The following is a 56,102-nucleotide window of genomic DNA, read 5'->3' as shown; positions in this document are numbered from 1 at the left end:
GAGATTGAGACAGGCGTCGGTCGATCGCGCGATCGCTTCCGCCTGTCCGCGCTCCTCAGCGCCGATGCCGGGATAGGCGCCTGCGGTGTCCACCAGCGACAGGACGGGAATACCGAAGCGATCCGCAAGTTCCATCAACCGGACGGCCTTGCGATAGCCTTCGGGCTTGGCCATGCCGAAATTATGCTTGAGCCGGGTTTCGGTGGTCGAGCCCTTCTCCTGGCCGATCACGCAAATGCTCTCGCCTCTGAAACGGCCGAAGCCGCCGATTAGCGCTTCGTCATCGCCGAACTTGCGGTCGCCCGCGAGCGGCGTGAACTCGGTGATGAGCTGCTTGATGTAATCCACGCAATGCGGACGCAGCGGATGGCGCGCGACTTGAGTCTTCTGCCAGGGCGTCAGATCCGAATAAAGCTCGGTGAGCGCCTGCGCTGCCTTCTCTTCGATGCGCGACACTTCTTCGCCGATGTCGCTGCCGCTGGCGGCAAGCGCACGCAACTCGTCGACCTTGGCGTCGAGTTCGGCGACGGGTTTTTCAAAATCCAGATAGCTGCGCATCAGGTCCGGCATGTGACAAATATAAGGGGCAGGCGCGCTTGGGCGAAAGGCGCACGAATCGATCTTTTGGCCGTTCTCAATCGAGGGTCGAAGTCATTCGTGGGGCCTTTCAAGTCAAGAAGCGTCCCCAAGTCAAGCGCCGCGATAGAAAGTGCCGATATTGCTGGGTTTTTGGTGGGTCATTTGTCGGCCAGTGGATGCAGATCACGCACCAGGCTCTTCAGCCTCTCCTCGACGATGTGGGTGTAAATCTGGGTCGTGGAAATATCGGTGTGACCAAGCAGCGTCTGGACGATTCGCAGATCGGCCCCGTTGTGCAGAAGATGAGAGGCGAAGGCGTGACGCAAGACATGGGGGCTGATCAGGCGGGGTGCAATACCGGCGGCGACCGCCAGTTCTTTGAGGTCGCGGGCAAAATGCTGCCGTGTCAGATGGCCGCTCTCACCCGATGACGGGAACAGCCATTTCGACGCGGCGGAAGATTTCTTCTGCGCGCGCCGCGCTTCTTCGAGTGCGGCGAGATAGTCGGCCATCGCCTGCTTCGATGTCTCGTTGAGCGGGACCAGACGTTCCTTGTTGCCCTTGCCGCGCACCACGATCATGCGCGCGTCGCGCCGCGCGGCGGAGAGCGGCAGCGCCACCAGTTCCGAGACGCGAAGCCCCGTCGCGTAAAGAATCTCGAGCAGACAGGAGAGCCGGAGCGCGCGCAGGCGTTGCAGCGGCGATTGTTCGGGCGCAACCGACAGCGCCTTGGCCTGCGTCAGCAGACGATCGACATCGGCGATGGACAGCACCTTCGGCAATGCGCGCCCGCGTTTCGGGCCTGACAGGATTGCAGCCGGGTCATCGCCGCGCACACGTTCGCTGAGAAGAAAGCGAAACAGGTGACGCGTCGACGAGAGCTTGCGCGCCACGCTCGACGATTTGAATCCGCGAGTGTCGAGGTCGGCCAGATAGTCGCGCAGTGTCTGGGTGTCTGCATCCTTGAAGGTGGACTTGCGCCGCGCGAGAAATTCGGAGAGGTCTTCGAGATCGCCGCGATAGGCGTCGAGCGTGTTGGCGCCGGCGCCCTGCTCAGCCGCGAGCATATCGAGGAACAGGCCGGTGAGCCGTGCGTCGGAGGATTTGTCGGACGGCATGACGTTCCTCCAGCCGCCTACTTCTTGAGGAATCTGTCGGGCGGAACGCTGACCGTCATTTCGCGCGGCTTGGGATTGACGAAATTGGCGAGCGCAAAGATGCCGCCGTAGATCAGCCCGCCGAGCACCGCCACGACAGTCAGGAAGCGAAACAGGCTGGGCATCGCGAATAGCCTCGAAATTAACCTTTGAGATGCGGCGCCAAAGGCGTGTTAACCGCCGGAACACTGCGGTTCGGACCGACTAAACTACCAACATGTTCGCGCCGTTTCGGCAAGAGTCTCTGGCAACGGGATCGGCAGGAGTAGTATAGGTGACACATTAGCTTAGCCGCATTTGCGGCCAACCGGGCCAGAGATGACCGAAACCGCAGCCAGCCATCAGGACGGCATGACCCATGAGGCCGACATCGTCGCGGCTCTGGGCGGCCGCTCGATTGTGCTTGTCGGCATGATGGGGTCGGGCAAATCAACCATCGGGCGCCGGCTGGGTGCGCGGCTGCATGTGCCGTTTCTCGATGCTGATCATGAAATCGAAATCGCGCATGCGGGCATGACGGTCAGCGAAATCTTCGCGCAGCATGGCGAACCATATTTCCGCGATGGTGAAGCCCGTGTGATCGCGCGCCTCCTGGAGGCCGGCCCGAGCGTGATCGCCACCGGGGGCGGTGCGTTCATGCGCGAGGAGACGCGCAAGCGGATTCACGACAAGGCCGTCTCGATCTGGCTTCAGGCGGACGGCGACATCATTCTCAGGCGGGTCAAGCGCCGCGCCGATCGGCCGTTGCTGCAAACCGCCGATCCCGCTGCGACCATTGCGCGTCTGATCAGCGAGCGCAGTCCCTTCTATCAGCTCGCCGATCTTGCGATTGCCTCGCGCGATGTGCCGCACGAAAAGATCGTCGATGAATGCATCGATGCGTTGTCCGCCCATCTGCTGTCCGGCGGTGCGGCGTCCTCTTCCTCAAGCGAAACACAATGACGGTTGCTATCAAGAACAACAATCCGGTGACTGTCGGTGTCGCCCTCGGCGATCGCGCCTATGACATTGTCATCGGCCGCGACGTGCTGCCCTCGCTCGGTCATCGCATCGCCGCGCTGCGCCCCGGTGCACGCGTTGCTATCGTGACCGATCGCACCGTCGCCAGACACTGGCTCGGCAAGACCGAAGCCGCGCTGGCGGACGCCGGCATCGCATCGTCGCGCATCGTGGTGGGCGAGGGCGAGGCATCGAAAAGCTATGCGGTGCTGCAGGAGGTCTCCGAAGGGCTGATCGCGGCGAAGATCGAGCGCAACGATCTGGTGATTGCGCTGGGCGGCGGTGTGATCGGCGATCTTGCGGGCTTCGCGGCCTCGATTGTCCGGCGCGGTGTCGATTTCGTGCAGGTGCCGACATCGCTGCTCGCGCAGGTCGATTCGTCGGTGGGCGGCAAGACCGGGATCAACTCGCCGCATGGCAAGAATCTCGTCGGCGCGTTTCACCAGCCGGTGCTCGTGATCGCGGATACGGCGGTGCTCGACACGTTGTCGCCACGTCAGTTCCGTGCAGGCTATGCGGAAGTCGCCAAGTACGGCGTGCTCGGCGATGCGGAATTGTTCGACTGGCTGGAGGCCCATCACGGCGAGATATTCTCCGGCGGCGCCGCGCGCGAACAGGCCATCGCGGCCAGTTGCCGCGCCAAGGCCGAGATCGTGGCGCGTGATGAGCGCGAAACCGGCGACCGCGCGTTGCTCAATCTCGGGCACACGTTCGGCCATGCGCTGGAGGCCGCGACCGGTTTCTCCGATCGCCTGTTCCATGGCGAAGGGGTTGCTGTCGGCATGGTGCTGGCCGCTGAATTCTCGGCGCGTCTGAACATGATCTCTCCGTCCGATGCCGCGCGCGTGCAGCGTCACCTCGCGTCGGTCGGTCTGCCGACGCGCTTGCAGGATATCGCCGGCTTCCAGCAGGAAGGTCTTGCGGATGCGGACACGCTGATGACGCTGATGGCGCAGGACAAGAAAGTGAAGCGCGGGCGATTGACGTTCATCCTGCTGGAACAGGTCGGCAAGGCAGTGATCGTCAACGACGTCGATCCGTCGGCGGTTCGTGCGTTTCTTCAGGAAAAATTGTCAGGGTGAGGGTGAAGCTGTCTCAACGCGGAATGCCAAGACTTATCGTCGGCGCACCGCATAAGGACGAGGCAGTCGCGGGACAAACATGAATTCAGCGGCCGTCAATCTGCTCATCGCCATCCTTCTGCTCGCCGCCAACGCATTCTATGTGGCGGCGGAATTCGCGCTGGTGAAAAGCCGCGGGTTTCGCGTCAAGGCGATGGCCGAGCAGAACCGCTTCGGCGCACGGCTGCTGATGAAAATGATGGGCAATATCGAAGCCTATCTCGCGTGCTGCCAACTCGGCATCACCATGGCCTCGCTCGGTCTCGGCTGGGTCGGCGAGCCGACCGTTGCGGCGCTGCTCAAGCCGGTGCTCGAGCCGCTGGGAATGCCGGAGTCCGCGCTGCATTTCACGGCCTTCATCACAGGCTTTCTGGTGTTCTCCTCGCTGCATATCGTGATCGGCGAGCAGGTGCCGAAAACGCTGGCGATCCGCCAGCCCGTGCCGGTCTCGCAATGGATCGCGTATCCGCTCTATGTCTCCTATCTCGTTCTTTACCCGCTGAACTGGCTGCTCAACGGCGCGTCGCGCGCGATCCTGCGGATGCTTGGCGTCAAGGAATCCTCAACGAACGAAATCCTCACCGATTCCGAAATCGAAGGGCTTGTGGAAGAGTCGGCCGAGCACGGAAAGATCGAGAGCGGCGAAGCCGAATACATTCAGAACGTGTTCCGGTTCGGCGATCTTGCTGTGTCCGACGTGATGGTCCACCGCACCAAGATGGTCAGCGTCAACGCGGACGGCCCGCCTGACGCGGTCATCAAGGGAATTCTTGAGTCCGAATATACCCGTATCCCGCTCTGGCGCGAGAAACCCGAGAACATCATCGGCGTTTTGCACGCCAAGGATCTGCTGCGCGCCATCCGCGCCAACGACGGCGATCTGTCCAAGATCGACGTCGGTGCGCTCGCCTTGCCGCCGTGGTTCGTGCCCGAGATGCGGCCGCTGTCCGAGCAGCTCAAAGCCTTCCGCCGCCGCAAGACTCACTTCGCGCTTGTGGTCGACGAGTATGGCGAGGTCGAAGGCCTCGTGACGCTGGAAGATATCCTGGAAGAAATCGTCGGCGATATTTCCGACGAGCACGATGTTGCGGTCGCCGGTGTCCGGGCTCAACCGGACGGTTCGGTCGTGGTCGACGGTTCGGTGCCGATCCGCGATCTCAATCGCGCGATGGACTGGCATCTGCCGGACGAAGAAGCGACGACCATTGCCGGTCTCGTCATCCACGAGGCGCGCTCGATCCCCGACCGGGGCCAGAGCTTCACCTTCCACGGATTCCGTTTCAGGGTGCTGCGGCGTGAGCGCAACCGCATCACGGCGCTGCGGATCGTGCCGCTGCCGCGCGAGAGCGACACGCCCGAGAAGAAGCCGAAAGCGGGAACTTCGTTCTAGCGCCACTGACGTCGATAGGCGATGAGATAGAGAGGAGCGCTCCCTGCTCCCTCGTCCTTGCGGGGTCGGAGAGAGGGTTTGCAGATCTTTGGCGCGCGGCAGTTAAATTTGCGGCGGCTGATCGACAACAATCAGTGCATCAGTGTTTGCACGCCTTTGCAGAGGCGGGACGCCGGGCATCTTCGCCAGGGGCATAGGTGTGCATCGCCAGCGCGTGGACGGAGCCTGCGAGTTCCGGCGCCAGAAGCGAATTTATCATGCGATGGCGCTCGATCCGGCTCTTCCCTTCGAACGCCTTCGACACGATATATATCCTGAAATGCGTCTCGCCGCCCGGCCTGTGGCCCGCGTGGCCCTCATGCAGATGGGATTCGTCGGCGACATCGAGGCTTTCGGGCGCGAAAGCTTCGCTCAACTTCTTTGTGATGTGATCTTTTGCGGTCATGATCTGCGCAATATCGTGCGTTATTCGCCAAGGTCAATGACCGTTTCAATTGCGGTTCACCGTCGCGGTGATGTATACTCCGCGACCGTAAAAAATCGCGTCAAAACCTGAAGCTTCCAGCAAGGCGTTACCACAGCAGCCATGGCCATCGACTCATCCAAATTCTTCGACAGCATTCGCATCAAGCCCACTAAAACCGCGGCGAAGCAAAAGGTTGCGCGCGAGGAAGTGGCGATGTGCGAGGCGCCCGGCTGCAAGAACAGGGGTGCGCATCGCGCACCCAAGGGCCGCGGTCAGGAGAAGGATTACTGGCATTTCTGCCTGAACCACGTCCGCGAATATAATCAGGGCTACAATTTCTTCCAGGGCATGAGTGACGAGGCGGTCGCGACCTACCAGAAGGATGCGCAGACCGGTCACCGCCCGACCTGGAAGATGGGTCAGAACGGAGCGAAGGGCAAAGGCAAGTCCGGCGCGGTCAACCTGGAAGACGCCGTCGATCCGTTCAGCGTCTTCAGCGAGATGAATGGCCGCGGCCGCTGGCGCTCGAACGCGAAGGCAGAGGAGCCGAAGGCGGAGACGCGGAAGATCTTCAACGCAGAGAAAAAGGCGCTGCTGGTGATGGGCCTCGGCCCCGATGCGACGCTTGAGACCGTGAAGGCGAAATACAAGCTGCTGGTGAAGCAGCATCATCCCGACGCCAACGGCGGCGATCGGTCGACCGAAGATCGCCTGATCGAGATCATCAAGGCCTACAACTATCTCAAGACGGTCGTGCGCGCGTCCTGAGCGCGGCTTTCTTTGGTTTGCCGGGTGCGCGCTTTTTCTTTGAAGCTGCCTTCCTTGCTGACGCCACCTTCCTGGGAGGTGTTTTGCGTACGTGATAGGTCAGCGCCAGCCCGATGCAGTGGCGCAGCGCCTTTTCGGGAAACCGCGTTGCAACCTTGAACAGGATGCTCCGGTTACCGCCGTACTCCATCTCCGTCGGATAAAGCTCCCGGAAGGTTGCGACGAGATCGGTCTGGCAGTGGAAGTACATCGCGATGCGGCCATCCGACTTCTCGCGGTCGATCCGGATCGTGCTGCCGCTGCCGGATTCAGTCGTGAGATAGCTGGGCTGACCCCATTTCAGCGTTTCTTCCAGCGGTCCGACACCGTCGATGGCTTTTGCAGTCTCGAAAATGATCGCGCGCAGCGTCAGTAATTTCGCGCGGGCATCTTCGGGATAGGCCGCGAAAACCTTCGCGACATCGCTGTCCCTGAAAGTCCCGCCCTGTCCGGTCGTGCGCGTCATTGTATGCCTCTGCTAACGGCCGCATTGCGGCTGCTGCGCCAGTAATGAATGGCCACCGCGATCGTCCCGAGGGCGATGATGCTGCCCACCAGCGGCACGCCGTAATGCTCGATCTTCATGCCCCAGCGCTCGGCAGCTGTGCCGGCCAAAATACCCGGCAACACATGCGCCGGCGCCCATAACAGGCAGGCTGCTATGCTGGCGGGATAGAAGCGCCATGGCGGCATGCCGAGTGCCCCCGCGACGACCGGAACGAGCGCGCGGACAGGCGGCACAAAACGCGCGAAGAACACCGCAAATGTCCCGTAACGGTGAAAGAATTCCTCGCTTTGTGCCATGACCGCCGGGTATTTCGACATCGGCCAGGATGTCAGGATCTCGCGCTGGCTGACATAGCCGATCGAGTAGGCGAGAGCCTCTCCGATGACCGCCCCGGCGATGGCGCAGGCCAGCACCGGCGTCAGTTGGAGATTGCCGGCCGGGATCAGCGCGCTGAGCGCCAGAATGACGGTCGATCCCGGTATTAGCGAACCGAGAATGGGAATGGCTTCGAGGAACGCGGCCAGGAAAATTGCGGCATAGGCAAATGCGGCGTGAAGCGAGACGAAGCTGATCAGTTGATTGAGATCACTCACCGGATGCCCGCTGCTGGCGCGATTCCTGCACCGTAACATACACGGGAAACCGGAGGTGGCGCCGCAGGGGACCCGGCAAAACGGTCAAATCGGCGCGGTGAAAATCCGCCGTGTATCGCCGCAATCGCAGGGCAGACCTACCAAACGCGCAAAAATGGCTTATCTCAATGAAAATACACTGGAACTTTCATCGCGTGGTGGGCTTCTTCCGGTTGCATCTGTCTGCTAGGTTGAATCACGCACCCCACCCGCAGCAAGCACGTCTGGTTTCGGGAGCATCCGGGACCACGGAGGACTGATGAGCGCCGCCACGACTCTATCGCAGGAACCCACGAACCTTCCCGACATGAAAGTGTCGGTCCGTCAGGTCTTTGGCATCGACAGCGACCTCGAGGTTCCTGCCTATTCCAACAGCGATCCCCATGTGCCCGATGTTGATCCGGACTATCGGTTCGATCGCGCGACCACGCTCGCCATCCTCGCCGGCTTCGCCAAGAACCGCCGTGTCATGGTCACCGGCTTTCACGGCACCGGCAAGTCGACCCATATCGAGCAGGTTGCTTCGCGGCTGAACTGGCCTTGCGTGCGCGTCAACCTCGACAGCCACATCAGCCGTATCGATCTGGTCGGCAAGGACTCCATCGTGGTCCGCGACGGCAAGCAGGTCACCGAATTCCGCGACGGCATCCTGCCGTGGGCGCTCCAGCACAATGTCGCGCTGGTGTTCGACGAATATGACGCTGGCCGCCCGGATGTGATGTTCGTGATCCAGCGCGTGCTCGAAGTGTCCGGCCGCCTCACGCTGCTCGACCAGAACAAGGTCATCAAGCCGCATCCGGCGTTCCGTCTGTTCTCGACCGCCAACACCATCGGTCTCGGCGACACCTCGGGCCTCTATCACGGCACCCAGCAGATCAACCAGGGCCAGATGGACCGCTGGTCGATCGTGACCACGCTGAACTATCTGCCGCATGACGAGGAAGTTGAAATCGTGCTCGCCAAGGCGAAGCACTATCGCACCGACGCTGGCCGCGACACCGTCAACAAGATGGTCCGCCTCGCGGACCTGACGCGCAACGCGTTCGCCAACGGCGATCTGTCGACGGTGATGTCGCCGCGCACGGTCATCACCTGGGCCGAGAATGCCGAGATCTTCGGCGATATTGGTTTCGCCTTCCGCGTCACCTTCCTGAACAAGTGCGACGAGCTTGAGCGTCCGCTGGTGGCGGAGTTCTATCAGCGCTGCTTCAATGCGGAACTGCCGGAATCCGCGGTCAATGTGGCGTTGAGCTAGGATTGCCTCTCCCCTTGACGGGGAGGAAAGGTTGCATGAGCACGTCTAATATCAAGTTCAGGACCGGGTCGAAGGAATCGCCGACGGAGCCTTTCAAGCGCGCGGTGACGTCCGCTTTGCGGGCCATCGCCAAGCAGCCTGAACTTGAAGTGACGTTTGCCGCCGAACGTCCGGGCCTCTCGCCCGGCAAGGCGCGGCTCCCTGAACCGGCGCGAAAACTGACACGCAAGGACGCCGCCATCGTGCGCGGCCATGCGGATTCAATTGCACTGCGGATCGCCTGTCACGATCCGAAGGTTCACCGCAAGCTGGTGCCGGGCAATCCGCAGGCGCGCGGCGTGTTCGATGCCGTCGAGCAGGCCCGCGTCGAGGCCATCGGCGCCAAGCGGATGAGCGGCGTCGCCAAGAACCTCACCGCGATGCTCGACGATCATTTCCATCGCGGCAAATACGACGAGATCACCGACCGCGCCGATGCGCCGCTGGCCGATGCGCTGGCGATGATGGTGCGTGAACGGCTGACCGGCCAGGCGCCGCCGGTGGCCGCGCGCAAGATGGTCGATCTCTGGCGGCCGATCCTCGAAGACAAGATCGGTGCGCGTCTCGACCGATTGAAGGAGTTCACCGAAGATCAAACACGCTTCGGCGATGTGGTTCACGATCTGCTGGACGCACTTGAGCTCGGCGACGAAAGTAACGCCGATCAGGACGAGGACGACAGTCAGGACGAGAATCGCGACGGCGAGAAGGACCAGTCCGGTGCGGACGGCTCGCCCGACAGCGAAGCCGCCGAGGAGATGAGCGCCGACCAGTCGCAATCCTCCACCGAGGAGATGTCCGAGAACGCGATGGAGAGCGCGCAGGCGTCCGCCAGCGATGCGTTCGACGACAACGAAATGGGCGAGGACGAGACGCCGGGTGAAGCGCATCGGCCGCCGGGCCGCGGCGCCAACGAGCCGCGCGGGCCGGAATATCATGCCTTCGCGCCGAAATTCGACGAGGTGGTCTCGGCGGAAGATCTCTGCGAGCATGACGAACTGGAGCGGCTGCGCAGCTATCTCGACAAGCAGCTCGCGCATCTGCAGCACATCGTCGCGCGGCTCGCCAATCGCCTGCAGAGAAAGCTCATGGCGCAGCAGAACCGCGCCTGGGACTTCGATCTCGAGGAAGGCATTCTCGATCCGGCGCGGCTGTCGCGTGTGGTCACCGATCCGTTCCATCCGCTGTCGTTCATGCACGAGAAGGAAGCGACCTTCCGCGACACGGTGGTGACGCTGCTGCTCGACAATTCCGGCTCGATGCGCGGCCGGCCCATCACGGTAGCTGCGACCTGCGCCGATATTCTGGCGCGGACGCTGGAGCGCTGCGGCGTCAAGGTCGAGATTCTCGGCTTCACCACGCGGGCGTGGAAGGGCGGTCAGTCGCGCGAGGCGTGGCTGGCGGCGGGCAAACCCGCCAATCCGGGCCGCCTCAACGATCTGCGGCACATCATCTACAAGTCGGCGGACGCGCCCTGGCGGCGTGCGCGCAAGAACCTTGGCCTGATGATGCGCGAGGGCCTGCTCAAGGAAAACATCGACGGCGAAGCGCTCGACTGGGCGCACAAGCGCCTGCTCGGGCGCTCGGAGCAGCGCAAGATCCTGATGATGATTTCGGACGGCGCGCCGGTCGACGACTCGACGCTATCGGTCAATCCGGGCAACTATCTCGAGCGGCATCTGCGCCACATCATCGAAGAGATCGAGACCCGCTCGCCGGTCGAACTGATCGCGATCGGTATCGGCCACGACGTGACGCGCTACTATCGCCGCGCCGTCACCATCGTGGATGCGGAAGAACTCGGCGGCGCCATCACCGAGAAGCTGGCTGAGCTTTTCACCGAGACTCATACTGAGGCTCCGACGCCGCGCCGCCGCAGACTGCATTCCTGAGCCGATGACCAACGACCTCAGCCGCCGGCGGTTTCTGAGGAACGCCATGGCGGCGCTTCCGGCCGGGATGATTGGCGGCGGCGCGGAGTTCGCCCACGCGCAGACGTCTTCGCTTGTGGTCAATGCCCGCAGGATCGAATCGTTCGATCCGCGCGATGCGTCCCACATCCGCTATGGTGCGCTGGAATTCCGCAGCGGGCTGGTGCTGACCTCGCCGTTCCGCGGCTTCGGCGGCCTGTCCGGACTGCGGCTCGACAAGAAGGGCGAACAGTTCATTGCCCTGAGCGACAAGGGGAGCTGGTTCACCGGCCGGATCACTTATCGCGGCAAGGTCATGACGGGCCTTTCCGACGTGAAGTCCGCGCCGATGCTGGACAGCGACGGCAGGAAAATCACGGCGCGAGGCTGGTTCGACACCGAGTCGCTCGCGCTTGATGGATCGACGCTCTATGTGGGTCTTGAGCGCGTCAATCAGATTCTGCGGTTCGATTTCAGCAGAGGTGGCGTGCGCTCGCGCGGCGAGGTCGTGCCGGTGCCGCCCGAAATTGGCAAGCTGCCGTTCAACAAGGGGCTCGAGGCGCTTGTGTTCGTGCCCAAGGGTCAGCCGCTTGCGGGAACGCTAATCGCGATTTCCGAACGCGGGCTCGATCCATCGGGAAACATTTTATGCTTTCTGATCGGCGGGCCTTCACCCGGACAGTTCACGGCAAAGCGCACCGGCAATTTCGACATCAGCGATGCGGTTCTGCTGCCGTCCGGCGATCTGTTGCTGCTGGAGCGGAAGTTCTCGCTGCTGGAAGGCGTTGGCATCCGCATCCGGCGCATTCCCGCCAAATCCATCGTTCCGGATGCGGTGATCGATGGGCCGACGATTTTCGAGGTCGATCTCGGATACGAGATCGACAACATGGAAGGTATCGATGTGCATGTCGCCGACGATGGCGCGACGGTGCTGACGATGGTGTCCGACGATAATTTCTCGATGATCCAGCGCACGCTGCTGTTGCAGTTCACGCTGGTCGAGGAGTGATTGTTATCGTCCACCGCGCTCGCGTCTTCTTCGTCATTGCGGGCGAAGCTAAGCAATCCACTCTTTGAAAAAGAAAGAAATGGATTGCTTCGTCGCTACGCTCTTCGCAATGACGGTGTCTGGCCTCGCACGAAAACAAAAAAGGCCGGGTCGAAACCCGGCCTTTTTGAAATCTAAAATTGCGGATCGAAGGATCAGCTCGCAGCGGCGAGCTTCTTCTTTTCGATCTGGCGCTTCAGCTCGACTGCCTTCGGCGACAGGTCGCCGCTGTTGGCCTTGAGCAGGAACGCGTCGAGACCGCCGTTGTGGTCGACCGACTTCAGCGCGTTGGTCGAGACGCGCAGGCGCACGTTGCGGCCCAGCGTTTCCGAAATCAGGGTGACGTTGCACAGGTTCGGCAGGAACCGGCGCTTGGTCTTGTGGTTCGAGTGGCTGACCTTGTGGCCAACCTGAGGGCCCTTGGCCGTCAATTCGCAGCGCCGAGACATCGTGTAATCCTTTGGCGAAACCTAGTGTCGCCCCGGACCGCCCAAAGGGGTCACGTGGGGGTTTAAACCGTCCATTTCAGGAACGGCGGAGCTATAAGGGGCTGGCGGCCCAGCGTCAAGGTTGAGAGGCGATTTCAGCGGCTTTTCTGCGCGCCAGGGGGCAGGTCGCGGCGGCAGGAAATGACGATTTTCCCCGTCAAACCAGTGATTTCCTAACATATAATCGACGTAATCCGTGACCAGACAGATATCTGAGGCTATCGATACGACTTTCGCGGCCTATTCGGGAACAAGTCCCGCAGACGCTGCGCCCGGTGGCTCCGGTCAATCGCTGGTCAGCAGGATTTCGTCGGCAATGCCCCGGTTCCCAAAGCTTTCTTGGATGCTCTCCCGGACCGCCCAAAACCAGCTTTGTCTGGGTGTTGTGGCCGTCGTGGCTCCATTGGCGATGTCTGCCAGCCCGGCCAGCGCTCAGGGCCGTCTGGACGCCAAGTATGAAGCAACGCTCGCGGGCCTTCCGATCGGCAAGGGCGCCTGGGTCGTCGACGTCGCCGAGGATCAGTATTCGGCAGCCGTCAGCGGCGCCACCACGGGGCTGATGAAATCCATCGGCGGCGGCAATGGCACCGGCACCTCGCAGGGGCGGATCACGGCCGGCCAGTTTGCTCCACTGAGCTACATTTCGACGGTCAACTACGGAAAGAAGGCTGAGGTCATCCGCATTACGCTCGGCGGCGGCAATGTCAAAGATTCGTCCATCGAGCCGGTGCCGGATGAAAATCCGGACCGGATTCCGGTCACTGACGTGCATCGCCGCAATGTCCTCGATCCGATGACAGGCGCGCTGCTGAAAGTTGCGGGCACCGGCGATCCGGTCGGCCCGGAGGCCTGCCGCAAGACGCTGTCGGTGTTCGACGGCAGGATGCGCTACGATCTGCGTCTCGATTACAAGCGGATGGAAACGGTCAAGGCCGAGAAGGGCTATCACGGCCCCGTCGTGGTCTGCGCGGTCTACTTCACCCCGATCGCCGGCTACGTTCCCGATCGCGCCTCGATCAAGTACGTCGCCGCCCAGCGCAACATGGAAATCTGGTTCGCGCCCATCGCCGGAACGCGGGTGCTGGCGCCCTTCAGAATTACGATTCCGACACCGCTCGGCACCGGCATGATCGAGGCGACGGAATTCATTTCGGCGCAAAAGACCGCCAAGACGAACTGATCAAGACGAGCGCCCGATCCGGCAGCGCCGCGATTCAGGAACGAATCTCACCGTGAATCGTGTTGACTCTCCGGCCAATCCGATTCGACTCCGGATTTAACGATTTTATCCCGATCGCGGCATGCGAGGAGTAACTTCAAACCCCATATAGTATCGCCGGTCACCAGATTGTGCGACATGTTGAGGCCATATCGCCTGCTACGCCGAGAGTCAGCGATTCGGGCTTCTTTCGTTCCTTACCCGTTCCAAAGCTTAAGTTGCGGCACGAAAAGCGTCGCATTGTGAGACACTTCTTTCAAACTTGCTGCGGCGTCCGCGTCGTGTGCGTCATGCGGACCTCTCGAAATGCCTCTGTCGTCTTCCGTTCCGCTGTTTTCCAATGAGCGCGCCCCCGGAGCCGGTGTTACGGCGGTGCTCGGCCCGACCAACACCGGCAAGACCCATCTCGCCATCGAGCGGATGCTGGCCCATTCGTCGGGCATCATCGGCCTGCCGCTGCGCCTGTTGGCGCGCGAGGTCTACAACAAGATCGCAGTACGAGCCGGCGCAGGCGCGGTCGCGCTCATCACCGGCGAAGAAAAGATCAAGCCGCCTCACGCGCGCTACTGGGTCTCCACCGTCGAGGCGATGCCGCGCGATCTCGATGTGTCGTTTCTGGCGGTGGATGAAATCCAGATCGCGTCTGACCTTGAGCGCGGCCACGTCTTCACCGACAAGATTCTGAACCGGCGCGGGCGAGACGAAACCCTCTTGCTCGGCGCGGCGACGATGCGGCCGATCATCGAGCGGCTGCTGCCCGGTGTGAACATCGTCACCCGGCCGAGGCTGTCGCAGCTTGAGTTTGCAGGCGACCGCAAGATCACCCGGCAGCCGCGGCGAACTGCGATCGTCGCGTTCTCGGCGGATGAAGTCTACGCCATCGCCGAACTGATCCGGCGTCAGCATGGCGGCGCTGCCGTTGTGCTGGGCTCGTTGTCGCCGCGCACCCGCAATGCGCAGGTGGACATGTTCCAGTCCGGCGACGTCGATTATCTCGTCGCCACCGATGCTGTCGGCATGGGCCTCAATCTCGACGTCGATCACGTGGCTTTCGCCTCCGACCGCAAGTACGACGGCTATCAGTTTCGCCGCCTGACGCCGTCCGAGTTTGCACAGATCGCGGGCCGCGCCGGCCGTGCGACACGCGACGGCACGTTCGGCACCACGGGCCGCTGCGCGCCGTTCGAGCCGGAACTGGTCAATGCACTGCAGAATCACACCTTCGACAGCGTGAAAATGTTGCAGTGGCGGAACACGCGGCTGGATTTCTCCTCGCTGGGCGCGCTCCAGGTCTCGCTGGCGCTGACGCCGAACCACGAGGCTCTGACCCGCGCGCCGATCGCGGAGGACATCCGCGTGCTCGATCACGCCGCGCGCGATGAGGACGTTCGCGACATGGCCAGGGGCGCCGACGCCGTGGAACGGCTCTGGGAGGCCTGCCAGATTCCCGATTATCGCAAGCTCTCGCCAGCCGCCCACGCCGAACTTGTCACCACGCTGTATGGGTTCCTGATGCGGAAGGGCCGGATCCCGGACAACTGGTTCGAGGCCCAGATCGCGCAAACCGACCGCACAGACGGCGATATCGACACATTATCGGCCCGGATTGCGCAGATACGGACCTGGACTTTCGCGGCAAATCGTCCCGATTGGCTGGTGGGCCCCGAGCGCTGGCAGGGAATTGCCCGCGCCGTCGAGGATAAATTGTCGGATGCCCTGCATGAAAGGCTAACTGAGCGTTTCGTTGATCGCCGGACCAGTGTATTGATGCGGCGCTTGCGGGAAAACACGATGCTGAATACTGAGATTGGGAAGACGGGCGAAGTGATCGTAGAGGGCCATATGATTGGCCGTCTCGACGGATTCATGTTCGCGCCAGAGTCCGCCGAGGCGGGCTCCGATGCGAAGGCCTTGCAGGCCGCGGCGCTCAAGGCGCTGGCCGGCGAAATCGATGCGCGCGCTGAAAAGCTTTCAAAGGCACCGGACGAACAGTTCGTGCTGGCGTCCGACGGAACGCTGCGCTGGACCGGCGACGCCGTCGCCAAGCTTGTTGCGGCCGACGATGCGTTGCATCCGCGTATCCGCATCATTGCGGACGAACGGCTGACCGGTCCGTCACGCGAGGCCGTGCAGACGCGGCTCGATCTGTGGCTGAAGACGCATATCGAAAAGATTCTCGGGCCGATGTTCGAGCTGTCGAAGGCCGAGGATGTCACCGGGATCGCGCGCGGCATTGCCTTCCAGCTGATCGAGGCGCTCGGCGTGCTGGAGCGGCCGAAGATCGCCGCCGAGATGAAGGATCTCGATCAGCCGTCGCGCGCAAGCCTGCGCAAGTACGGCGTGCGTTTCGGCGCCTATCATATTTTCCTTCCCGCACTGCTGAAGCCCGCCGCGCGCGGTCTTGCATCGCTGTTGTGGGGTCTGAAGCGCGACAATGTCGACTGGTCGGCATTGACCGGTGCGCAGCATCTGGCGGCGAGCGGGCGCACCTCGTTCCCGGCGGACAAGGCGCTCGATCAGGAGGCCTACCGCACGCTCGGCTACAAGCTGTGCGGCGATCGCGCGGTGCGCGTCGATATTCTCGAACGCCTCGCGGATCTCATTCGTCCCGCGCTGTCGTGGCGTCCCGGCTCGCCCGGTGACAAGCCGGCAGGCGCATTCGATGGCCGCTCGTTCACGGCGACACAGGCCATGACATCGCTCACGGGCTCCGCGGGCGAAGATTTTGCTTCGATCCTGAAGGCTCTCGGCTATCGCATGGAGAAGCGTCCGCCGCTGCCGGAGGTTGTCGCGCCGCCAGTCGCTGCGGACACCGTGGTGGATGCGGCCGCTGAAGCAACCGACACTGTGTCGGCATCCGAAGTTGTCGTGACGGAGCCCGACGTTGTCGCGGCAACGGAGTCGATTGCTGACGTGACGAACGACGCAGCAACGACCGATGCGCCGCCAGCGGCGGATGCATATGCCTCGCGTCTGCCCGAAGTGAATTTCGCCCCGCCGTCGGAAACCTCCGAATCTGTTGCGGAAGCGGCTGTGACCGAGACATCCGAACCGGCTGCTGTGGCCGAAGCCACCGAGACGGCGGCTGTTGAAGCGCCAGCCGGCGAGGCTGCGCCTGATCAGGCCGCCGAAGCGACGGCTCCTGCTGAGCCTGTGCTGGTGGAAGTCTGGCGGCCCGGTGGCCGCTCCGACGAGCGCCGTCCGCGCCATGACCGCAGCCGTTACAAGGGGCCGGATAAATCCGCCGCTCCCGCAGCCGAAGGTGAAGGCGCTGCCGGTGGTGACGAGAAGCGCGAACGTCATGGCCGCCATCGCCGCGACCGCAACAACGAACATCGCCGGCCACGCGGTGACGCTCCGGCGGTTGCTGCGGAAGGCGCGGATGCTGCGCAGGCACGTCCGCCGCGCGAGCACTTCAAGGGCAAGGACCGCAATCAGGAGCGCGGCAAGGGCAAGTTCGACAAGCGTGGCCGTGACGGGCGCAAGGATGATCGCGACCGCGGTGGCGGCTCGCATCGCACTTTCGCGACCAGCGCCGTGCCCCGTGAACGTGACCGTCCCGCCGATCCGAACTCGCCGTTCGCAAAGCTCGCGGCGCTGAAGGAGCAGCTTGCGGGCAACCGCAAGGAATAATTTGGATCGTCAGCGCCTCGACAAGTGGTTGTGGCACGCGCGGATCGTGAAAACCCGCGTCGATGCGGCAGCGCTGGTCGCAAAGGGTCGCGTTCGCATCAATGGTATGCGCCAGACGTCGCCGGGACATGCGGTGAAGGCAGAGGACGTTCTCACCATCGCGCTCGACAGCCGGGTTCGTGTGCTGAAGGTGACCGGATTCGCGGACCGGCGCGGGGATGCGGCCGCCGGGCGCACGATTTACGCCGATTTGCAAACGCCCCCCGAGTAACCAATTGCCTCGAATGACGGGCAGAACTTCCCTTGCGGCGATGCACATCCTGCGCTACGCCAAACCTGAATTTTAGACCTTCCGGAGCCTTGGATGACGTACGTCGTCACTGAAAACTGCATCAAGTGCAAGTACATGGACTGCGTGGAAGTTTGCCCCGTGGATTGCTTCTACGAGGGCGAAAACATGCTGGTGATCCATCCGGACGAGTGCATCGACTGCGGTGTGTGCGAACCTGAGTGCCCGGCTGATGCGATCAAGCCGGATACCGAACCCAGCCTCGAGAAATGGCTGGAGGTGAACGCGGAATACGCCAAGTCCTGGCCGAACATCACCCAGAAGAAGGACGCGCCAGACGACGCCAAGGAATTCGACGGCGTCGAGGGCAAGTTCGACAAATATTTTTCTGCCAATCCGGGCTCCGGCGACTGATCTGGTCTGTCTGCGCGGCCCGAGGCACGGGTAACTTTTAACCCTACCCTGCGATGAGGGCCTCCCGGACGCCGTCCGAGGGGGGCTGCAGGGCATAAATCATTGATTTTTGCGGGAAATGTGCTATTTTGGGCACATTATAGAGCCGAACCCCCTTTTGTCCCCGGCTTAGGACTCGGACGGGTTCCCCGAGAAACCATTTGAACAGGGGCGTGGCGGTTCCACGCATAGGCGCTGTGTCAGACAAATTGCGTCATAAAAAGAACTCCAAAATAAAAGACAAGGGTTCCAAGGATAAGGGCACCAAGAAGGCGTCTGCGATTCGCAGCGCGCCGAAAAAGGATGCTCGCGCATCCGCCCCAACCTCAAAAAACAAAAGAAGCACAATGCCCAACAAAAAAACTGCAAAGCCGTCTGCGAAGGCCCCAGCAAAGTCCGCTGCGAAGCCTGCGAAGACGGTGTCGAAGGCTCCTGTCGCCAAGGCCCCTGTGAAGACCGTTGCGGGCAAGCCTGCCGCGAAGCCGGCTGCCGCCGCGCCGCGCGTGGAGGAGCCGAAGAAGCCGCTGACCCAGCGTCAGGGATTCAAGACCAACGAGTTCGTCGTGTACCCGGCGCATGGCGTCGGCCAGATTCTGGCGATCGAAGAGCAGGAGATCGCGGGCGCGCGGCTCGAGCTTTTCGTCATCAACTTCATCAAGGACAAGATGACGCTGCGGGTGCCGACGGCGAAGGTCGCCAATGTGGGCATGCGCAAGCTGTCGGATCCGTCGCTGGTGAAGCGCGCGCTGGAAACCCTCAAGGGCCGTGCACGTATCAAGCGCACCATGTGGTCGCGCCGCGCGCAGGAATACGAAGCGAAGATCAATTCGGGCGACATCGTCGCGATTGCCGAAGTGGTGCGCGACCTGTTCCGCTCGGAATCCCAGCCTGAGCAGTCCTACAGCGAACGCCAGCTTTACGAAGCGGCGCTCGATCGCCTGTCGCGCGAGATCGCCGTGGTTCAGCATGTGACGGAAACCGAAGCGGTCAAGGAAATCGAATCGAATCTCGCCAAGAGCCCGCGCCGTGGCGCTGCCAAGGCTGATGCCGATGCGGGAGCCGATGCAACTGCTGACGACGCCGACGATAGTGATGGCGACGACTCCGTGTCGGAAGACGAGGCCGCCTGATCGCATCGCGAGCGATTGAATCAAAAGCCCGGCTGCAGAGCCGGGCTTTTTTTTATCGAGAGTCATTTTTGTCAGGACATGATCTTGTCCGAAAACCGGTTCCCACTTTTCCGGATCATGCCTAATCCACGACGATCTTCACACGTTCGCGCGGCTTCACCGTTGAGCGGCTGTCGAATCCGTTGAGAACGCGAAACCGGTCGACCGGGCGGTCGACACCCTGCATCCGGGACGCCAGCGATTCAATCGTGTCACCGGGCTGTACGGTCACGATCTTGATCCGCAGCGGCCGTGCCGCCTGAATCTCGGCCAGCGTCAGACGCCGGAAGGAATTCACCGTTTCGCGGAAGCTGCGGTCGCTTTCCGGTGTTTTCTTCTTCGCTGCGAAAATGAAGCGATAGACATCGCTGCCGAAACGCAGGGCGTAAATCCTGAACTGCCACTGATCGCCGCTGGCCGTCGCGGTCGCGGACGGAAAGCCGTTGATAGTCACATCCTCGGTCGAGGCCTTGTCGACATTCTCCATCCAGCCGGAATTGAGATAGTCGCCAAGCGACTGCTCCGCGGGGACGCGCACCACGTCGAAGCGCATCGCCTGGGTGCCGCCTTCGCGAACCCCGACGACGGCCTGCGCGGTGTTCTCCAGCACGAAGCCGTCCGGCACCTGGAACGTGAAGCCGAGCTTGGGATGCAGGAAGCGGCGTCCGCGCACAAACCCTTCGCTGGGATCTTCGCCATAGACAAGATTGTCGATGGCGGAGAGATAGGCATCGCGGTCGCGTTCGCCGGCTTCCGGCGACGAGTACTGCCGCGCATTGGCCTGCGCATTCTGCACCCGCTCGGGGGTCGCCGGATGCGACGACAGGAAGTCCAGCGAGCGCGGATCGGCGGGCGCACGATTGGCTTTCAGCGCAGCGTTACGCTCCATCGCGGTGAGGAAGCGGGAAGCGCCGAACGGATCGAACTTGGCGCGCGCCGAGATGCCGACGCCGATCCCGTCGGCTTCGAATTCCTGTGCGCGCGAAAAGCTCGCCATCGTCAGCTTGGTCTTGGCCAGCGCCAGCGCGTTCATATCGGGGTCATTGCCCATGTCGGCGACGACGCGGGTGACGACGGCGGCCTGCTTGGCCTGGTCTTCGCGGATCGCCGCATGCTTGGCGAGTACATGCGCCATTTCGTGGGCGAGCACCGATGACAATTCCGATGTATCGCTGGCGAGCGCGATCAGGCCGCGCGTGACATAGAGCTGCCCGGTCGGAAGCGCGAAGGCGTTGACCGCGCCGGAATTCAGGATGGTCACCTTGTAGGTGAGATCAGGCCGCTCGGAGGCCGCGACAAGGCGATCGACGGTCTTGGTGATCAGGGCTTCCAGCCGCGGATCGTCATACGATCCGCCGTAGGACGAGAGAATGCGGCTGTGTTCGCGCTCGGTGGCCGGCGTCTGGGCCGCGGGCTTGTTCGGCTTGACCGGAGCGAACCCCGGACTGGATGCGGTCTGGAACCGGCCGAGGTCGCCGCAAGCGCCCAACGCCAATGACGCGCACAGCGTAGCCGCCGCGAAAACACGGTTGAGGTTCCTCGCCTCGCGTTGGTTCGCAGGTGTTGCCACGCCGCTATTTGCCCTCGTCCCTCGGTATCGCGTCCTTCGCGGCCACATTAGCCTCAGAAATCAACTCGATCTGCCCCACGTGAGTGACCTCAATCCTTGGGCCGCCACGCTTCTCGATCCAGCCTCGAACCTGAATTCTCTTGTTTTTCAGAGACTTAAGGTCGATCCCGGCGCCTTCCAGCGACGGCATCATGCGCCTTGAAATAGTCACGGCAAAGTCCCGTGTCCATCGCCGGCCGAAATTGACATAAAATACCGTCCCGGCGAGACGGGCCGACGAAACCGTCCCCTCCACCACGGCAAACCGTCCAATTCCAGCCAAAATATCGTCGGTGCTTTCCGCGTTTTTTAAGGCAGCCAGATTGGCCCAAATGCCGCGCCTTGCAGCGCGGGCGGAGGCCTCGGCGGCAAGCAGCACAGCGGAACACGCCTTGTCCGCCGCAGAGGGAGACGCCAGCGCTTCGCCGCGTGCCAGAAGTTCGGATTGAAGGGGAGTCTCCGAACCTTGCAGAAAGACGAAGGCGGCCTGACGGCCGTAGCGATCCGGCCTGTCATCGGAGCCGTGCAATGTGACATCGCGGCCGTTGATCAGCGAAGCCAGCACTTCCTTGCCGCGAGCGGCTGTTTCTCCTGCCGGCTCGATTCCGGCGAGACGCACCTCACGCCCGTCATCGAGACGGAATGTGCGGATGTCGAACACGTCGCTGACGCGGCCGTCACCTTGGCGAGCGAACTCGCATGCGGCGTGAAGCGAGCCGCTGCTCGCGATCAGCAGCAGCGCGCAGCAAAAGGTGATCGGAATGCGGCGGTTCATCTCCACGCTGTCAGGCCTTGCGGGCACGCCGAAGCGGACTCGGCACCAAACCAGTTTCGACCTGCGGAATGTGTTGCGGCTTGCCGATGTGAGTCAAGTGTGCGCGCATGTTGCCCGGCGGCATTTGCATGGCCGGTTGCTTGCTGCCCTGTCAGGGTTGCGCCATGATGAAAGCAATCAAAGATGTCGCCCGCGAAGGCGCGTCATCGATCACGGGAGACAACATTGAAGAAAATTCTCGCAGCCCTTTTCTCGTCCGCATTTGTGCTCACCTCGGGCGGCGCAATGGCGCAAGGCAAGCCGCCGCTGAAACTCGGCGCGATCCTCGACATGTCCGGCCTCTATGCCGACATCACGGGCCTCGGCAGCGAGACCGCCGCGAAAATGGCGGCGGAGGATTTCGGCGGTGAAGTGCTGGGCCGCAAGATCGAGATCATCGCGGCGGATCATCTCAACAAAGCCGATCTGTCGTCGAGCATTGCGCGCGACATGTTCGACAATCAGGGCGTTGAGGCGATTGTCGACGTTGCAGCGTCCGCTACTGCGCTCGCCGCCAATGAAATCGCCAAGGCACGCAACAAGATCATCATGTTCAACGGTCCGGGCTCCATCCGCCTGACGAACGAGGCCTGCGGCCCCTACACGGTCCACTACGTGTTCGACACATTTGGGCAGGCCAACTCGACAGGCCTCGCTGCCGTGAAGGCGGGACTCGACACATGGTTTTTCCTGCAGGCTGACTACGCGTTCGGGCAGGATCTGGAAAAGGACACATCCGCCGTCGTGACCAAGATGGGCGGCAAGGTGCTTGGCACCGTCAAGCATCCGCTGAACACCTCGGACTTCTCGTCGTTCCTGCTGCAGGCGCAGAGCTCAAAGGCGAAGGTGATCGGCCTCGCCAATGCAGGCGGCGATACCATCAATGCCATCAAGCAGGGTGCGGAATTCGGCCTGATGAAGGGCGGACAGAAGATGTCGCCGCTGTTGGCTTTCATCACTGACATCGACAGCATCGGGCTTGAGACCGCGCAGGGCCTCGTGCTGGCAGAAGCCTGGTACTGGGATTTGAACGACGACACCCGCGCTTTCACCAAGCGTTTCCAGGAACGCGTCAAACGCGTGCCGACCTCCGCGCAGGCCGGCGTCTATTCCTCGGTGCTTCACTATCTCAAGGCGGTGAAGGAAGCAGGCACCACGGACTCGGCTGCTGTGATGAAGGTCATGAAGTCGACCCCGATCAACGACATGTTCGCCAAGGGCGGCAAGATCCGCGAGGACGGCCGCATGATTCACGACATGTATCTGTTCGAGGTGAAGAAGCCGTCGGAATCGAAGGCGCGCTGGGACGACTACAAGCTGCTCGCCACCATTCCGGGCGATCAGGCGTTCCAGTCGCTGGACGCGTCGCGCTGTTCGTTCATCAAGAAGTAACGTTGTTGCAAGCGCCGGCTGAGGCCGGCGCTTGTCCTCTGTTCAGCACAGGAAAATCCCCATGAGCGGAACCGTTCTGCAAAGCCTCGACCGTGGTCTTCTGACCATCACCATGAACCGGCCCGATCGCCGCAACGCGATCAATGCGGAGATGTCGGCAGACCTGATCGAGGCGGCGCGGCGGGCGGCGGACGATACCGAGGTTCGTGCGGTGCTGCTGCGCGGCGCCAACGGCACGTTCTGCGTCGGCGGCGACGTCAAATCGATGGCCGAGAACAAGACGACGCTGTCATACGAGGTGAAGCGCGCCAATCTGCGCCGGGGTATGGAGATCTCGCGGCTGTTGCATGAATTGCCGAAGCCGGTCGTCGCGCAGATCGACGGCGCGGCGGCGGGAGCGGGTCTCTCCATCGCGCTGTCCTGCGATCTGCGCGTTGCGGGGGCGTCTGCGAAAATCACGACGGCCTTCGCCAAGGTCGGCTTTTCCGGCGACTACGGCGGAACGTATTTCCTGACCCAGATGCTCGGCAGCGCCAAGGCGCGCGAGTTGTATCTCATGTCACCGGTGCTTACGGCGCAGGAGGCGCTGGCTCTCGGCATGGTCACCAAGGTCGTGCCGGACGCGGAGGTTGCCGATGCCGCGACGGAGCTTGCAATGTCGCTGGCGCAGGGGCCGACCGTGACGCTCGGCTACATCAAGCGCAACATCAACAATGCCGAACATCTCTCGCTCGAAGCCTGCTTCGATGCCGAGGCTGCGCATCATACCCGCTGTGGCGAAACGGCAGATCACCAGGAAGCCGCGAAGGCCTTCATGGAAAAGCGCGCCGCGGTGTTCAAGGGGCACTAGCCATAAAAAATCGAAGCGGGAGTGAGCGCGAATGACGGACGCGACGAGGCTGCGGCAGATATGTCTCGTCGCGCCGCAGCTTGAGCCGGTGGTTGGCGACATCGCCGCCATCATGGGGCTGACGGTCTGTTATCGCGATCCAAATGTCGCCCGCTACGGTCTGGAAAACGCGCTGCTTCCGGTCGATACAATTCTGCTTGAAGTGGTGGCCCCGTTTCAGGGCGGCACGGCTGCGGGCCGCTTTATCGAAAAGACCGGCGGGCATGGCGGTTACATGGCGATCTTCTCCTGTGCCGATCCGCGCGAGCGGCAGAAGAATGCCGGAGAGGTCGGCGTGCGAACCTCTCATGTCATCGATCGGCCGCCGTATCTCGGCGTTCAGCTTCACCCGCGCGATTGCCGCGCGGCGTTCATCGAGTTCAATCACACCAGTGGCAGCGACAACATTCGCGGCGCCTATCCACCGGCCGGGCCCGACTGGAACAAGGCGATCCGCGGCGATGTGACGACTGCGCTGACCGAGGTCGTGCTGACGAGTCCCGATCCGCGCGGGCTCGCCGATCACTGGGGCCGGATCATCGGAATCTCTGCGGTGGGAGCGGACATCACGCTGCCCAATTGCAGGATTCGTTTTACCCAAGGTGGCAACGAGATCATGAGCGCGCTGACGTTTCGTGTCCGCGATCCCGCCGTTGTGCTTCATGCCGCGCAGGCGAGGGGATACGCCATCGCCGTAAATTCGTTTCGTATCGGCGGCGTCGATTTTCGTATCACCGCCTGAGACAAGACGTGACAAAGCATCCGCTGGATACATTCTTTTCACCAGGCAGCATCGCAATCATCGGCGCGTCGCGGGACGACAAGAAAATTCCCGGTCTGCTGCTGACGTTCCTGCGCCGAAACGGATTCGCTGGCGAAATATTCCCGATCAATCCGGCCTATGACAGCATCTGCGATCTCGGATGTTTTGCATCGGTCGCCGCGATCGGAAAGCCGGTCGATCTCGCCATTGTCATCATTCCGGCGCGGGCGGTGCTCGGCGCGTTGCTGGAATGCGCGGCGGCAGGTGTGAAGAATGCGATTGTGATCTCGTCAGGGTTCGCGGAAGAGGGTGGTGAGAGCGCCGGCATGCAGGCCGAGATTGCCGAACTCGCAAAACGCACCGGCATGCGCATCTCCGGGCCGAACGCCGAGGGTTTCTACAACGAGCCGCAGCGTATCGCGGCGACGTTCAGCCCGACGGTCGATGTCAGGCCGGACGCGCCGCGGCTGCTGGCAAGCCAGCGCCGTGTCGGCATCGTTGCCCAAAGCGGCGGCATCGGATTTGCGATCTACAATCGCGCCAAGGCGATGGGCGTCGCTGTCAGCAAGGTCATCAGCACCGGTAACGAGTCCGATCTCGCCGCCGGTGAATTCCTCGACTATCTGGTTCAGGATGACGCGACCGACGTCATCCTGATGTTCATCGAAGGCATTCGCGATCCGCAGATGTTCGCGGCCGCGGCGCGGCGTGCGGCGGAGACCGGCAAGCCGGTGATCGTGATCAAGGTCGGCCGCTCGGGTGCGGGTGAGCGGGCCGCGGCCTCTCATACCGCGAGCCTAGCCGGATGGACGGCCGCTTACGATGCGGTGTTCGCCAAATACGGCTTTGTCGTTTGCAACGATCTTGATGAGGCGGTGGCGATCGCGGCAGCATTCGCGGCGGCGCCGCTGCCGCGCGGCGACCGCCTGGCCGTTGTCACTGTCTCGGGCGGCGCGGGAGCCTGGGTCGCGGATGCGCTTGCGGGCGAGGGATTGCAGATTCCGGAGCTCGCCGCATCGATGCAGGAAAAAGTGCGCGCACTGATCCCGTCCTATGGTTCGGCGCGCAACCCGGTCGATATCACCGCGCAGGCGGTTCATAGCGGCGGATTGCAGAAGGTGATCGAACTGCTGGAGCAATCGAGCGATATCGATGCCATCGTCGTCGTGGTGTCGCTCGCCAGCGAGACGCGCATTCCTGTCAAGGCGGATGAAATCAAGCCGCTGATCGATGCACAGCGCAAGCCGATCCTGTTTTTCACTTACACCTTGCCGTCGCAGTTCGCGCGGACGGAACTGGCTGCTTCCGGGATTGTGGCCTTCTCCGGCATCACGTCGCTGGGGCGGGCCGTGAGCCAGCTTGTGAAGCGGAGCCGGTACGCACTCGCACCACAGGTGGAGGCCCATCCGTCGCGATTGGAGACGCCTGTGCCCGGGCGTCTGTCCGAGCATGAAAGCAAGGCGCTGCTGCGTAACGCCGGCATCGATGTGCCGCAGGAAATTCTGGTGCGGGACAAGGCCGCGCTCGCTGCGGCGCTCTCGACGACGGGTTTTCCGGTGGCGATGAAAATCCAGTCGCGTGACATTCCGCACAAGAGCGAAGCCGGCGGTGTGCAGGTGAACATCCGCGATGCCGATGAGGCTGCGGTAGCCTATGACGCACTGATCGGAAACGCGCGGCGGTTCAATTCCGTGGCCGGTATTCAGGGCGTGCTGGTGGGTCCGATGGCCGGGCAGGGCGTCGAGATGATTATCGGCACCATCAACGATCCCACATTCGGCCCCATCATCATGACCGGGCTCGGCGGGATCGCGACCGAATTGTTCAGGGACGTGGTCTATCGGCCCGCGCCGGTGAGCGAAGCGGAAGCCGCCGCGATGGTCGCCGAACTCAAGTCGGCTGCGCTGCTCGACGGATTCCGGGGCGCTGCGAAGGCGGACAAGGATGCACTGATCAAACTGATTGCGCGGATCTCGCTGCTTGCGGCTGAGTTGAAGGACTCTGTCTCGGAGATCGAGATCAATCCGGCGCGCGTGCATGAGGAAGGGAAGGGTGTCACGATCGTCGATGCGCTGATTGCAGGAAAAGCGGCGTCAGCGGGCTGATGGCGCGCGCAAGCATCATCGCGCATCTGCCATTCCTGCGCCGGATCGGATCAAAAATCGCTGTTCCGGCCGGAATTTGGCCGCTAGGTTGCGGCCCACAACGACAGCCTCGCAAGAAGGACAACAGATGGCCAAGGATGGATTGACGGCAATTGTAACGGGCTCGGCCTCGGGTCTTGGCGCGGCATCTGCCGCTTTGCTGGCAAAGCAGGGTGCGAGGCTGGTCATCAATTATTCGTCGAGCCAGAAGGAAGCCGAGCAGACAGCCGATGTGTGCCGCCGCGCCGGTGCAGAGGTTGTGGTCGTGCAGGGCGATGTGTCGCGCGACGAGGATTGCAAGAAGATCGTTGCCGCGGCCGCGCCGTGGGGCCGGCTCGACGCCCTGATCAACAATGCCGGCATGACCAAGCATGTCGATCACGGCAATCTCGATGGCCTGTCCGCCGAGGATTTCCAGCGCATCTATGCGGTGAACAGCATCGGTCCGTACCAGATGATCCGCGCGGCGCGCGCGTTGCTGGAGGCGGGCGCCAAGCACGCCGACCGCAGCTCGTCGGTGGTGAATATTTCGTCGATCGCGGGTATCGCCGGTATCGGTTCGTCGGTGGCCTATGCGGCGAGCAAGGGCGCCCTGAACACCATCACGCTGTCGCTGTCGCGTGCGCTCGCGCCTGTGATCCGTGTCAACGCGGTCTGTCCCGGATATATCGATACGCCGTGGTTCACCAAGGGCCGCGGCGCCGACCAGGCAGCGAAGGTTCGCCAGACGGTGATGGAACAGGCGCCGCTCCACATCGCGACCACGGCAGAGGATGTTGCCGAACTCGTGTGTTTTCTCGCGAGCCCGGCGTCACGCAGCATGACCGGAGAGATCGTGCGTATCGATGCCGGCGTGCATCTGGGCCCTGCGCTCCTGCCCAAGCGGATCTGAGCGCAGAACGCCAGCCGCTCAGACCTTGTTGCCGGGATCGGAGACGACGCCGCGCGCCACCAGCCGGTTCCAGATGAACAGCACCACCAGGGCTCCAATGGTGGCGGTGATGAATCCGGCGCCCTGGTTCGGACCGTAGTGGCCGATCGCCTGACCGATGAAGGTCGCCAGAAATGCGCCGGCGATGCCGAGGACCATCGTCAGGATGAAGCCTGTCGGATTATTTGGCCCCGGTGATAAAAGCCGTGCAAGAAAACCCGCGACCAGTCCGACGATGAGAACATAAAGCATTGCTGGTGTCCTTCGTGCTGAAATTCAAAGAGCCGCTTGTCGGTCGGCGTGGAGCGAACAATCGCTCCACGCGGTCGTGATGCCGGTCAGATCCAGCGCGAGGCTTCTTTTTCGGTCGGAAGCCGTCCATCCGGCGTCAGCTGATTGATGACATCAGGCAACTGCCTGGCAAGACCCGCCAGCAGCTCGTCGCGTGACAGGCCGGTCTGTGATGTCAGCGTGCTGATCTGATCCGCACCGAGCGCGGAGGCGAGATCACCGGGGGAGATCTGCTTGTTGGGACCGGCGCTGACCCATGAGTTGGCGGTCTCGGTATGGCCTTTTTCCTGAAACTGCTTGAGCAGATCGTTCAGTCCGCCGCTCAGGACGCTTCCTGCTGCGCCGCCTGCCAGCAATCCGCCGAGAGCCCCTCCGAGCGGACCCTTCATCAGGTCGCCGAGTCCGCCGCCAAGACTGCCGCCAAGACTACCACCAAGTCCGCCGGTGCTGGCGGTCGTGGTGCCCGGCAACGGGGTTGGTGCAGATGGCGCAGGCGCGTTGGGGCTTGTGCCCTGCTGGCTTCCGCCAAGATGTTTGACCGCCTTGTAGGCAAGAAGGGCAAGGATCGCCATGGTCATTGGCGACATCCCGCCGCTGCTCTGACCCGGTGAGCTTGGTTCACTTGGCCCGCGAGGTCCGTTTTGCATGCCGTTGAGAATGTCGAGCAAACCCATCGTTATCTCCTGTCGAACGCCCGCCCAGCGGAAAGACTAGTGTCCCGCCATGACGGTTACAAGGCAGGGTAGCGGTCGTGCACGCCCTCTGGTATGGAATTGCGAAAGTTTTAAGCGCTCTTGCCGTTCATCTTCGGTAAGAGATTGAGACCGGTCCCGTAGCTCAGCCGGATAGAGCGACGGTTTCCTAAACCGTAGGTCGGAAGTTCGAGTCTTCCCGGGATCGCCAAGTCTTGCCGGTCGCGCGTAAATCGCGCCGTATCCAAATGCCGATGGTACAGAGCAGCGCAATAGCGCTGGCCGATTGACTTTAGATTTCAGGCCGCGCTCGATGCCGGGTCTTCAGCGGCCGGCTCTGTGTTGTTCAACTGAACGCCACTATAGCAGTTGTGAACCTTATGAGACATGCCCGGTCGGCAGCCTCAAGGCGGTATGCGTTTGTCCGCGATGTGTCGCCGGCCCGGCATCGCATGCCGGACTGGCGAGACGTTGTGTGTGCGCCCGTCTTGTGCGGGTTAATCCAGTTTGACGCCGGCCTCGGTCACGACCTTCTGCCAGCGCACGGTTTCCGCGGCCACCATGGTGCCGAACGCCGCCCCTGTAACATCGGGAACGTCGGAGCCGTTGCGCTCCCACGCTTCCTTGATCGCAGCCGTCTGCATCGCCTTCTGCAACTCCTTGGTCATGCGTTCGACGACGGCCGGCGGCGTTTTCTTCGGTGCGAAGACCCCGTACCAGGTCGAGACTTCGTAACCGGGCACGCCTGCTTCCGCGGCTGTGGGCACATCCGGGAACGCCGGCACCCGTTTTGGCGCCGCGACTGCGAGCGCGCGCAACTGCCCGCTGCGGATTTGCGGCGCCGACGAGCCGAGCCCGTCGAACACCAGCGGCACGTGACCGGCGACAAGATCCTGCATCGCCGGGCCCGCTCCGCGATAGGGCACATGCAGAATGCGCGTCTTGGTCACAATCTTGAACAACTCGCCGGCGAGATGATGCGTGGTGCCGGCGCCGGCGGAACCGTAGTTCAGCTTGTCCGGATTGGCGCGAAGATAGGCGACGAATTCCGGCAGCGTCTTGGCGGCAACCTTGTCAGGATTGACCACGATCACCTGCGGCGGCCGCGCGATCAGCGCCACCGGTACGAAATCCTTCTCGAGATTGTAGTCGAGATTGGGATAGATCGCCGGAGCGATGGCGTGATGCGCCGCGCCGACGAAGAAGGTGTAGCCGTCCGGCGCGGCCTTCGATGCCTGCGATGCGCCCACGGTGCCACCGGCGCCGGCGCGGTTTTCGATCAGCACGCGCGTGCCCAGTTGCGTGTCGAGCTGGGCAGCAAGCGGGCGGGCGAAGGCATCGGTGCCGCCGCCGGCCGCGAACGGCACGACAAAGACGATTGGCTTCTCCGGCCATGTCTGGGCCCGGGCCTGATCGGCCACCGCGACAGAGCCCGCCAGGAGTGCAGATAAAGCGTACCAGCCGAATTTCAGGTTCACGTCAGATCCTCCCGGGATTGTTGGATTGCGTCGTCTCTTGGCGACGCTTGGGTGTCGTTACGCAGCAAAATACCGCTCATGTTCCTGCAATGCGTCTCGCCGGACAACGGGACGTTTCGCCGCTGCCCGTGCGCTCCGAGGCGCGCGACTCCGCCCAGATTGGCCTGATGTATGAGGATTTATTGACAATATCATACAGCGCATGCGAGCGTGCGCTGCCGGTTCAGAGATGAGACGTCACACCAAATGTTCGGAATTCTGGGCTTCGGCTTTCTTCTTGGCATGCAGCATGCGTTAGAGGCCGATCACATCGCGGCGGTGTCCAGCATCGCGGCCCGGCGATCGAGCGTCGGTGACATCGTCAAGCATGGGCTGACCTGGGGGCTCGGTCACACCATCACCCTGTTCATGTTCGCCGGCGCGGCAATTCTGCTCGGCCATGCGATCCCCGAACACCTGGCGAGCCCGCTGGAAACCGCGGTCGGCGTCATGCTGGTTGGCCTCGGCGCGCATGTGCTGTGGCGATTGTGGCGCGACCGGGTGCATTTCCATCAGCACCGGCACGGCGACGGCACCGCGCATCTGCATCTTCACAGTCACGCTGCGGATTCCCTTCCTCACACGCGCAGCAGCCACGATCATCGGCATGGTTTCCGATGGCGGTCGCTGCTGGTCGGGCTGATGCACGGCATGGCGGGCTCGGCTGCGCTGCTGGTTCTTGTGGTCACGCAACTCGCCAATCCGGTCTACGGCCTATTTTACGTTCTGCTGTTCGGAATTGGCTCGATGCTGGGGATGGGCGCGCTGTCGACAGTGATTGCGGTGCCGCTGGCTGTTTCCGCGCGATGGCTGACATGGGCCAATCGCGGACTTCAGGCCGCTGTCGGGATTGTCACCATCGGGATCGGCGCGATGACGATCTACTCCACTGCGCTGGCGTAGGGACGTCCATCCTGTCGCGCGGCTTGTCGCCATAGCTGCCGGTGTGCAATGTGCCGGCAAAAGAACAGCCGACGAGGAACGCCTTGCCCCATCGTCACGAAATCTATGCCATCCGCTATGCGACGATGACGGGGCGCCAGCCGCATCAGAATTATCTGACGCCGGATGTCCACAACGAGGGCACCGACCTCGACTATTTCATCTGGCTGATCCGGGGCAAGGGCGGCGACATCCTGGTCGATACCGGCTTCAACGATGTCGCGGCGCGCGAGCGCTCGCGTAACCTGACCATCAATCCGTCCGATGCGCTGGAACGGTTCGGCGTTGCGCCCGGCAGCATTCGCGAGGTCGTGATCACACATCTGCATTACGATCATGCGGGGAATCTCGATCGCTTTCCCAACGCGCGGTTTCACTTGCAGGATCGCGAGATGAGTTTCGCCACCGGCCGCTGTATGTGCCACGGCCTGCTGCGGCATCCGTTTTCCGCGGAAGACGTCACGCTGATGGTGCGCCATGTGTTCAGCGACCGTGTCGTGTTTCATGACGGGGATGACGAGATCGCCCCGGGTGTGACGCTGCATCATGTCGGCGGACACTCGGACGGCCTTCAGGTGGTGCGCGTCGAAACCGAACGCGGCCCCGTGGTGCTCGCCTCCGACGCCGCGCACTATTACGGCAACATGCATCGCCGCAATCCATTTCCGATCGTCTACAACGTCGGCGACATGATGGAGGGCTGGAAGATCGTCGAGCGCCTTGCCGGTCATCCCGACCGTGTCATTCCCGGTCATGATCCCATGGTGCGCGAGCTTTACCCGCAGGCCAGCGACAAGGCCGATGCTGTCGCGCTGCACAAGAATCCGAAACGATCCTTCACCGCCTAGCGCTGCCATCGTCCTCATGACGGGGGAGTGAACAAGCGATCTTGATTGCCCGCCGTGCGAAGGCGTTGATATAAAATGAGCGAGCCCCGCATGGACATCGCCGGCGGATCGGCGAGTCACAAGTGAAACTCGATGCACGGCAGAGACGATCACACCTCAGCAAAGACAGCTTTCGTGTTCGCGGGCGGCGGAAGCTTTGGCGCGATTCAGGTCGGGATGATGCAGGCGCTGGCAGCGCATGGGGTCACGGCCGATCTCGTGGTCGGGTCAAGCGTGGGGGCGATGAACGGCGCTTACTATGCCGGCGCGCCGACACCGGACGGCGTCAAGAAACTCGCGGAGATCTGGCGGGGGCTGACACGGCAGGATGTGTTTCCGGTCTCGGCGCGTTCGTTCGTCAGCTTTCTGTGGCGGCGGGATTTTCTGATCTCGCATGACGGCGTCCGCAAGCTGATCGAGGATCATCTTCCGTACCAGAAGCTGGAAGACTCGATCATTCCGATTCATATCGTCACCACCGACATCGTGACCGGCGAAACTATTGTGCTGTCGGAAGGCTCTGCCGCCGAAGCGATCGTTGCCAGTACGGCCATTCCGGGCGCGTTCGCACCGGTCAGACACAACGACCGTTTTTTGGCCGACGGAGCGATATCGAGCAACACGCCAATCCGGGTTGCCATCCAGAAGGGCGCAAAGCGGCTCATCATCATGCCGACCGGGTTTGCCTGTGCGGGGCAGGACCCGCCGGTCGGCGCGGTTGCAACCGCACTGCACGCGCTGACACTGCTGATCTCGCGGCAGATGACCGCCGAGCTGGAGTATCTGGAGTCGACCATTGACTATTGCGTGGTGCCGCCGCTGTGCCCGCTGGTCGGCTCGCCTTATGACTTCACCCGCACAGACGACCACATCACGCGGGCCGTCAAGAGTACCGAGGAATGGATCGCCGGTGGCGGGCTCGGGAAGGCGGGCATCCCGGGCGAAATGCGTCCGCACCGGCACTGAGTGCGTTCGGCGCGAAGCGCGATTGATATATTGCTCTGCAATATGCCGCAGGCTGACGTTCTACGTTCGCGATATGACAGCATGACGTCAAAGCGCCGGCATATCCCGCGGCACTTCCGATGCCGGTGCCTCACGCTTTGGTGTATAGTTCCCGTCTATCGATGCTGTTCTCGCTGCGCTATCGACCTGCGTCGTGAAACGCGCCAACATGCGGACTGCCGCTACGGCTTATGAATTGCTGCCGAGGTTTTTATGGAAACGCTCTCGCTGCTGCTTTCGCCCCGCTTTATTATTCTGACTCTTTGCATTTGCATCACCGCGCTTCTGGTTGGCTGCGCGATCTACTACGACTTCAAGCATATTTTTCTGTTTGCCATTCCGATCACGATTTTCGGGTCGCTGTCGGTGCTCGGCATCCACGACATGCTGCAGAAGAGCCACGCGGTTTTGCGCAACTATCCGATCTCTGCGCATATCCGGTTTCTCCTGGAGGAAATCCGCCCCGAGATGCGGCAGTATTTCTTCGAGAGTGAAAAAGACGGCAAGCCGTTCAGCCGTGACACGCGTGCGGTGGTTTATCAGCGCGCCAAGATGGTGCTCGACAAGCGCCCGTTCGGCACGCAGGAAGATGTCTACGCCGAAGGCTATGAATGGATGAACCATTCGGTCTCGCCGAAGCCACCGGCCGATGAGCATTTCCGTATCACCATCGGCGGTCCGGACTGTACGAAGCCGTACTCGGCGTCGGTGTTCAATATCTCCGCGATGAGCTTCGGTGCGCTCAGCCCCAATGCGGTTCGCGCGCTCAATGCCGGTGCCAAGAGGGGCAACTTCGCGCACGATACCGGTGAGGGCGGAGTAAGCCCGTATCATCGTGAGAACGGCGGCGACCTGATCTGGGAAATCGGCTCGGGATATTTCGGCTGCCGCAATCCCGACGGAACGTTCAATCCTGAGCTGTTCGCAAATGTTGCGAATGACGACCAGATCAAGATGATCGAACTGAAGGTCAGCCAGGGCGCCAAACCGGGTCACGGCGGCGTGCTTCCGGCGGCGAAAGTGTCCGAGGAAATCTCGCGCATTCGCGGCGTCCCGATGGGTGAGGACTGCATTTCGCCGGCCTATCACCGCGCCTTCTCAACTCCGATCGAGATGATGCAGTTCATCGGTGAGATGCGGCGGCTGTCGGGCGGCAAGCCTGTCGGCTTCAAGCTCTGCATCGGTCACCGCTGGGAATTTCTGGCGATCTGCAAGGCGATGGTGAAAACGGGAATCTATCCCGACTTCATCGTGGTCGATGGCAACGAGGGCGGCACCGGTGCGGCGCCGGCCGAGTTCATGGACCATCTTGGCATGCCGATGCGCGAGGGCGTCAGCTTCGTTCACAATGCGCTGATCGGCATCAATGCGCGGGACCGCATTCGGATCGGCGCGGCCGGCAAGATCGCGACAGGCTTCGATCTCGCGCGCGCCATGGCGCTCGGTGCGGACTGGTGCAATTCCGCGCGCGGCTTCATGTTCGCGCTCGGCTGCATCCAGTCGCTGAGCTGTCATACCGATCGCTGCCCGACAGGCGTGACGACCCAGGACCCGACGCGCAGCCGCGCTCTGGTGGTGCCGGACAAGACCACGCGCGTTTACAACTATCATCGCGCCACGCTGCATGCGCTGGCGGAACTGATCGCAGCATCTGGTCTCAGCCACCCGCAGGAAATTCGCCCGATTCACTTCTCGCACCGGATATCCGGAACCGATGTGCTGTCGTTCGCGCGGCTTTATCCGCAGCTTCGTCCGGGCGAACTGCTCGAAGGCAAGGTCGATAGTCCGCGCTTCCATGCCTGGGCATTCGCGCAGGCGGAATCGTTTGCGCCGCTCCCGGTGCCACCTGCGTCCATGCCGGCGACGCCGGTCGCCGTGCGCGGAGTTGGGGCCTAGAACTCGCCGTGCAGGCGGCCTGAGAAGATCGAGACGGGTCCGCGGTCCGCGTTGTAGGCGGGGTTTACGATCAGCTGATAATCGGCGGTGAAGGTGAATGCCTTGCTGAGCGCCAGCGCGTAGTAGGTCTCCAGGATGCGTTCGTTGCTGTAGTTCAGCCGGCCGTCACCGATCAGCAGACCCTTGCCGCCGGCGGCCAGGAAATCGCGGTGCGCGCCCGACAGTCCGTTGATGGCTCCGCCGAGGCCGATGGTGTCGGTGGGCCGGCCCCAATAGCTGCCCTTGATCGAAACGCCGCCCGACACGCTGCGGTCGATATCCGTGAATGAAAGAATCTCGTTCTGACCGTCGTTCCAGCTCGCGCGTGCGAAAATCCCAATGTCGGTTGCGACCTGCTGTTCGGCGTTGACATAGAATCCGTACTTGGATCGCTCGCGCCGCTCGCCGAGGACGATGTCGTTGATGTCCAGACCCGGATTTGCCGTGCTGATTCCAAGCACATCGCGATAGCTGGCGGTGTTGCCTTTGTTGGCGAATACGCCGACGCGCAGCTTGCCGGGCTGGTTGAAGATCGTATGGCGCTCCTCGAATTCGACCACCGCGCCGCCGGTTTTGAAGGTGAGCACGTCGCTGTTGGGCTGCGACGGCACCTGGAACAGGCCGGCCCTGATCGCCCAGTCCTTGCGGTTGAGTTCGACCACGGCGCCGCGCGTGAAGCCCGGCAGATCGGCCGGGAAGTCATAGGCGGCGGAGGCCCACATCGCCCAGTTCAGGAAATCGGCGCGCGGATCCTTTGCGTAGGAATTGCCGTCGAAGTAATCGCCGACGGCGAATCGTCCGACCGTGACCGTGAGGCGGTCGATGTCGCGCTTGCCCGGCAGTTGGTTGGCGGCGTCGGCGACGTCTTCCTGTTCGCCGCCGAGACCGAAGGTCTGACGTAAGAAATAACGCTGCGCACGGAATTTCGGATACTCCGCGCCGCCCTTTTGCGCTTCGCCATTCGAGAAGCCAGCAAGACCGAGCGTGCTGCCGATGCCGAATCCCTGCGCGAGTTCAGGGTTGAAGTAAAATTCTCCGCCCTCCCACAGCCGCCAGCCGAGAAACGCGCCGACGGTCCAGGTCTCGCGGGTGCGTCCGGCGCCGGGCAGGCTGTTCGGCCCCTGATAGGGCGCGCGGAAGGACGGATAGCCTTGCGTGATCAGCGTGGTCTGGCCGTGGACATTCCAGTCGGTGGATTCCGGAAGCGAAGGCGGCTTGATCGCGGCGCCTGTCACCCATGGAGGTGCATCCCACAGCCGGTAGTTCAGTCCGACCTTGACGGCATGAACCTGAGGATCAACCCGCGCATCAGGAAGCGGCACGTCGCCGAGCCCATAGGTGCGCGCGCCAAGATCGATGTAGTTGTACTCGACCTTGCCGGACCAGTTGCCGCCCACTGCGAACTCGATACCGGCGCCTGCGACCCAGCCCAGATGCATGCGCGACTTGTTGCCGATCACGTCGCCTGCCGCGTCATTGAGATCGACGCGGGTGCGTCCCCACGCGGCGCCGCCGGTCACGTAAGGCAGCCACGTTCCGAAGGCGTAGCCGATGCGGCCGCGCGCCGTGCTGAAGTAATCGAACGTCGTGTGGAATGGCGCAGGCACCAGCTTCGGACGATCGAGCGGACTCGTAAAGGAAATATCGGCTTCGACGCCGACCAACCATTTGTTCGGAAGCTGCAGGTTGTAGCCCGCCTGATAGCCGCCGATCAGACCGGTGATGGTGTGCGGAAAGAAGATGCCTTGCTGTGGCAACGGATTGGTGCCTGGACCAAAGCTGCCGCCGCCGTAGCCGACGTGCCCGCCGACATAGTGACCGCTCCAGTCAAAAACCGGCGCAGCGCGCGGCGCTTTAAGGGGCAGGGCGGCGTCGGCCGCCCGCACGACATCAAGCGACGTCGCTCCCAGCGCAAGTCCCGCGACTGCGCCTTTCATCAGGACTATGTGGCGTTTGATCGAGATCATGAAACGGCCAGCGCACGGGATCGCATCTGCGGGTGGAGGGACCAGAAAGAACCGGGCTTGCTGGCATTTGGCGGTATTTGCGAATTGTTCTCAAGTGATTGTTTTGCTTGTGAGCAGCCGATCTGTGGGCCGGCCGGAATTCGCCCGGGACCCATGGCATTGTTATGTGACAATCAGACGACATGCAGCTGTGGCTTAGAGACGCTCGGCGAATCGCGCAAGCAAAAATGAAATGACCCGCCCGGGGGGACAACCGGGCGGGTCCTTGGGTCGACGCGGCGTGGATGAGGCGTCGCGCCGAACTCAACTTTGAAGCGGATCAGTAGCAGCTGCGAACGCGGCCGATGTAATTGCCGTAGGCGTCGAACTGGCGAACCCAGCCGCAGCGGCGATAGCCGTAGTAGTCGCCCGCGTAAGCGTTGCTGGCAGCGGCGGCGAACAGCGCGCCGGCGGCGAGGCCGACACCAATGCCGACGCCATGGTGATGATGAAACTTGCCGGCGTGGGCTTCCTGGGTGCTGGCGGCGATGCCACCGGTCAAAGCGACAGCAGCAACAGCGAGGGCGGCAATCCTGGTCTTGATCGACATGAAACTCTCCATCCTTGTTTGGGGCAGTCCGTCTGGACCGCATGCCAATTGGTGGTGAGCTGACGGAATTCGGTTCGAAGTTTCTTTTGAAAAATCGAAATCTCAAAAAATACAATTAATTCAATATATTAGCGTTGCATCACGGCATTTGGGGCCGGTTTGAGAGCCGCGCAAGATCGAACCTGCGGACGTCGTCGAGCAATTCAGCGAAGGCGCGCGCGCCATGTTCGATCAGCGCTGCGCCTTTCTCCGCGGTGGCTGTCGTGGCATCGCCGACCGCGCCAAGCGGATTGAGATCCTGCATTGCCCAGGCGAACGGCGCGGGGCGCCCTGCCGAAAGCCAGCGGAAGTCCTTCGTCATCTGTTTTTCTGCAGACTCGAAATTTGCCAGGCGGTCTTTTCTGACCTGATCGGGGAATGCCGCAAGCATGATCGAGGTTTCAACCGCGCCGCCATGAATCCCGAAACGCAACTCATCGGCCGGGAATAATCCGTCCGGCGCGCCGAACCGGCTCCAGCTTGTGGTCACCGCGAGCATCTGATGCTTCGCGCGCAGATCCTGCGCGATGAGCGCCATCGCGGCGCTGTTGCCGCCATGGCTGGTGACAATGACGAGCTTGCGGATGCCCGTTTGCGCGACCGTGTCGCAGAGCGCCATCCATTTGCCGAGCGCGACATCGGTCGTCAGTGTCTGCGTACCGGGATAGTCCGTATGCTCGGTCGAAATGCCCACCTGTTCGATCGGCAGAAACGTGACCGGCATTCTGTCGGGCACGATCGCGCGCACGCGGCCGAGATAGGCCTGCGCGATCAGGGTATCGGTCTCGAGCGGCAGATGCGGCCCATGCTGCTCGGTCGCCGCGAGCGGTAAGACGGCGATCCAGTGTGCAGCATCGGTCTTGTCGATGCCGGACAGGTCAATTCCGGTCCAGTCATGCGGAGGCTTGGAGATCATCGTGCGCGGGTTTCTTCGAACAGGCGTTTCATTGAATCAATTAGCAGAGTAGCCTTGCGATGCCCATCATGGGCAAAACGCCCAACGGAGTCCAATGATGCCCCCCAGCCACTTGCTGCGCGCGTTTCTCGTCGGGATGGCGCTCGCCGCCGCGCCCGCATATGCGCAGGCGCCGGGGGGGCTGGACAAGGTGTCGTTCGGCACCAACTGGGTGGCGCAGGCCGAGCATGGCGGATTCTATCAGGCTGTGGCGGATGGCACTTATGCGCGTTACGGGCTCGACGTGACGATCGTTCCCGGCGGACCCAACGTCAACAACCGCATCCAGTTGATCGCCGGCAAGATCGAGTTCTTCATGAGCGCGAATACACTGCAATCGTTCGATGCGGTCGCGAACAACGTCCCCGTGGTCGCCGTTGCCGCGATTTTTCAAAAGGATCCGCAGGTTTTCCTGGCGCATCCTCAATCCAAGGTCACCAAACTGGAAGACCTCAAGCCGCTGACGCTGTTTGTCTCCAAAGAAGGGATGCCGACCTACTTCCAGTGGCTGAAATCCGAATACGGCTTCAGCGAGGAGAACGTGAAGCCCTACACTTTCAACGCGCAGCCGTTCCTCGCCGACAAGAACAGCGCGATGCAGGGCTATGTGACGTCCGAACCGTTCGCGGTCGAGAAGCAGGCGAAATTCAAGCCGACGGTGATCCTGCTCGCCGACTATGGCTTCAACGCCTATTCGACGCTGATCGAAACCAGAACCGCCTACGCCGAGAAGAAGGCCGATCTGGTGCAGCGCTTTGTCGATGCGTCGGTGACCGGCTGGTACACCTATCTCTATGGCGATAACCGCGCCGGCAATGCGCTCATCAAGAAAGCCAATCCCGAGATGACCGACGATCTGCTCGCTTACTCTGTCGAGAAGATGAAGCAGTACGGCATCGTCGATTCCGGCGACACCTTGAAGGACGGCATTGGTGCGATGAGCGATGCGCACATGGCGGAATTTTTCGGCAAGATGGTTCGCGCGGGAGTAACGCGGCGCGACATCGATTATCGCAAGGCCTACACCTTGCGCTTCGTCAACAAGGCTGTGGGTCTTAACCTGCGGCCGAAGAACTGACGGCGGCGGATTTTCCGGAATGTCCATCCTTGAAGCTGACGATACGCAGGGCAGGCCGCGGGGTGGCGCGGCAGTGTCGCTGCGCGGCGTCACCAAGGTCTACGACAACGGCGTTGCCGCCTTGGACCCGCTCGACCTGACTGTGCGCGCGGGAGAGTTCGTTTCGCTGCTCGGGCCGTCCGGCTGCGGCAAGTCTACGGCGCTGCGCATCATCGCCGGTCTGAGCGAGCCGACATCCGGCGCCGTGCAGGTCGCCGGGCGCGATGCGCGGGATCGTTCGCGCCACACTGTCGGCTTCGTGTTTCAGGAGCCGACCCTGATGCCGTGGGCGAGCGTGCGCGGCAATGTCCAGCTTCCGCTCGATCTGACCGATGCATCCCGCGCTGACGCAACAACGCGCGTCAATCAGGCGCTGGCTCAAGTCGGGCTCGCGGAGTTCGCGGAGGTCTATCCGCGCGAACTGTCCGGCGGCATGAAGATGCGGGTCTCGCTGGCGCGGGCGCTGGTGACCGATCCGGATATTCTTCTGATGGATGAACCGTTCGCGGCGCTCGACGAAATCACGCGCTTCAAGCTGAACAATGACCTGCTCGCGCTCTGGCGCAAGCTGGGCAAGACCGTCATGTTCGTGACGCATTCGGTGTTCGAGTCGGTGTACCTGTCGCAGCGCGTGCTGATCATGACATCGCGCCCCGGGCGCATCGCGCGCGAATTTCGCATCGATGCAGCCGAGCCGCGCGGCGAGGAATTCCGCACATCCGCGGAGTATGCAGCGCACTGCCGCGATGTGTCCGCGGCGCTCGCCAAGGCAAGTGGCGCGGGAGTCGCCCCATGACGGCGCGGGTGTCATCGCCAGCCCGATTGCTGAAAATCCTCCTGCCGCTGATCGCCCTGGCTGCAGGCGTTGCGGTCTGGGAGGCTGTGGTTCGCATCAACAATCTTCCGGTCTATGTGCTACCCGCACCGAGCGTCGTTTTCACCACTCTCGTGCAGGACTGGCCGCTTCTGTTCGGATCGCTGCTGACGACGCTGTCGACCACGGTTCAGGGATTCATTGCGGCGGCGGTCGGCGGCATCGCGCTTGCGGTGTTGTTCAGCCGTTCGAAATGGCTGGAATATGCGCTGCTGCCCTATGCGGTGATCCTTCAGGTCACGCCGGTCATCGCGATCGCGCCGCTGCTGCTGATCTATCTGCCGCAGCATCTGGCTGTCGTGATCTGCGCCTGGATCGTGGCCTTCTTTCCGGTGCTGTCGAACACCACGCTGGGGCTGAATTCGGTCGATCGCAATCTGCTCGGTCTGTTCGAACTGTACGGGGCCACGCGTACGCAGACCCTGCGGCGCCTGAAGCTGCCTTCGGCGCTGCCACATATTCTCGGAGGTCTGCGGATCGCCGGCGGATTGTCGCTGATCGGCGCTGTGGTCGCCGAAATCGCTGCGGGCTCGGCCGGGGCCGGTTCCGGACTGGCCTACCGGATCGCCGAGGCCGGCTACCGGCTCAACATCCCGCGGATGTTCGCGGCGCTGCTGCTGCTCTCGATTGCCGGAATTGTCATCTATTTGGGTCTCTCGCTGGCCTCGTATCTTGTGCTACGACGCTGGCACGAAAGCGCGCTTGGAAAGGAAAACTAATGGCTGCGAACGGGTCTCAGGAAAAGATCGATGTGCTGGTGTACGGCCCTTCAAAGCCGGTCATCGATAACGGTTTTCCCGCGAACTTCGTTCTCCACAAATTCGAGAACCAGCGCGACCTTGGCCGGATGACCCCTGAAGTTGCGGACCGCATTCGCGGCGTCGCGGTGACCGGCCTGGTGCAGGCCGATGCGGAGATGCTGGCACGGTTTCCGAAGATCGAAATCGTGTCCAGCTTCGGGGTCGGTTACGACCATATCGATTCGAAATACGCTGCCGGGCACAACATTATCGTCACCAACACGCCGGACGTGCTGACCGAAGAAGTCGCGGACACCGCGCTCGGTCTGCTGATCGCGACATTGCGCGAGTTCATCAAGGCGGACCGGTATCTGCGGGCAGGGCATTGGACCACGAAGGGGTTTCCGCTCAGCCCCGGTTCGCTGCGTGACCGCAAGGTCGGCATGGTCGGCATGGGGCGCATCGGCCAGGCCATTGCGCGCCGCCTCGATGCATCGCTGGTGCCGGTGGTTTATCACTCACGCAATCCCGCGAAGGGCGTGAGCTACAAGCATTACCCGAACCTGATCGAGATGGCCAAGGACGTCGATACGCTGATCGCCATCACGCCCGGAGGTCCATCCACCGCGAAAATGATCAATGCCGAGGTGCTCAAGGCGCTCGGGCCGCGCGGCGTATTCATCAATGTCGCGCGCGGATCGGTGGCGGACGAAGACGCGTTGATCGCGGCGCTCAAGGACGGCACCATCATGGCCGCCGGTCTCGATGTGTTCGCGAACGAGCCGGAAGTGCCGGATGCATTGAAGGCGATGCAGAACGTGGTGCTGCTGCCGCATATTGCATCGGCCTCGATCACCACGCGCAATGCCATGGATCAGCTCGTGGTCGACAATCTCAAGCTGTGGTTTTCCGGCAAGGCGCCGTTGACCCCCATCGCGGAAACGCCGGTGAAAGGCCGCTGAGCATGCTTCGCGCTGCGCTGTCCGGACTCACGAAACGTCTGCTAATTGGGCGGGTTTGCCTGCTCGCATTGGCGGGAGTTCTCATGATCGTACCGGACGCAGTGGCGCAGGACGCGCGTTCTCTCACCAAGGAGATGGTCGGAGAATGGGAGCTTTCGACGGCGGGCCGCGACAAGACCTGCATTGTGACGTTGAAGAGCGATTCCACCCCGCAGGGCCTGAAGTTAGAGCTTGATAAGGGATGCAGCGCGGCGCTGCCCTTCACCAAGAGCATCGTGGCGTGGAGCGTAAAAGGACTCGACATCGTGCGGCTGCAGGATGCGGCGGGGCAATCGGTCATCGATGTGACCGAGGTCGAAAGCGGCATCTTCGAAGGCCTGCGGCAGGGCGAGGGCGTGTATCTCTTGCAGAATCTCGCGGCTGCGCGCGCCCTGTCGAAATCCGCTGACCAACTCATTGGCGACTGGGCGATGGTGCGCGGCAGCGGCAAGGCGATCTGCGGATTGACCCTGACCAATACCGAAGCGACGACACCGGAGAATTTCGCGGTGTATCTGAAGCCGCGTTGCGATCCGCTGGTGACGGCTTTCGCGCCGATCATATGGCGTATCGAGCGTGGCGAATTGCTGCTGCAGTCGGCAAAGGGCGAAATCTGGCGCTTCGAGGCCGACGACAATGCGCAGTGGCGGCGCATTCCAGACAGCGCCGATCCGCTGCTGCTGACGCGGCAGTAGATTTAAATCAGCCGCATCCCCTTCAGGCTGGCGTGGCCGTTCTTGCCGACGATGATGTGATCATGCACGGAGATCCCGAGCGGGCTCGAGATCGACATGATCGATTTCGTCATCTGGATGTCGGCGGTCGATGGCGTCGGATCGCCGGAGGGATGGTTGTGCAGAACCGGACCAGTCGCCCTAAGTAATTGTGATGTAGATCGAAATTTCGCTGCTCGAAGATGGTGGGGACGCGGATTGGGGACGGTAGAGCGTGCCTTTTCGTGATCGTAACCGTCCCCAACGCTAGCTCACATTCAGTCCTTTCGACGCACGACAAGTCACAAGATTTTTTTTGTCCCACGCATCAAGTTCGTCGACCGGATACAACACGGCCTTGCCGATCTTGACGTACGCCGGTCCGATTCGCATCGCACGCCAATTCCGCAGCGTACCGACAGTGACCTCGCCACGGTAGCGCGCAGACACTTCTTCAGGGGTAAGAAATTTGGCATCCGACATTCGCATTCTCCGTCACTCAGCCGCACAGCATGTCACGAACCAGATGCCCGCGATGTTGACTGCCAGAATGACGGAAGAAAACGATATTCTCGATTGGCCTCGGTATCCGGCGTCAAGCGTCGACGAATTCGCGCGTCGTACCGCGTCGATGGCCGCAATATGGCGTGTCGGAGCGTAGTAAAAATACTTGCGCCTCGCGGTCCAAGGCTCACGATTGATGATGGTGGCAGTGTGGAACGCTACGCGGCGCTTATGGCGGCCAAGAAAGGAACCCGGCGTATGAATAAAAAGTCCGAATGCGAGCAAGCCATTCGCTCACTCGCTCGCGAATGGTTCGAGGCGCTACCCGATGCCGCGCGAGAGCATCCAAGCTGGTCGGCTTTCAAGACATGGCTGGGCGAAAAGCACTATTCCAACTACCTCGATTTCCGGTCGGTGGCCGGTGCCGATTACGATGCTGAAGCGTGGTTTGACGATGAGCTCGGACAGAACTGGCGCCGATAGTCCCGGTGGTATCAACGCAAGTGACGCACAAAGTCCAGGCACTACCTCTTTTTGCGGACACGCTTGGCCTCGTTGCGCTTGGTGACCTTCTTGGAGCGATTGTCGGCAGAAGGCACACGGCCCGCGACAGCGTATCTTGCAATCAATTCATCCGTCTCTGATTGAACGGACTTCTTTTCGGCGTCGGGCTCGAGGAGGCCACGCGCTGTCGAAAAATCCTCCAGGCGCAACGCCTGATCGACCAATGCTTCAAACGACGGTTCTCGCAACCCTGCCCGCCGACGCGATGGTCGCCACAGGTCTTGGCGACGTTGCTTGACGACGTCGAAAGTCCGAAACGCCAACCTGGCCTTCCGCGATACGACCTCAGGCGAGATGTCGCCCAAAACTTCCGCCACCTGCTCGGGAGATATCTCCGATTGCGCGCCTACAATCACTTCCCGAAGCCGCACCTCCTCGCTGTCACCGAAATCGAAGAAGTACAAACCGGACTGGTCGTCTTTGTCGTTCAGCTGCACGAACAGCCGATGCTCCTGTTCGTACTGCCAATGCTCAAACTTGAGCGTCAGCAGATCGAGCATATGTTCGACCGCGGCCTTGCTCATGGCTTTCATTGCCCGCAAGTTCGGACGGATCCTGCTTTTGACGTAACGTACCTTCCTTAGCCCCGCCGCGGGCGCCACGTCGAAGCCGAGACAGATGCCGCGATGGCTATCGGCGTAATGACCCCATTGCACCGGATTGCGCCAATTCTCGCTGAAGCACAGCAACCCCATATATTCCGACAGCGCGCGCTTCACATATTGATAGCGAGCCCGCGTCTTCGGATTTCTCGACGCGACCTGCAGGAATTCGAACGGATCGTTGAGCGCGGATATGCGCGCGAGCTTGAGCCTTCTGCGTTGGATTGCCTCCAGCCCATACCCAGCTTCGGTGAAGTAGTAGACGCGCATGTGCGAACCGGATCCCGTGCCGGGGTTGACTTTCCAAAACGTTCACGGAGATCAGTCGGCTGCGCAAACCGTCCGGTAGGCCACCAAATTGAACTTAAGCTGGCAAGAATTCCGCCACACCTCCGTGGTGCGAGCAAGTCCCGCAGTGGTGCTTGCTGAACGAAATCGAACCGTCGCGGCACCGTGCGGTCGGCCGGCCAGCCAGGGCTTGGAGCACACCAGTGCGCCACAACAAGTATCCGATCGCCGCAATCAGTAGGAGTCCGATCGCCAGTTTCAATTCTTCTGTCATGGAAATCCTCCTCAATGCAATTGAAGCAGACTTCCAGCCGATTCGGGCTTTTTCTAGCTGTTCTTGCCGTCCAGGCGGTCAAGGCGTCCGAGGAGCTCCTTGAGCTCCTCGATCAGCAGGTTGGTGTTCTCCCGGATGCCCTGCCTTTCCTCCCGGCTGAGGTTCAGTCGGTCTAAGTCTACCCAGTTGAGACGGATCGACTCCTTCAGTCCGGCGATATCCCGGTCGAGCTTTTCGCGCTCGGTGAGGGGTTTTGGGGCGTGATTTGTCATTTGCCGATCTCCTGTTTTTTTGACGTCAGCGGTCGCTGACGGGTTATTTATGCGCTGAACAATCCTGGCTGGCCGAGTCGGTCGGAGAACTCGCACGACTCGCCACAACTGAGGTTGCACCGCACGCCGATCGGCGACTGCTCTGCGGCCGTGACCGCTATGAAGGAAGCCAAAGGGGGAAACATGGCCAAGTCGATAGATTTGCCGAACGGTCGATCCTGGAAAACACAAACTGCAGCTTTAGCTCATTTCAGAGAGATGCTTGGCCGCTATTCTGACAATCAGGTCGTGGAAGACCGCTCAGATCACGACGATCTGATTTCACTCTTGGAGCGCTATGACGCGGTCATCACCGACAGTCCGCCGAAGATTGGATCCGGTGTCGAGCACTTTTTCCGACGCCGAAATGTCGGAGAGGGATACTCGACGCCTGGTTTTTGGGTTCACAGGACCGACGGGACCGAGACCGATTTCAGCTATATCAGTGCCGTGAAGGGCGAGCCGAAATCGAATGCGCAAGAATTCTATGATGCCTGCCGAAGCGCGGTCGCCGCCGATCTTCTCGCCGCAAAGAGGCGCCATTTCGAAACTCACGGCGATGCTGCTGGCCGCGTACCCTGCGATCTGTCGGACGAACTGATCTCGTTCGCCGAAGCCCATTTGGACCATGCCTATCCGACGTTCGGGCAATTGGTTGTGAGTTTCCGGGCCGCGCGCGGGTGGCAGCATGGCGTGCCCGTCGGGCTCCTCACGCCACCGGCAGATGCTCAGACAACAACCAGCTTTCTCGATGTCTCCGCAGCCGAAGCATTTCGGCAATTCCACCAAGCCGCTGCGATTTTGCGCATCGTTTCGCGGGCACGAAATCTCGCGATGGCAGCGGGCCAGCGGAGACCGAAGATAAGGCGGCCAGTGCAACTGTAGAAAAGACCTGGCAGCCCTTCGAGGGCATCATGCGGCCGCCGCGACACTACCGGGATTGAAGGCCGGCAACGCCGGCCCGACAACTGCGGTGATATCCTGCAGGTCGCGAAGATGGCAGGAGACGAGTTCGTAGGACTTGCCTCCGGTACAAAGTCTCACGAGTTCGCTGACGGCGAGCGCCGCCGCCGCCGAACCGACAAACGGAGCTCCGATCGAACGGCCCGCGAGTCTTACGGTTCCGCATCGATCGCCGGATCGCTCCAACATCGCGCGGTAAGCCGGCAGCGTGATATCGGCGTCGCTTGCTCCCGTCTGCGGCCACACCTCTCGGGCCGGCCTGGATGCGGGAAATGTGTGCAGGTCGATTCCGAGGAAGTCTTGCGGGCCGCGTCCCAGACCCGCTTCGATCACGCGCCCGAACCCGACGTCCTCGACCGCTTGCCGTGCAAGCGCGTTATCGACGCCGATCAGCGCCACGCTGGGCTCACGCCGAGCAATCGTGAAGTTCGGCGTAAAGTCCCGTTCGACAATCGACGTCTCGAAGCCCCGCGCCTCCGCCCATTCCGCCATCGCCCGCGTCTTCTTTCTGCCCACCATGGTGCGCGTGGTGAGCATGGACGTGCTGAGATTCGAGATGGCGACAACGTCCGTGTCCTGCAGGACCAAACGCGCAGCGTTTCGTCCGTAGGGCAGAAGTCCGAGCGTCCAAAGATATGCCTGACCGAGGTTACCCATGCCGACGATCCAGATTTCAGACGGAAGATGCTCCAGCAACGGTGCGCTCCCGCCGCGGAGCCAGTCGCGATGGAGATCCCAAAGATCGAGACCGATCACTCGGCGGCAGGCCATCGGCATTCCGCCGCGAACGCGCTGGAAGATCTCGGCGACGCCGATAGCACCGGCCAGCACCCCGGCCGGCGTGAACGAGCCTGTCTCGGCAAGACGCACTCCGCTTGCCGCCGGAATGACGCCGCCGCACCAGTCTGCAAAAGTCGCGCGCAGCGCGAGCGGTTCCACGTCGGCGCCGCCGACGTCGCCGATCACCAAAGTCGGCAGATCGGGGCGGATCCTGTCGTCTATCTGCGCGCCAAGGGCCGTCACCGCGTCTTCGATGCGAGAGAAGCCCGGGATCGACACTGCAAGCTCGCCGCAGGCGCCGACGACGCTGACGCCGCCAAGGAACGCACGCGCGCCGCAGTTCGCGGCGGTCAGCAGGATCGCTTGCAGTACGGCGCTGTCCGCGACGTCCCCGCCGACGGCGATCTGCATACGATACCCGGCGAAGATTCGCTGAGCCTCTTCGATCGTCGAGGCCTCTCCGGTGTCGAGCGCAATCTTGACGAGGCGGTTGAGCCCTTCGGACATCGCTTCGAGCTCGGTCATGTTGCTCATCTTTTCATTCTCCGATCTTGAGGGTCGAGCTGCGGCAGCCGCCGCGCGCTTGCCATTGGTGATCACCCAGATATTCGTAGACGCCGACCGCCCAGCGCCGGACGGGGGGCCTTGCCATCCGCGGCAGGATGATCGCGATGTGGCCGGCGCGCGCGATCATCGGGTTTTCGCGGTCGGACCAGCTTTGGCCGGCGCCGAACGGATGGACATGCGCGTCGGCAACTACCGTCATTTCCAGCTCAGAACATCTGTCCCAGAGCCTCGAGAAGGCGTCGGCATGCAAGATGCAGATGCCCGAGTCGTAGGCGGCGGGATCGAGCTCGTCGTAGTAGATCAACCTCAGAGCTCGACGATCGCTTTCCTTACGTTGGCCAAGGAGGAACGCTCCGGACTCGTGGCGGTTCTCTGTCCGGCGATGAAGCTCCGATGTCAGCTCGTTCCACAGTGGGCGTGCGATGTGCAGGGTCATGTCAGGCTGCGCGCCGCAGATAGTCGCCGGAATTGAGCAGGTCGTGGACAATGCGGAGATAGTGAACGATGCCCACAGCCGGATCCCAGATCAGGCTCGGATGTTCTCCATGCCAATTCGCGTGGCCCTCAATGGATTGTCGATCGCAAGGCAGATAGAGACACGATCCATTCTTCCATCCCGGATTGAAGGCCATTGGAATCCGGCTCACTCCTTTGGGCCAGCGATCGTGAGCCAGCGGGGCATCGGAAACCAGGTCCCACGGTCGCGCTGTCGGCGGTGTGCGCGGATAGTCGCGGCATTCGAACCGCAGCCCGTATTCGATGCCGTCCGCGGCGCGCACGCCGAAGACGGCGTGCGGCCAGGAAACGGCAACCAGCCGCCATCGGTCGGACGAGGCGCCGAGGAGGAAGCTGCCGCCCGTCAGGTGTGCGCGGAAAACCGCTTCGTCCGGTGCAACGGCGCCCATCGCTCACCCCTCCACGCGCTTGCGCGGCACAAGGTCGAACTCGACCGAGCACACTTTGCCGGCGGTCAATGACCCGATATGCACGTCGCGGTCGGGACGCTTGTTCGTGCCATGGATCTCCAGCACGTGTTCTGCAGCATCGCGCGGGGAAAGCTCGAACTTCCGCCGCGCTGCCCAGTGATGGACCCGCCCGACCGTAGCGCTCGGAGGGAAGCGGCGCTTCGCCGTCTCGCCGTTGAACCTGACCGAGATTTCGACGTGACGGCAGCGCGTCACATGCAGCTTCAGCGGAACGAGAATCGCTTCCTCGTCGGCGCAGAGTGGCAGCAGCTCCTCCACGATCGTTTCCGGATCGAGCGGCGCGTGCGCGTCCTCGACGAAGATCAGAAGCCCGTCGCGATCGCCGATGGAGGTTTCAAGGTTCGCAAGAACCTCGGCGATCGAGTGGATCGGCGCTGCGTGGCCGACCAGGATGTCGGCAAAATCTCCACCCTGAATGAAGACGTCGATTGATTTCATTACATCACCCTTCGTTTCGCGCCGCCCAGCTGTCGGAACGGCTGCTCTGAAGGGTTAGTCGCGGCGTATTGGAAAAACCGGAAGTCAGAAACGGAGATCAGTCCGGGACAGCGCTGCAGATGAAGTAGTGAGGGCAGCGCGGGCAATCATCGGAGGGTTTCGCGGGATAGATTCCCTGCGCCAGGCCTGCGAGCGCGGCCGAGGTGCGCGCCATACGGTCTGCCATGACACCGTCCAGCTTCACCGGCCTTTCATCGTCGGTCGATAGATAGCGAATCCGAAAAGCGCCCTTTCCGCCGAGGGTCTGCTCTGCCGCTTCCAACATAAGCGCGTGCAGCAGCCGTTGGTCAGGCGTCGAAGGTGGCCTTCCCGTCCGCAGGCGCCGAACGATCAGATTGCGGCCAGTCTGCTCAATTTCGTCGATCTCCAATCGCACCAAATGCCCGTCCACCTTAATGGAGACCGCCTCGGCGATCCGCATGCCGACGCGCGACCTGTGCCTTTCGCGATCCAGCATCTGTTCGCCCGAGGTCCGATAGATCTCCTCCAAGTCATTCCCAACGGGACCGGTCTCGACCCACCGGGCGTCGAACTCGGCTTTGATCTGCGCCGCATCAACCGGGCCGGTCTGTTGCGCGAGCCAGCGCAATACCCGGTATACGGTCCGGTGAAAGTGGATAAAGCCGTTGTCCTGCCGTGATCGGCTCAGCCCGAGCACGACTTCATAAACATAGCGACGGGGGCAGTCGTCGTAGGTCTCAATGTCATGCCCATCGTGTTCACGACCGTCGACCTTTAGATCCGGCCGCATCCGATCTTGTGCCGGCGCCGGAAGAGCGATCGTCCAGGTAGGCGTGGAATTCGGGGCGCGAGGCAAATGGGATGCGATCACCTCCAGCGCTGGTGAAGGATTGGGGCTGCTACGCCCCGAGTACTGGTTGGCGCGTGACAGGGACAGGTGATCTCTCGCACGTGATAGGGCGACGAAGAACAGACATTCTTCCTCTTCGACCTTGGACTCTTTCACCGGAGTCTCCAGCATCCCGTCGGGCGCAGGACATACCGAACCGCCGCCGGTGAACGGAAACATCCCGTTTCCGAGGCCAGGCAAGTGAACGACGTCGAACTCCAACCCCTTGCTCATGTGGACAGTCATCAAACGGACCGCATCGATCCCATCGACGGCGGTCGGCAGCTCACGCAGGGACCGGTCGTCTCCGAAGATCGCAAGCCGCCTGATCCAATCCAGGAACTGGCGCTTGGGATCCTTCTCTCCTGGGGCGTCGTTCTCGGCGGCGAACTGCAGCAACTGGTGGATCGCCAGCCGACGCTGCTGGTCCGCCGCCGTCTCTCCGGCGAGATAGTCGCGCACAAGCCCTCGTTCGAAGAGCACGTCGAACAGCATTTGACCGGGCCCGGTCTTGAAGCCGATCGCTTGGAGGTCGGAGCGAAGTTGGGAAAGCGCCTTCTTGCCGCCAGAAGAAATGCCGGGAATAGCGTCCGCTGCCTTCAGCTCGGCCAGTGGCGTCTTCTCCATCTCGTCGGCCGCCGCGTGAAACGTTTGCACATCCGCAAGCGGCATGCGGTACCGCGGCAAGGTCGCTAGTCTCATCAGGCCGGCACGATGCGGTTCCGACACGAATGAAAGGAGAGACAGGAGGTCCCTTACTTCCTCCCGCTCGAAAATATCTCCGAGATTGAGGACTGGAATGCCAGCCGCTTCCAGTCCGGCCGCGATCTTCTGTATGTAGGAGTGCCCGCGGCAGAGGATCGCCTGATCCTTGTAGTCGCGCCCCTGCGACTGGTAATGTTTAACAGCGGCAGCGAGCCCGGCAATTTCGGAATCGCGATCCTTGGCCACGTTGAGGTTGACCACAGTCTTTCCGAGCCCGCGCTTCGCTTCGAGCTTGTTGTCCCGATGGCGCCCGACTTCCATTTGGTCGGCATACGTCACGAACGTTTCCACGATCTCTTTTCGAGATCGGTAGTTAACGGCGAGCGCCTTGCGTTTCGCGTTCGGGTAATCTTTTTCGAAGTTGGTGGTGTTCGTGGGCGCGGCTCCGCGGAACCGGTAGATCGACTGCCGTGCATCGCCGACGACCCAAAGTGTCTTTCCGTCGCCCGCGAGCTCCTTCAGCATTAGAGCGCTGGCACGGTTCACATCCTGGTACTCGTCTACGAGGATGTGCACGTATTGCCCGCGGACTTCGTCGCGAATTTTCGGGTTCTTCCGGAGGATTTCGATTGGCCGGTTGATCAGATCGGCGAAGTCGACGATACCCTCCCCACGAAGGCGGTCTTCGTAGTGACGATACACGTGGGCGACCTCGGCCGCCTTCTGCGCCCGCAAGATCAGCTTCTCATCGTTGCCTGCTGCACGGCGCATGTGCTCCGCCGCCTCGGCGTATTTTTCCGGTGAAAATACTTCATCTTTTGCGCGCGAGATCGCCCCAAGGATGTGACGCAGAGCGAATGCGGGCTCGGAAAGCCAAAGATAGTGGTCGAGCTTGAGGTGCTTGAGCTCGCCTTCGAGAAACTTTAGCTGATCGGCCTGGTCGAGCAACTGAACCGGCTCGCGAATGCCTTCGAGGTGGCCAAATTTTCTTACGAACTCAAGGCCGAATGCGTGGAAGGTACCCGCCCAGATTTCGGCCGCAGCATCTGCCGAGCTCGCGGCGACGCGCTCCCTGATCTCGCGCGCGGCCTTGTTCGAGAACGTTAGAGCCAAGATGCCTGCGGGAGGAACTCCTTTCGCCAGCAGGTGTTCGATCCGCGCGATTAGTGTGCGTGTTTTTCCCGTCCCGGGTCCGGCCTCGACAAGCAACGGCGCACCTTCGTGCTCAGCCGCCTCCTTTTGCGACGCGTCGAGGTCGGGAGCATCGGCCGTGTTCTTCTTCTTTTCGGGCGGCTCCGGAAGCAGCAGTGCGACAGCGAGCTGCTGGTTGACTAAGCCGAGTGGTACGCCGATCTCGGCCGCGATCTGCTTTGCCGACTTGCCGAGCGTGAAGAGACGCCGCGCCTCTGGACCCGGCAAGAGGTATTCACGTGCGAACACGTTGGCATACCGCTCGCGGAGCTCCTGCGGGCTGTAGGCCTCGACCCTGCGGACGCCGGTCGGCGAGTTTTCTTCCGGGCCGCCGGGATCGGAGTTGCGCGGGACCACCGCCGGATCGATCGGTGTCTCGATCCACAGATGCCCGAATTCGTGCGCCTCCACGTAGGCGGCCACGTCCGGAGCCAGGGCGTTCGAGACGTAAATCGATGGAGTGGCCCCGGAGCGGTGGAGCGCGCCATCGCCGCCGGCCAGCAGCGGATGGTCCGGTGGCACTGCCTGAACGGCGGCATTCGTGGCGATGCGCGCCTGCGCGAGTAGCGCCGACGCGATGCTCTTGCCCGACGCAAGAGCTTTCATCGCGTCGTGTTTCTCCCGGGCCAGCTTTCGGACCGCTCCGAAATTGTCCATCCGATCAGTCCTGCAGGCCGGGATCGGGTGGCTCTTTGAGCCATCGGTCCTTCTCCGGCTCAGATAGTTGCGAGTGCTGGACAAGCATCGCGAAATCGACCTGGGTCGGAGCGGGACGGGTACGAGACCTGTGGGCGGCGGCAAGTTGCGCAGGGAGCCGAAAGTATCCGCGCAGCGCGTCGAGAGGCCGGTTCAGTGCGCCGGCCACCAAACGCACCAGCAGCGCCGGCAAGGTTGCAGGTTTGGCCAAGCGCATGACAAGGCTGTCCAGCATCGACCTGTCGATACCGACGGTCCGTTGAAACGAGTCGAAATCGTGCCCTGCCGCAACGATGTCGGCGGCAAGATCGGTCAGCGTTTCAGGGCGCTCGGCAGCGTCGAGAACGGCCTGCACGCGGCTCATCGTGCGATTGACGACGACGTCGACATCCTCCGCCGTCACTGCCCGCTCGACGCGCGCTGCGTTCATGGCGACCCAGTCCGTGGCGAATGCGACGAGTTCGCGCGCGAATTCGGGATACTCCTTCGTCCACGCGCGCAGCGTCGCGGCGTCGGGCGGGCTGGACAGTCCGGAGAATTCGTCGAGCACCTCATCGAGCTGAGGCTTTCGGTTCGCATTTGCGGTCATTCTTCCTCTCCTTTCAGTCCGAGCAAGGTGGCGGCCTCTGCGAGCCAGCTGTACACCGTGCGGACATCGACACCGTTCTGTTCTGCGATCTCTTCCTTCGTCATCCCGAATTGATGCTTCTGGATGAAGGCCGTTCTCAATTTGGGCGGCAGCTTGTCGACAGCGACCGACAGCAGCACGCGGTCTTCAAGGCTCGGGGTCAGGTCCGGCAATTCGTCGACGGGATCGGCTTCCGCGACCGGCTCGCTTCTTTCGGACTTCGCCTCGAACCTGGCGTCGCGCCTGCGGAACAAGTCGATTGAGCGGCGCTTCGCAAATTTGGCAAAGAACCTTTCCGGAAGCTGCGACTTGCCTGCGCGGATCGCCGCGAAGAGCTGCAGCAGAATCTCCTGGACCTGCTCCCTGCGCTCGTCTTCGGCCTGACCGAAGGCCTGCGACAGCAACAGCGGCGTCGCTGTCTTGGTGACCGCCTCAAAGGAGAGGTTCACCAGCAGGCGATTTCCGGCGCGGGAGGCTCCGGCGCAGATGCGGACCAAGGCTTCCGTCGAGATCTGGCGCGAACCGGCGATCACCTCGCGGAGGACTTTGTTCAGCGCCGCCGGATCCAAGCCATTCAGCTCGGCCGTCTCGCCAGCCACCTTCGCCAGGTGCGCCTTCGATTTCGCGGCGGCGGCTTTCGACTTCGGTCCCGAAGGAGGTTCGTCGCCGCCGTCAGGGCCCTCGAGATCGTCGTCCTCGATCTCCTCCACGTCCTGCTGTTCTGCCATCGACGCTACGCCTCCGATTCTCTAGGGCACCTATTTCCTCAGTCGCGACCGCGTGGAAAAACCGGAAAGGGGTGTCGCACTTTTTTTCTGCCCCCTGATCCGGTGGCAGGTACAACCCCTCCGCGACTCAAACTGCGACCGCAGCCGGCGAACGCGGAGCAGGTCAAGCCATTGTTAGTAATAGATTTTTTTCAAAATAGGACAAAGCTTCATAAATTCACTGCGCAGTAAATATCCTATTTCAATGGAATATTCCATGATTATATGATATTTGCTGTTCAGGAAAGATCGCCAAATGATGATGATCGAGGCCGAAGCGACTGAGCGACAGCTCGTCGACCAGTTTGTGGAGGCCCTTCGGGCCTTGCCGGAGGTGCGCGCCGATGTGGAGCCTGGGTCTTGGGTCACTTCGGGTCCGGACCACCGTTACGACGCCAAGGTCGATCTTTGGGTTGCCGGCAAAAGCCTCACCCTGCTCGTGGAAGCGAAAAAGTCTCTCTATCCGAGGGACGCGCGCCAGCTTCTATGGCGTCTCAAGGAATTCAGGAACCGTTGGGCACACGGATCGAACGCGAAGGAAATTGTCCCTCTGTTGCTTGCCGTATCGATTTCCCCGGGCGCCAAAGAGCTTCTGAAAGAAGAGCGGGTGGGATACTTCGATAGCGGCGGAAGCCTCTACGTGCCGGCTGAAGGCGCCTACCTCTACATCGAAAAGCCGCCACCCAAGTCCCTGATGAAGTCCATGCGGTCGCTGTTTTCGGGACGCCGTTCGCAGGTTCTGCATGCGCTTCTGATGCGACGCACGGAATGGTTCGGTGTCAAAGAGCTTGCAAAGCTTGCTGAGGTGTCGTCGGCCACTGCATCCCAAGTGCTGACGGATCTGGATCGTTCCGAATGGCTGGAATCCCGTGGTCAAGGCCCCAACAAGGAACGCCATCTTCGCGAGCCGACCGCGCTTCTGGAGGCATGGACAAAACAGCTCTCGACGATGCGTGCCCCGTTCATGCGCCGTTATTATGTCCCGTCGGTTCGTACCGACGAGTTGGTGCAAAGGCTCGACCAAGTTTGCGCAGCGCGCGGCGCTGAGTACGCGATAACGCATGAGGCGGCTGGCCAACGCTACGCTCCATTTCTATCGAACATCGCACAGGTGCGCGCCCGATTGCTGGCAGGCCCCGCCGCGGAACAGGCCATCGGTGATCTTGACGCGCGCGTCGTCAACGAAGGCGCCAATCTCTTCGTCATCGACGCCAAGACATCGGGCGAGTTGCTGTTTCGTGAACGGGTAGACGGGGCTTGGCTGGCGAGTCCCGTTCAGGTTTATCTCGATCTCATTCATAGCGAAGGTCGCGCAAAGGAACTGGCGGAACAGGTCAGACGAGAGAAGGTCGGATTCTGATGGCCAAGCCCGCCACCCTCGACGGCTATGCCGACAAGTACACTGACGACTGCGAGCGGGTCCTCATAACCCTGCTTCGAGGATTGGGACCGTGGAAGAAGTCCGTCTTCCTGGTGGGCGGCCTGACGCCACGCTACTTGGTGTCAGCAAAGCCGCCCGCTGTGCCCCCACATGCGGGCACGCTCGACGTCGATATCGTCATCGATCTGCAGATTTTGACGGACACCGATGCGTACCATACGCTCGAAGACAACCTGAAGAAGATGGGATTCGAACGTGCCAAGAACGATAAAGGACAAATGCTGTCCTGGCGTTGGCAGGCCCGTACCGACAGTGGTGCCCTCATGGTGCTGGAACTGCTTGCCGACGCGCCGGAGATCGCCGGCGGGAAGGTTCAGCCGCTGCCGACGGACGGCACGATCTCGGCACTCAATATTCCCCATTCGTCGATGGTGTTTGACCTCTACAAGACGGTGGAGATCCAGGCCGAGCTTTTGGGTGGCAATGGGATCGTGACCGAGGAAGTCAAGCACGCCGACATCGTAAGCTTCACCTGTCTTAAGGCATTCGCGTTCGATCAGAGATTCGAACGCAAGG

The 56,102-nt window shown here is 62.0% G+C and carries 55 protein-coding genes, 1 tRNA gene and 1 pseudogene (2 of these 57 running past the window's edge); 31 read left to right on the top strand and 26 right to left on the bottom strand.

Annotation, left to right across the window (positions count from 1 at the left end; translation table 11 throughout):
- The 3 genes from I554_RS0101805 to I554_RS25380 all read right to left on the bottom strand — a co-directional run.
- On the bottom strand, positions 1-570 hold the 5' portion of the coding sequence (locus tag I554_RS0101805; protein WP_024575499.1) for an acetyl-CoA carboxylase carboxyltransferase subunit alpha. Its footprint begins 393 nt before the window's first position; 570 of the gene's 963 nt are visible here — the first part of the coding sequence; the start codon lies at positions 568-570; its stop codon lies off the left edge, out of view.
- Positions 571-737: 167 nt separating this feature from the next.
- Positions 738-1,697 (bottom strand): site-specific tyrosine recombinase XerD, encoded by a 960-nt coding sequence (gene xerD, locus I554_RS0101800; RefSeq protein WP_024575498.1) that lies wholly within the window; start codon positions 1,695-1,697, stop codon positions 738-740.
- A gap of 17 nt (positions 1,698-1,714) precedes the next feature.
- A complete protein-coding gene (locus I554_RS25380; protein ID WP_006022431.1) occupies positions 1,715-1,861 on the bottom strand; it encodes a hypothetical protein in 147 nt (48 codons plus the stop codon).
- Positions 1,862-2,054: 193 nt separating this feature from the next.
- Here I554_RS25380 and I554_RS0101790 point away from each other — a divergent pair, with 193 nt between their 5' ends.
- The 3 genes from I554_RS0101790 to I554_RS0101780 all read left to right on the top strand — a co-directional run bounded on the left by I554_RS0101790 (position 2,055) and on the right by I554_RS0101780 (position 5,246).
- Positions 2,055-2,678: a shikimate kinase gene (locus I554_RS0101790; protein WP_024575497.1), complete on the top strand. Its 624-nt coding sequence runs from the start codon at positions 2,055-2,057 to the stop codon at positions 2,676-2,678.
- Positions 2,675-3,817 (top strand): 3-dehydroquinate synthase, encoded by a 1,143-nt coding sequence (gene aroB / locus I554_RS0101785; protein WP_024575496.1) that lies wholly within the window; start codon positions 2,675-2,677, stop codon positions 3,815-3,817. Before I554_RS0101790 ends, aroB begins: the two co-directional genes overlap by 4 nt.
- A gap of 79 nt (positions 3,818-3,896) precedes the next feature.
- Entirely contained in the window at positions 3,897-5,246 is a 1,350-nt protein-coding gene (locus I554_RS0101780) for a hemolysin family protein (protein WP_024575495.1), read from the top strand.
- Between the two features lie 139 nt (positions 5,247-5,385).
- Here the strand turns inward: I554_RS0101780 and I554_RS0101775 are convergent, their stop codons facing one another.
- Complete coding sequence (locus I554_RS0101775; RefSeq protein ID WP_024575494.1) at positions 5,386-5,691, bottom strand: BolA family protein; 306 nt, start codon at positions 5,689-5,691, stop codon at positions 5,386-5,388.
- A gap of 141 nt (positions 5,692-5,832) precedes the next feature.
- On the opposite strand from I554_RS0101775, the gene I554_RS0101770 reads away from it, so the two are divergent.
- Complete coding sequence (locus I554_RS0101770; protein WP_024575493.1) at positions 5,833-6,480, top strand: DnaJ domain-containing protein; 648 nt, start codon at positions 5,833-5,835, stop codon at positions 6,478-6,480.
- Here I554_RS0101770 and I554_RS0101765 read toward each other — a convergent pair.
- The gene (locus I554_RS0101765) at positions 6,455-6,985 is read right to left on the bottom strand and encodes a DUF1801 domain-containing protein (RefSeq protein ID WP_024575492.1); all 531 of its coding nucleotides are present in this window, start codon (positions 6,983-6,985) and stop codon (positions 6,455-6,457) included. The two genes, I554_RS0101770 and I554_RS0101765, sit on opposite strands and share 26 nt — an antisense overlap.
- Entirely contained in the window at positions 6,982-7,620 is a 639-nt protein-coding gene (locus I554_RS0101760; RefSeq protein ID WP_024575491.1) for a DedA family protein, read from the bottom strand. The genes I554_RS0101765 and I554_RS0101760 overlap by 4 nt, the downstream gene beginning before the upstream one ends.
- 298 nt (positions 7,621-7,918) lie before the next feature.
- Here I554_RS0101760 and cobS point away from each other — a divergent pair, with 298 nt between their 5' ends.
- The 3 genes from cobS to I554_RS0101745 are packed head-to-tail and all read left to right on the top strand — an operon-like array spanning position 7,919 to position 11,875.
- A complete protein-coding gene (gene cobS / locus I554_RS0101755; RefSeq protein ID WP_024575490.1) occupies positions 7,919-8,914 on the top strand; it encodes a cobaltochelatase subunit CobS in 996 nt (331 codons plus the stop codon).
- A 35-nt stretch (positions 8,915-8,949) separates the two neighbouring features.
- Positions 8,950-10,845, top strand: coding sequence for a cobaltochelatase subunit CobT (gene cobT / locus I554_RS0101750; RefSeq protein ID WP_024575489.1), 1,896 nt, complete (start codon positions 8,950-8,952; stop codon positions 10,843-10,845).
- Positions 10,846-10,849: 4 nt separating this feature from the next.
- A complete protein-coding gene (locus tag I554_RS0101745) occupies positions 10,850-11,875 on the top strand; it encodes an esterase-like activity of phytase family protein (RefSeq protein WP_024575488.1) in 1,026 nt (341 codons plus the stop codon).
- Positions 11,876-12,069: 194 nt separating this feature from the next.
- On the opposite strand, the gene rpmB is transcribed toward I554_RS0101745, so the two are convergent.
- Entirely contained in the window at positions 12,070-12,363 is a 294-nt protein-coding gene (gene rpmB, locus I554_RS0101740) for a 50S ribosomal protein L28 (RefSeq protein WP_006022419.1), read from the bottom strand.
- 382 nt (positions 12,364-12,745) lie between these two features.
- Here rpmB and I554_RS0101735 point away from each other — a divergent pair, with 382 nt between their 5' ends.
- From I554_RS0101735 to I554_RS26170, 5 genes are all read left to right on the top strand, one after another.
- The gene (locus I554_RS0101735) at positions 12,746-13,582 is read left to right on the top strand and encodes a DUF3108 domain-containing protein (protein ID WP_029659419.1); all 837 of its coding nucleotides are present in this window, start codon (positions 12,746-12,748) and stop codon (positions 13,580-13,582) included.
- A gap of 345 nt (positions 13,583-13,927) precedes the next feature.
- A complete protein-coding gene (locus tag I554_RS0101730) occupies positions 13,928-17,254 on the top strand; it encodes a helicase-related protein (RefSeq protein WP_024575486.1) in 3,327 nt (1,108 codons plus the stop codon).
- Between the two features lies 1 nt (position 17,255).
- On the top strand, positions 17,256-17,525 hold the full coding sequence (locus I554_RS0101725) for an RNA-binding S4 domain-containing protein (protein ID WP_024575485.1): 270 nt from the start codon (positions 17,256-17,258) through the stop codon (positions 17,523-17,525).
- 93 nt (positions 17,526-17,618) lie between these two features.
- Positions 17,619-17,957, top strand: a complete 339-nt coding sequence (gene fdxA / locus I554_RS0101720; RefSeq protein WP_006022415.1) for a ferredoxin FdxA — start codon at positions 17,619-17,621, stop codon at positions 17,955-17,957.
- Positions 17,958-18,193: 236 nt separating this feature from the next.
- Positions 18,194-19,126, top strand: a complete 933-nt coding sequence (locus I554_RS26170) for a CarD family transcriptional regulator (RefSeq protein ID WP_192817717.1) — start codon at positions 18,194-18,196, stop codon at positions 19,124-19,126.
- 121 nt (positions 19,127-19,247) lie between these two features.
- Here I554_RS26170 and I554_RS0101705 read toward each other — a convergent pair whose 3' ends face one another.
- A complete protein-coding gene (locus tag I554_RS0101705; RefSeq protein WP_024575482.1) occupies positions 19,248-20,735 on the bottom strand; it encodes a M48 family metalloprotease in 1,488 nt (495 codons plus the stop codon).
- 4 nt (positions 20,736-20,739) lie between these two features.
- The gene (locus I554_RS0101700; protein ID WP_029659420.1) at positions 20,740-21,576 is read right to left on the bottom strand and encodes a thermonuclease family protein; all 837 of its coding nucleotides are present in this window, start codon (positions 21,574-21,576) and stop codon (positions 20,740-20,742) included.
- A 198-nt stretch (positions 21,577-21,774) separates the two neighbouring features.
- On the opposite strand from I554_RS0101700, the gene I554_RS0101695 reads away from it, so the two are divergent.
- The 5 genes from I554_RS0101695 to I554_RS0101675 all read left to right on the top strand — a co-directional run bounded on the left by I554_RS0101695 (position 21,775) and on the right by I554_RS0101675 (position 27,668).
- Positions 21,775-22,980 (top strand): ABC transporter substrate-binding protein, encoded by a 1,206-nt coding sequence (locus tag I554_RS0101695; protein WP_024575480.1) that lies wholly within the window; start codon positions 21,775-21,777, stop codon positions 22,978-22,980.
- 61 nt (positions 22,981-23,041) lie between these two features.
- Positions 23,042-23,830, top strand: a complete 789-nt coding sequence (locus I554_RS0101690; RefSeq protein ID WP_024575479.1) for an enoyl-CoA hydratase — start codon at positions 23,042-23,044, stop codon at positions 23,828-23,830.
- A 31-nt stretch (positions 23,831-23,861) separates the two neighbouring features.
- Positions 23,862-24,611, top strand: a complete 750-nt coding sequence (locus I554_RS0101685; RefSeq protein WP_024575478.1) for a hypothetical protein — start codon at positions 23,862-23,864, stop codon at positions 24,609-24,611.
- Positions 24,612-24,619: 8 nt separating this feature from the next.
- Positions 24,620-26,737 carry an acetate--CoA ligase family protein gene (locus I554_RS0101680; protein WP_024575477.1) on the top strand — a complete coding sequence of 706 codons (2,118 nt, stop codon included), beginning with the start codon at positions 24,620-24,622 and terminating at the stop codon, positions 26,735-26,737.
- Between the two features lie 127 nt (positions 26,738-26,864).
- Positions 26,865-27,668 carry an SDR family oxidoreductase gene (locus I554_RS0101675; RefSeq protein WP_024575476.1) on the top strand — a complete coding sequence of 268 codons (804 nt, stop codon included), beginning with the start codon at positions 26,865-26,867 and terminating at the stop codon, positions 27,666-27,668.
- Positions 27,669-27,686: 18 nt separating this feature from the next.
- On the opposite strand, the gene I554_RS0101670 is transcribed toward I554_RS0101675, so the two are convergent.
- Both I554_RS0101670 and I554_RS0101665 read right to left on the bottom strand, forming a co-directional pair.
- On the bottom strand, positions 27,687-27,959 hold the full coding sequence (locus tag I554_RS0101670) for a GlsB/YeaQ/YmgE family stress response membrane protein (protein ID WP_024575475.1): 273 nt from the start codon (positions 27,957-27,959) through the stop codon (positions 27,687-27,689).
- Between the two features lie 86 nt (positions 27,960-28,045).
- Positions 28,046-28,672 (bottom strand): YidB family protein, encoded by a 627-nt coding sequence (locus I554_RS0101665; protein ID WP_024575474.1) that lies wholly within the window; start codon positions 28,670-28,672, stop codon positions 28,046-28,048.
- Between the two features lie 152 nt (positions 28,673-28,824).
- Between I554_RS0101665 and I554_RS0101660 the strand changes: the two genes are divergently transcribed.
- A tRNA-Arg gene (locus I554_RS0101660) sits at positions 28,825-28,901 on the top strand.
- Between the two features lie 286 nt (positions 28,902-29,187).
- Here the strand turns inward: I554_RS0101660 and I554_RS0101655 are convergent.
- On the bottom strand, positions 29,188-30,168 hold the full coding sequence (locus I554_RS0101655; protein WP_024575473.1) for a tripartite tricarboxylate transporter substrate binding protein: 981 nt from the start codon (positions 30,166-30,168) through the stop codon (positions 29,188-29,190).
- Between the two features lie 246 nt (positions 30,169-30,414).
- On the opposite strand from I554_RS0101655, the gene I554_RS0101650 reads away from it, so the two are divergent.
- The 4 genes from I554_RS0101650 (at position 30,415) to I554_RS0101635 (ending at position 34,937) form a co-directional block, all read left to right on the top strand.
- The gene (locus tag I554_RS0101650) at positions 30,415-31,110 is read left to right on the top strand and encodes an urease accessory protein (protein WP_024575472.1); all 696 of its coding nucleotides are present in this window, start codon (positions 30,415-30,417) and stop codon (positions 31,108-31,110) included.
- 83 nt (positions 31,111-31,193) lie between these two features.
- Complete coding sequence (locus I554_RS0101645; RefSeq protein ID WP_024575471.1) at positions 31,194-31,997, top strand: N-acyl homoserine lactonase family protein; 804 nt, start codon at positions 31,194-31,196, stop codon at positions 31,995-31,997.
- A gap of 132 nt (positions 31,998-32,129) precedes the next feature.
- Positions 32,130-33,002 carry a patatin-like phospholipase family protein gene (locus tag I554_RS0101640; RefSeq protein WP_024575470.1) on the top strand — a complete coding sequence of 291 codons (873 nt, stop codon included), beginning with the start codon at positions 32,130-32,132 and terminating at the stop codon, positions 33,000-33,002.
- Positions 33,003-33,254: 252 nt separating this feature from the next.
- Complete coding sequence (locus tag I554_RS0101635) at positions 33,255-34,937, top strand: FMN-binding glutamate synthase family protein (protein WP_024575469.1); 1,683 nt, start codon at positions 33,255-33,257, stop codon at positions 34,935-34,937.
- Here the strand turns inward: I554_RS0101635 and I554_RS0101630 are convergent.
- From I554_RS0101630 to I554_RS0101620, 3 genes are all read right to left on the bottom strand, one after another.
- The gene (locus I554_RS0101630; RefSeq protein ID WP_024575468.1) at positions 34,934-36,943 is read right to left on the bottom strand and encodes a carbohydrate porin; all 2,010 of its coding nucleotides are present in this window, start codon (positions 36,941-36,943) and stop codon (positions 34,934-34,936) included. The genes I554_RS0101635 and I554_RS0101630 overlap by 4 nt on opposite strands.
- Positions 36,944-37,262: 319 nt before the next feature.
- Complete coding sequence (locus tag I554_RS0101625; RefSeq protein WP_024575467.1) at positions 37,263-37,532, bottom strand: hypothetical protein; 270 nt, start codon at positions 37,530-37,532, stop codon at positions 37,263-37,265.
- Between the two features lie 139 nt (positions 37,533-37,671).
- Positions 37,672-38,487 (bottom strand): creatininase family protein, encoded by an 816-nt coding sequence (locus I554_RS0101620; protein ID WP_024575466.1) that lies wholly within the window; start codon positions 38,485-38,487, stop codon positions 37,672-37,674.
- Positions 38,488-38,584: 97 nt separating this feature from the next.
- Between I554_RS0101620 and I554_RS0101615 the strand changes: the two genes are divergently transcribed.
- The 5 genes from I554_RS0101615 to I554_RS0101595 are packed head-to-tail and all read left to right on the top strand — an operon-like array spanning position 38,585 to position 42,953.
- On the top strand, positions 38,585-39,604 hold the full coding sequence (locus tag I554_RS0101615; protein ID WP_024575465.1) for an ABC transporter substrate-binding protein: 1,020 nt from the start codon (positions 38,585-38,587) through the stop codon (positions 39,602-39,604).
- Between the two features lie 19 nt (positions 39,605-39,623).
- Positions 39,624-40,439 carry an ABC transporter ATP-binding protein gene (locus I554_RS0101610; RefSeq protein WP_024575464.1) on the top strand — a complete coding sequence of 272 codons (816 nt, stop codon included), beginning with the start codon at positions 39,624-39,626 and terminating at the stop codon, positions 40,437-40,439.
- Positions 40,436-41,236 carry an ABC transporter permease gene (locus tag I554_RS0101605; RefSeq protein ID WP_024575463.1) on the top strand — a complete coding sequence of 267 codons (801 nt, stop codon included), beginning with the start codon at positions 40,436-40,438 and terminating at the stop codon, positions 41,234-41,236. Before I554_RS0101610 ends, I554_RS0101605 begins: the two co-directional genes overlap by 4 nt.
- Positions 41,236-42,219 (top strand): 2-hydroxyacid dehydrogenase, encoded by a 984-nt coding sequence (locus I554_RS0101600; protein ID WP_024575462.1) that lies wholly within the window; start codon positions 41,236-41,238, stop codon positions 42,217-42,219. The genes I554_RS0101605 and I554_RS0101600 overlap by 1 nt, the downstream gene beginning before the upstream one ends.
- Positions 42,220-42,221: 2 nt before the next feature.
- Positions 42,222-42,953 (top strand): AprI/Inh family metalloprotease inhibitor, encoded by a 732-nt coding sequence (locus I554_RS0101595; protein ID WP_024575461.1) that lies wholly within the window; start codon positions 42,222-42,224, stop codon positions 42,951-42,953.
- A gap of 2 nt (positions 42,954-42,955) precedes the next feature.
- Here I554_RS0101595 and I554_RS26165 read toward each other — a convergent pair.
- Together I554_RS26165 and I554_RS0101585 are read right to left on the bottom strand one after the other, a co-directional pair.
- A pseudogene (locus I554_RS26165) lies at positions 42,956-43,117 on the bottom strand (JAB domain-containing protein); the annotation flags it as partial.
- 121 nt (positions 43,118-43,238) lie between these two features.
- Positions 43,239-43,454, bottom strand: a complete 216-nt coding sequence (locus tag I554_RS0101585; protein WP_024575460.1) for a helix-turn-helix domain-containing protein — start codon at positions 43,452-43,454, stop codon at positions 43,239-43,241.
- Between the two features lie 93 nt (positions 43,455-43,547).
- Between I554_RS0101585 and I554_RS0101580 the strand changes: the two genes are divergently transcribed.
- Positions 43,548-43,958, top strand: coding sequence for a hypothetical protein (locus I554_RS0101580; protein WP_152527699.1), 411 nt, complete (start codon positions 43,548-43,550; stop codon positions 43,956-43,958).
- A gap of 41 nt (positions 43,959-43,999) precedes the next feature.
- Here I554_RS0101580 and I554_RS0101575 read toward each other — a convergent pair whose 3' ends face one another.
- Both I554_RS0101575 and I554_RS0101570 read right to left on the bottom strand, forming a co-directional pair.
- Entirely contained in the window at positions 44,000-44,911 is a 912-nt protein-coding gene (locus tag I554_RS0101575; protein WP_024575458.1) for a DUF2971 domain-containing protein, read from the bottom strand.
- Between the two features lie 345 nt (positions 44,912-45,256).
- Positions 45,257-45,475, bottom strand: coding sequence for a hypothetical protein (locus I554_RS0101570; RefSeq protein ID WP_024575457.1), 219 nt, complete (start codon positions 45,473-45,475; stop codon positions 45,257-45,259).
- Between the two features lie 159 nt (positions 45,476-45,634).
- Here I554_RS0101570 and I554_RS0101565 point away from each other — a divergent pair, with 159 nt between their 5' ends.
- Positions 45,635-46,399: a DCL family protein gene (locus I554_RS0101565; protein ID WP_244432698.1), complete on the top strand. Its 765-nt coding sequence runs from the start codon at positions 45,635-45,637 to the stop codon at positions 46,397-46,399.
- A gap of 27 nt (positions 46,400-46,426) precedes the next feature.
- Here the strand turns inward: I554_RS0101565 and I554_RS0101560 are convergent, their stop codons facing one another.
- From I554_RS0101560 to I554_RS0101530, 7 genes are all read right to left on the bottom strand, one after another.
- Positions 46,427-47,791 (bottom strand): ThiF family adenylyltransferase, encoded by a 1,365-nt coding sequence (locus I554_RS0101560; RefSeq protein WP_024575455.1) that lies wholly within the window; start codon positions 47,789-47,791, stop codon positions 46,427-46,429.
- A 4-nt stretch (positions 47,792-47,795) separates the two neighbouring features.
- A complete protein-coding gene (locus I554_RS0101555; protein WP_024575454.1) occupies positions 47,796-48,260 on the bottom strand; it encodes a hypothetical protein in 465 nt (154 codons plus the stop codon).
- Between the two features lies 1 nt (position 48,261).
- Positions 48,262-48,729 (bottom strand): hypothetical protein, encoded by a 468-nt coding sequence (locus I554_RS0101550; RefSeq protein WP_024575453.1) that lies wholly within the window; start codon positions 48,727-48,729, stop codon positions 48,262-48,264.
- Between the two features lie 3 nt (positions 48,730-48,732).
- Positions 48,733-49,248, bottom strand: a complete 516-nt coding sequence (locus I554_RS25915) for a hypothetical protein (protein WP_024575452.1) — start codon at positions 49,246-49,248, stop codon at positions 48,733-48,735.
- Positions 49,249-49,345: 97 nt separating this feature from the next.
- A complete protein-coding gene (locus I554_RS0101540) occupies positions 49,346-52,711 on the bottom strand; it encodes an ATP-dependent helicase (protein WP_024575451.1) in 3,366 nt (1,121 codons plus the stop codon).
- Positions 52,712-52,715: 4 nt separating this feature from the next.
- Complete coding sequence (locus tag I554_RS0101535; protein WP_024575450.1) at positions 52,716-53,339, bottom strand: hypothetical protein; 624 nt, start codon at positions 53,337-53,339, stop codon at positions 52,716-52,718.
- Entirely contained in the window at positions 53,336-54,106 is a 771-nt protein-coding gene (locus tag I554_RS0101530) for an RNA polymerase sigma factor (RefSeq protein ID WP_024575449.1), read from the bottom strand. Before I554_RS0101530 ends, I554_RS0101535 begins: the two co-directional genes overlap by 4 nt.
- A gap of 295 nt (positions 54,107-54,401) precedes the next feature.
- On the opposite strand from I554_RS0101530, the gene I554_RS0101525 reads away from it, so the two are divergent.
- Positions 54,402-55,505 (top strand): hypothetical protein, encoded by a 1,104-nt coding sequence (locus I554_RS0101525; protein WP_244432697.1) that lies wholly within the window; start codon positions 54,402-54,404, stop codon positions 55,503-55,505.
- On the top strand, positions 55,505-56,102 hold the 5' portion of the coding sequence (locus tag I554_RS0101520; protein WP_024575447.1) for a hypothetical protein. Its footprint extends 299 nt past the window's final position; 598 of the gene's 897 nt are visible here — the first part of the coding sequence; it begins with the start codon at positions 55,505-55,507; its stop codon lies off the right edge, out of view. The genes I554_RS0101525 and I554_RS0101520 overlap by 1 nt, the downstream gene beginning before the upstream one ends.

Source organism: Afipia sp. OHSU_II-C1 (assembly GCF_000497575.1).
GTDB lineage: Bacteria > Pseudomonadota > Alphaproteobacteria > Rhizobiales > Xanthobacteraceae > Afipia.
Note: the sequence above shows the minus strand (reverse complement) of the source record. Positions and strands in the feature narration are given on the sequence as shown.

What these genes read in the sequence shown, in the direction of transcription:
- xerD (WP_024575498.1), bottom strand. Translation starts at nt 1,697, where the DNA reads ATGCCGTCCGACAAATCCTCCGACGCACGGCTCACCGGCCTGTTCCTC.
- I554_RS25380 (WP_006022431.1), bottom strand. Translation starts at nt 1,861, where the DNA reads ATGCCCAGCCTGTTTCGCTTCCTGACTGTCGTGGCGGTGCTCGGCGGG.
- I554_RS0101790 (WP_024575497.1), top strand. Translation starts at nt 2,055, where the DNA reads ATGACCGAAACCGCAGCCAGCCATCAGGACGGCATGACCCATGAGGCC.
- aroB (WP_024575496.1), top strand. Translation starts at nt 2,675, where the DNA reads ATGACGGTTGCTATCAAGAACAACAATCCGGTGACTGTCGGTGTCGCC.
- I554_RS0101780 (WP_024575495.1), top strand. Translation starts at nt 3,897, where the DNA reads ATGAATTCAGCGGCCGTCAATCTGCTCATCGCCATCCTTCTGCTCGCC.
- I554_RS0101775 (WP_024575494.1), bottom strand. Translation starts at nt 5,691, where the DNA reads ATGACCGCAAAAGATCACATCACAAAGAAGTTGAGCGAAGCTTTCGCG.
- I554_RS0101770 (WP_024575493.1), top strand. Translation starts at nt 5,833, where the DNA reads ATGGCCATCGACTCATCCAAATTCTTCGACAGCATTCGCATCAAGCCC.
- I554_RS0101765 (WP_024575492.1), bottom strand. Translation starts at nt 6,985, where the DNA reads ATGACGCGCACGACCGGACAGGGCGGGACTTTCAGGGACAGCGATGTC.
- cobS (WP_024575490.1), top strand. Translation starts at nt 7,919, where the DNA reads ATGAGCGCCGCCACGACTCTATCGCAGGAACCCACGAACCTTCCCGAC.
- cobT (WP_024575489.1), top strand. Translation starts at nt 8,950, where the DNA reads ATGAGCACGTCTAATATCAAGTTCAGGACCGGGTCGAAGGAATCGCCG.
- I554_RS0101745 (WP_024575488.1), top strand. Translation starts at nt 10,850, where the DNA reads ATGACCAACGACCTCAGCCGCCGGCGGTTTCTGAGGAACGCCATGGCG.
- rpmB (WP_006022419.1), bottom strand. Translation starts at nt 12,363, where the DNA reads ATGTCTCGGCGCTGCGAATTGACGGCCAAGGGCCCTCAGGTTGGCCAC.
- I554_RS0101735 (WP_029659419.1), top strand. Translation starts at nt 12,746, where the DNA reads ATGCTCTCCCGGACCGCCCAAAACCAGCTTTGTCTGGGTGTTGTGGCC.
- I554_RS0101730 (WP_024575486.1), top strand. Translation starts at nt 13,928, where the DNA reads ATGCCTCTGTCGTCTTCCGTTCCGCTGTTTTCCAATGAGCGCGCCCCC.
- fdxA (WP_006022415.1), top strand. Translation starts at nt 17,619, where the DNA reads ATGACGTACGTCGTCACTGAAAACTGCATCAAGTGCAAGTACATGGAC.
- I554_RS0101690 (WP_024575479.1), top strand. Translation starts at nt 23,042, where the DNA reads ATGAGCGGAACCGTTCTGCAAAGCCTCGACCGTGGTCTTCTGACCATC.
- I554_RS0101685 (WP_024575478.1), top strand. Translation starts at nt 23,862, where the DNA reads ATGACGGACGCGACGAGGCTGCGGCAGATATGTCTCGTCGCGCCGCAG.
- I554_RS0101675 (WP_024575476.1), top strand. Translation starts at nt 26,865, where the DNA reads ATGGCCAAGGATGGATTGACGGCAATTGTAACGGGCTCGGCCTCGGGT.
- I554_RS0101670 (WP_024575475.1), bottom strand. Translation starts at nt 27,959, where the DNA reads ATGCTTTATGTTCTCATCGTCGGACTGGTCGCGGGTTTTCTTGCACGG.
- I554_RS0101665 (WP_024575474.1), bottom strand. Translation starts at nt 28,672, where the DNA reads ATGGGTTTGCTCGACATTCTCAACGGCATGCAAAACGGACCTCGCGGG.
- I554_RS0101650 (WP_024575472.1), top strand. Translation starts at nt 30,415, where the DNA reads ATGTTCGGAATTCTGGGCTTCGGCTTTCTTCTTGGCATGCAGCATGCG.
- I554_RS0101640 (WP_024575470.1), top strand. Translation starts at nt 32,130, where the DNA reads ATGCACGGCAGAGACGATCACACCTCAGCAAAGACAGCTTTCGTGTTC.
- I554_RS0101635 (WP_024575469.1), top strand. Translation starts at nt 33,255, where the DNA reads ATGGAAACGCTCTCGCTGCTGCTTTCGCCCCGCTTTATTATTCTGACT.
- I554_RS0101630 (WP_024575468.1), bottom strand. Translation starts at nt 36,943, where the DNA reads ATGATCTCGATCAAACGCCACATAGTCCTGATGAAAGGCGCAGTCGCG.
- I554_RS0101625 (WP_024575467.1), bottom strand. Translation starts at nt 37,532, where the DNA reads ATGTCGATCAAGACCAGGATTGCCGCCCTCGCTGTTGCTGCTGTCGCT.
- I554_RS0101620 (WP_024575466.1), bottom strand. Translation starts at nt 38,487, where the DNA reads ATGATCTCCAAGCCTCCGCATGACTGGACCGGAATTGACCTGTCCGGC.
- I554_RS0101615 (WP_024575465.1), top strand. Translation starts at nt 38,585, where the DNA reads ATGCCCCCCAGCCACTTGCTGCGCGCGTTTCTCGTCGGGATGGCGCTC.
- I554_RS0101610 (WP_024575464.1), top strand. Translation starts at nt 39,624, where the DNA reads ATGTCCATCCTTGAAGCTGACGATACGCAGGGCAGGCCGCGGGGTGGC.
- I554_RS0101605 (WP_024575463.1), top strand. Translation starts at nt 40,436, where the DNA reads ATGACGGCGCGGGTGTCATCGCCAGCCCGATTGCTGAAAATCCTCCTG.
- I554_RS0101600 (WP_024575462.1), top strand. Translation starts at nt 41,236, where the DNA reads ATGGCTGCGAACGGGTCTCAGGAAAAGATCGATGTGCTGGTGTACGGC.
- I554_RS0101595 (WP_024575461.1), top strand. Translation starts at nt 42,222, where the DNA reads ATGCTTCGCGCTGCGCTGTCCGGACTCACGAAACGTCTGCTAATTGGG.
- I554_RS0101585 (WP_024575460.1), bottom strand. Translation starts at nt 43,454, where the DNA reads ATGTCGGATGCCAAATTTCTTACCCCTGAAGAAGTGTCTGCGCGCTAC.
- I554_RS0101575 (WP_024575458.1), bottom strand. Translation starts at nt 44,911, where the DNA reads ATGCGCGTCTACTACTTCACCGAAGCTGGGTATGGGCTGGAGGCAATC.
- I554_RS0101570 (WP_024575457.1), bottom strand. Translation starts at nt 45,475, where the DNA reads ATGACAAATCACGCCCCAAAACCCCTCACCGAGCGCGAAAAGCTCGAC.
- I554_RS0101565 (WP_244432698.1), top strand. Translation starts at nt 45,635, where the DNA reads ATGAAGGAAGCCAAAGGGGGAAACATGGCCAAGTCGATAGATTTGCCG.
- I554_RS0101560 (WP_024575455.1), bottom strand. Translation starts at nt 47,791, where the DNA reads ATGAGCAACATGACCGAGCTCGAAGCGATGTCCGAAGGGCTCAACCGC.
- I554_RS0101555 (WP_024575454.1), bottom strand. Translation starts at nt 48,260, where the DNA reads ATGACCCTGCACATCGCACGCCCACTGTGGAACGAGCTGACATCGGAG.
- I554_RS0101550 (WP_024575453.1), bottom strand. Translation starts at nt 48,729, where the DNA reads ATGGGCGCCGTTGCACCGGACGAAGCGGTTTTCCGCGCACACCTGACG.
- I554_RS25915 (WP_024575452.1), bottom strand. Translation starts at nt 49,248, where the DNA reads ATGAAATCAATCGACGTCTTCATTCAGGGTGGAGATTTTGCCGACATC.
- I554_RS0101540 (WP_024575451.1), bottom strand. Translation starts at nt 52,711, where the DNA reads ATGGACAATTTCGGAGCGGTCCGAAAGCTGGCCCGGGAGAAACACGAC.
- I554_RS0101535 (WP_024575450.1), bottom strand. Translation starts at nt 53,339, where the DNA reads ATGACCGCAAATGCGAACCGAAAGCCTCAGCTCGATGAGGTGCTCGAC.
- I554_RS0101530 (WP_024575449.1), bottom strand. Translation starts at nt 54,106, where the DNA reads ATGGCAGAACAGCAGGACGTGGAGGAGATCGAGGACGACGATCTCGAG.
- I554_RS0101525 (WP_244432697.1), top strand. Translation starts at nt 54,402, where the DNA reads ATGATGATGATCGAGGCCGAAGCGACTGAGCGACAGCTCGTCGACCAG.